Here is a 45,870-nt window from a genome sequence, read left to right as displayed (position 1 = left end):
AAAAATAAAGATACATACGTAGGCGGGGTATCCACTGGAGGAGCGTCAGCGTTCGCCTTTGTCTGCGGGAAATATCCGCTGTTTAAGCGGCTTCAATCAAATTTCCTGCAGACAAGAGCGACCGGAGGTGGATACCCCGCCCCTCGTAACCCATCGCCTCAATTGACCACTTTCTCAATACTCTTAGACAACCCGCATACAGGCTGTCTCTTTACCGTCTATTCTTTCGGATGAATCATATCCTCCGGACGCACGATCGATATGAATTGCTCCTCCGTCAAATAGCCGCTCCGAATCGACGCTTCCTTGAGCGTCAATCCTTCCTTGTGCGCCGATTTGGCGATCGCCGCCGCTTTCTCGTAGCCGATATGCGGGTTCAGCGCCGTAACCAGCATCAGCGATTCGTCCAGGTACCGCTGAATGACCTCGCGGTTCGGTTCGATGCCGATGGCGCAATGCTCGTTGAACGAATCCATCGCGTCCGCCAACAGACGAACGGACTGCAAGTAGTTGTGAATAATGACCGGCTTGAACACGTTCAATTCAAAATTCCCTTGGCTGGCGGCAAAGCCGATCACCGCATCGTTGCCCATCACCTGGCAGGCGACCATTGTCATCGCCTCGCTCTGGGTCGGGTTCACCTTGCCCGGCATAATCGAGCTGCCCGGCTCGTTCTCCGGGATGCGCAGCTCGCCGATGCCGCAGCGCGGGCCGCTTGCCAGCCACCGGACATCGTTGGCAATCTTCATCAGATCGGCGGCGAGCGCTTTGATCGCGCCGTGGCTGTATACGATTTGATCGTGGCTGGTCAGCCCGTGAAATTTGTTCTCGGCCGAAACGAAGGTTTCTCCCGTGTAGCGGGAAATTTCCTCGGCCACCGTCTCGCCGAATCTCGGATGGGCGTTCAATCCCGTTCCGACGGCCGTGCCGCCGATCGCCAGCTCCCGCATCGGCTCCAAGCTTTCACGGATCATCCGCTCCGTCTTCTCCAGCATCGCCCACCAGCCGCTGATTTCCTGCCCGAGCGTCAGCGGCGTCGCATCCTGCAGATGCGTACGTCCGATTTTGACGATATCCTCAAATTCCTTGGCTTTATTCCCTAGCGTTTCCTTAAGCCGCTGCAGAGCGGGAAGCAACTGCTGCCGCACCGCCAGCACGCCGGCGATATGCATCGCGGTCGGGAACGTATCGTTCGAGCTTTGCGAGCGGTTCACGTCGTCGTTCGGATGAATCCGCAGCCCGCTTCCTTTCGTTTCAAGCAGCTGTGACGCCCTTCTGGCGATGACTTCGTTCGCATTCATGTTGGACTGCGTGCCGCTGCCGGTCTGCCATACGACAAGCGGAAAATGGTCGTCCCATTGTCCGCCGCTGACTTCATCGGCCGCTTGGGCGATCGCTTCCGCCTTTTCCGGCTCCAGCTTGCCCAGCTTCAGGTTGGCTGCCGCAGCTCCTTTCTTCAGCAGCGCGAACGCCCGGACGATTTCCAGCGGCATCCGCTCCGTGCCGATCTTGAAATTCTCCTTGCTGCGCTGCGTTTGAGCACCCCATAATTTGTCTGCAGGCACTTGAATTTCGCCCATCGTATCTCTTTCGGTTCGGAATTCCATCGTTAGCATCCTCCTTGACATAAGTACATCTTAGTTAAGATTACCCATCTTGGAAAAAATTAAAAAGCCTTGGGCGCCGCCGGATCGACCGGCCGCTTCCGCCTATCGGACCGCAGACTGTAGAAATGGGTTGATTTTTGTGCGGCCTTTTGATTAAATCAACTTAACATACATAATAGTATACTATATTTCCAAAGAAAGGTCGAATTCGTCTTATGAATCCACTTTATGCCCCTTTGTTCGAACCACTCACCTTGCGGAGCGGCATCACGCTTGACAATCGGATCGTCGTCGCGCCGATGACTCATTATTCGTCCCGTCCGGACGGAACGTTGACTGACGAGGAGCTGGATTTTATAGCCCGACGGTCCGGAGGCGCCGGCATGGTCATTACGGCGTGCGCCTACATCGCCCCGGGAGGACAAGACGTCGCCGGGGAGCCAGCAGCCGACCGCGACGAAATGATACCGGAGCTGACTCGCTGGGTCCGAGTCATTCAAGCGCAAGGAACGAAAGCCGTCCTGCAGCTTCATCATAGCGGGCGAAACGCAGACCCCGAACTCGTGCCGAACGGCGACGTCGTCGGCCCGAGCGCGATAAAGGATGAAGCCGGAGGGTTCGTCCTCCCCCGGGCACTGGCGCAGCATGAGATTGAGGAGCTGATCCGGCAGTTCGGAGAAGCCGCGCGCCGCGCCGTTATCGCCGGATTCGACGGAGTCGAGATCCATGGCGCTTTCGGCTTGCTGCTCCAGCAGTTTTATCCCCCGCACGGCAACCGCCGCAGCGACCGTTGGGGCGGGAGTGTCGAGAAGCGACTGGCCTTTCCTCTTGCGGTTATCGACGAGGTAAAGAAAGCCGTCGCCCGATACGCCGACCGTCCGTTTATCGTCGGATACCGCTTTACCCCCGAAGAAGCGACAACGCCGGGGCTTACGATGGGAGACGCGCTGCACTTGGCCGATGTGCTGGCGAAGCAAGAGCTTGATTACATTCACGTGCTGACGAACGATTACCGCTCCCGGCCGCGCCGTGAAGCTGACGTTACTCGCACCCGACTTGAACTGATCAAGGAAGCGGTCGGGAGCCGTACGCCAGTCATCGGCGGGGGTTCGATCTACACGGCCGACGAAGCGCTTGAAGCGTATGAAACCGGTATAGATCTCATTTCGCTCGCCCGCGGGCTGGTGATCGATCCCGACTGGATCGAGAAGGTCAAGCAAGGACGCGAGGCGGACATCGAAACGACGCTCCGGGCCGACGCGCAGCAGCGTCTCGTTATCCCGGACCCGCTATGGCGGATGATTTGGGGCGATCCGGGATGGTTCCCGGGCACCTCTTAAAGACTTCGCTCCGTGAGCGGCTAATCCGATGATGAAAATCCCTTATTTGGTATATTCCACCTCTTATGTGCACACACTAACCCTGCATTTCTCTAAATTGACGATTCGAATCGGAAGAGGTCTTTCTTATGTCAACGAAATGGGCTTGGTTTATGTTCGGCTCGTTTGTCGGATCGCTTGTAGCCGTCGTTCTCTCCGGCTTGGTCGCCCTATTGTGCTCAAGAAGCATCATCAAGTGGATCGTCGGGCGCTTTACAAAACGGCTAATGTCCAATCCCTACGAATCCAACATCTGGGAAATGGTAACGGCGATGACCCGAATCAGTCCCATTACCGTCGTGGAGAACAGCATTCGCGCCGCTTCCGGCGCCGTGATCGAACGTCCGTTCGGAAGCCCGCGCAAATTTCTTCATTTCGAGGGACTCGTGTTCTCTCCCGCGCAATTGTCTACGCTTCCTACGGAACAGGACGTCGAGATCGACACGACAACCGTCATTGGGCCCAAAGCGCAAAAGCCGCTGGTGCTTCGCATTCCCATACTCGCTGCCGGGATGGGCTATGGCGTAGGCTTAAGCGAAAAGGTGAAAATCGCCATCGCTAAAGGAACGGCCAAAGCCGGGACAAGCACAAATACCGGCGAAGGAGGATTTTTGCCGGAAGAACGGCAGAATGCCAAACACTTGATTATTCAATACAACTCGGGCCATTGGTCCAAATCACCCGAAATTCTTAAGCAAGCCGATGCGATTGAAATCCGCTTCGGTCAAGGAGCGTTGGCGGGAACGGCAAGTGTCCTGCAAGGCGTCGATCTGGAAGGAAGAGCCAGTGAGATCATGCAGGTGCAGAACGAGGAAATCACCGTCATTCCGAGCCGCCATAAAGATATTTCAAGCCCGCAGGATCTCAAGCAAGTGGTTGAGCGGCTTCGGCAGCTGACCGGAGGTGTGCCGATCGGTGTAAAAATATGCGCCAGCGCCGTTCTGGAGCACGATCTGGAAATTGCCATTCAAGCCGGTGTCGACTTTATCAGCCTCGACGGGGGCCAAGCGGGGACGAAAGGCGGCGCGCCGATTCTGGAGGACGATTTCGGGCTGCCGACGATTTACGCCTTGTCGCGCGCGGTCCGCTATCTTCGCCAACGGGGCGTCAAGGACTCGATCAGCCTTCTGACCGGAGGCGCTTATTCGCAGCCTGGCGAATGCCTCAAAGCCATTGCCTTGGGAGCCGATGGAGTGTATATGGGCACCTCTTTGTTATGGGCCATGACGCACGATCAAGTGATGAAAACCGTCCCTTGGGAGCCTCCGACACAGCTTACTTACTACACCGGAATGATGCAGGAAAAGTTTAACGAAGAAGAGGCAGCCATTTACTTGGAAAACTTTTTAAACTCTTGCACGGACGAGATGAAGCTGGCGATCAGCGCACTCGGTAAACGCGCCTTGCGGGAAGTCAATGCCGACGATATGGTCGCCCTCGATGCGTGGACCAGTCATGTGACCAAAGTAAAATTGGCCTACGAGCCCTGGGAGAAGCCAGGAGCGAATCTGCATGGATGATGAGCTGCTGCAGAAAGGGAGGGTCGAATTGAATACGCCGATGCCCGCTTTCCGATGGACGATGAAGCAGACCTGGGAACACTTCCTGTTCTCCCACTGGCCCGTTCCTCTCGAAGCGATCCGTTCCTTCGTGCCTGAAGCGCTGGATATCGACACTTGGGATGGACAGGCATGGATCGGCATCCTCCCCTTCCGCATCGGCGGAATACGGTTGAAATATATGCCTTCCCTGCCCTGGATGCGCTCGTTTCCCGAGATTAACGTCCGGACGTATATCCGGTCGGGCGGGGAATCCGCCATCTTTTTTTTGTCCATGGACGCGTCCCATCCCCTGCTTGTTCCTATCGCCAAGCAGTGGTATCGGCTTCCGTACCATCAAGCGAAGATGCATTTCCGTGCAGACCGCGGAAGCATTGCGATTCAGAACAGGCGGCTGCCGGCCTCCCGGTCGGACGAAATCTTCTGCGCCGCATACCGCCCTGTCTCCGCCCCATTCGCCGCCCGGCAAGGAACGATCGAGCACTGGCTTATGGAGCGTTATATCTACTATTGCCGGTGCGGCCGCAGCGGCGGACTGTACCGGGGAGAGGTGTATCACGAACCTTGGAGGCTGCAAACGGCTGAAGCCGACATCGTCTGCAACACGTTGACGCGCGGATTCGGATTGGAGCTGGGGACTCCTGCCCTGCTCCACTACTCCCGGGGAACCCGCGCCCTTATCGGACCATGCCTCAAGGCGCCGGAATAAACGGCCGAGGATCCGACGTCATTTTATATTACAAGCCGTGACCTGCCGTTACGGTTTTTTCTTTTTGCGGAACGTATCGACGGCAAGCAGCACCAGCGGAAAGATCAGCCCGGCCGTCGTACCGTACATCGACCACGTCCGCTCATCCCATTGCAGTTGATATGCAGAATTTGGATAAACAACCAGAGACAAAACCAACATAATCAGCCCCAGAGGCAGCGCAAGCACACGCTCGGAATGCACATTAAACAATTGGGCGGTCCCCTTCAGCATGGTGTAGAAGTAGATCGCCGTCTTGTAATAAAGCCCGATGATCCAAAATGTGGCTACGATGACCTCGATTCGCGTAACGAAATTTCCAATATTAATCCGTTTGGCAAGCGCATAGCTGGGATAAAATTGCCGCGCTGTCGGTCCCGCCCCCAACACGCCGACGGATACCGCCGTAATGATCAATAACAGCAAGCCACCGAGCAGGTTTCCTATCAGCAGCACCTTCGCAGCTTTTGTCCCTCCCCGTACAGAAGAGGGGTAAATCATTAAAAAAAAGACAACGGGAGCCGACGTATAGCTGACATATGATAAGACAGCCTTGATGAACGGCTTGATTCCGACATCGATGACGGGCAGGAAATGCTCGATTTGTATTTTGGGAGAGACGAATACGATCAAAACGCAAAACAGCACGATAACGACCGGAAACAGCACCTCCACAGCACGGGCAAGCGTATTCAATCCGAGCAAAAGGCCCATGACGATGATACCGGTAAACATGATATTAATCGTATATTCCGGCGTATCGGGCATAATTTGCGTCGTAATAAAATTGCCCATGTAATACACCAGCGTTGTCGCTCCGCCGAGAAAAGCGGTTAATATCCAATAGAGCGAAAAGGCCGTACCCAACCATTTTCCAAGCAGCCGGTTGCTGATTTCGACAAAGGTCATTTCGGGGTAACGGCGAGCCAAGTTCAAGAACAGCAGAATAATCGGCACTCCCGTCGCCATACCGGCCAGGATGGAAATCCATGCTCCTTGTTTCGTATAAGTGGCGGTACCTGACGGGATGAACAAGATGGAGCTGCCGATCGAGTAAAGAATGACCATCATCAAAAATTGCCTGACGGTTATTTTTTTGTCGTTGTCCATCTGATCCCCCCCTTTTGTCGAATCAACGGTTGCGGATTCTCTTTTGGACGGCCCCTATCCCAAGCAGAAGCAAGGGGAGGATCAATCCGGAGGTTCCAGCATACAAAGGCCATATCTTCGTATCCCACTCGTACCGGTAAGCGGCGGATGGATATATAATGCGGGAGAGGGCAACGGCAATTACTCCTAATGGGAGCACCAGGGAGCGGCTATCTTTCATTTTGAACAATTGCGCCAATCCTCGCATCCCCGCGTAAAAATAAACGATCAGCTTAAAATAGAGCGCTACCAGCCATAAGGCCGCCATAAGCACTTCAATGCGCGTAAAAAAATTGGCGATATTGATTTTCTTGGCCAGCGTATAGCTGGGATAAGCTTGCCGGGCGGTTCCTTCCGCTCCAAGTACGGCTATGCAGACCGTGGTGATGATCAGCAAAAACAGGCCGCCGATCAGGGTGCCAAGCAGAAAAGCTGTCGATGCCTTTTTCCCTTCCCTCACGCAAGAAGGATAGATCATCAGGAAAAAGACCGTGGGAAAACTAGAGAAGGCGAAATAAGAAATATTGGCCTTGGCGTGCGGCTTGAAACCCATTTCAAATACGGGCTGTAAATTATCCGTATTGATGTTTGGCGACACGGTTAAAATCATGATGATAAAGAGCGCCGTGATGATCGGAAACAGCACTTCGGCAGCGCGGGCTATCGTTCGCAATCCAAGCCGTAAACCGATGACGGCCGACATCGTGTAGAGAATATTGGCTGCATATACAGGGGTGTCGGGCATGATTTGCCGGCTTACGAACGTTCCCGCGAAATCGATTAACGCTACGGCTCCGACCATGAACGTATTGATGATCAAAAAGACCGACACCGCCGCGCCGAGCCACTTGCCGAGCAGTTTTTGGCTCAGCTCCACCAGACTTAGACCGGGATAACGATCCCCAACGGCGATATACAGATACATCAGAAGAAAGCTTAGTCCGATTCCCGTGACGATGGAGATCCATGCATCTTGTTTGGCGGTGGCAGCAGTGGCCGTAGGTACAAACAAAACGGAGCTTCCAATCGTAAAAAAAATGACAAGCAGCAAAAATTGTCTTGCGCTGATTCGATCATCCATCCCCGATCACCCGCTAATCCGATGATTCCAACATTCCGAATACATAATCACTGACCGGCCTGTATAAGTACGCGATCCATTCCAATGGATTCGGGATTTCCAGCCGCATGCTTTTGGCAATACTTAGCCCGAGGCCCAAGGCCAACAGAAAGGAAAATATCCACAGGTCCTTCTTTCTTTTGTTCTTCAGCAGATAGGGCACTTCCATCCAAACGATAACCGCTCCGAAAGCAAGAATGCCTGCAATCGCCAGCATGACCTATTGCTCCTTCTTCTTCTGGATATCGTTAATAAACGAATTGGACTGCGTACCCGTCCGTCTGACTTTCACATGGACGGATATGGTAACAGGCATCTTTACGAACTCTTTTTTCCAATTCTTGCTCAGCTTTTTCCACGCTATCGAATTGGCGCGATGAATCGCGTTGCCAAAGCCGAAAATGTCCGCACCGTACGTTTTCTGCGCTTTTCGGACCACCTGCTTTAGGGAGGCTTGCAATTTCTCCGCTAATTTTTTTCCCAGCGTTTGCAACGACTCCGGCTTATCCAGATCGATGACGCAGTTCACTTCCGAAACGTCGGCCTCCAGGAAAAGATCCACCCTGCCCTGAGGCTTTCCTTTTACCACGTTGGCCTTGATTTTGCTTCGGATCCGATTCACGCGCAGGTCAAGAGTATCTTTCTTGGGGCAGGCCACCCTTTCCACTGAGCCTCGGATTTTCCCGGTAATATAGTTGAAGCTCCTGCTTTCGCTTTCGTTTAACCAGCCGACCAGCTTATCGTCTTTGAATACGCCAATCGATGACATCTTGAAATGCGCATAGTCAGCGCTTTTTTGAATGTTCTTGATTTGCTCTGCCTGCTTTTTATTACCTAGAATCTCGACACCCGACAACACAGCCATTTTCCCCGTACTGATCAAGTCAGCCAGTAGTTCGTCCAAAAACACGTTTGCCGTTTCCCCGGTTAATCTTCGGTTCCACTCCAACGATTTAAACAGCTTGGTAGCCTGCGATTTTTCAAGTCTCGTGATGACGCTCAAGATGTCTTCCGCGCGTTGACCTTTGGCAAGCAGGATGTAGAAGTCGGCACGGAGCTCGCTGTCTCTCGAAAAGAAGTCCAAGATGTCTTGAATCCCTTCGCGGGCCACCTGTTCGCTAATTACCAGCACCCGCAGATGCGATAAGTAAAAGTATCTCGGGGAGGTTTTGATCATCTTGCGGATCGCTTCGACCATGGTGGGAGCCGCCGATTGCAGGATGGCCGTCGGGACCCCTCCTCCCGTCCCCTGCTTCGACGCTACGGCTTCGGGAATGACGACTTGTGCGGACAGCAAATAATCATTATCTTGCTTATCGATGCCAATGCCGACGACAATGGAAATGTCGTTCAGCTCCCGCCGGCTCCAGCAGCCGGTAAGCGACGACAACAGAATCAGACAACATAGGATCCATATTGCGATTCGCCGCAAGTACGTCCTCCCCCTTACCTTTGAGTCTGCTCTTCCTTGTCGTGCTGCTTTTCATTCTTCGGATCGGATGGTTTCGAAACGCGATGCTGACTCAGTGGGTGGTAAGCATCGGGACGCGTATACATTTGCCACCACGGAACCCGTATAATGGCATCCTTTTGATCGGATAGCCTGAACGGCGCTATTGGCGACAAGTACGGGATGCCGAAGGAGCTTAAGTGGCTCAAGTGCAGCACCAGCACGACAAGCCCTATAATGATACCGAAAAACCCGAAGGATGCGCCCAGCCCCATAAACACAAATCGGAGAACCCTCACCGAAATTCCCAGTTCAAAACTAGGAAATATAAAGCCGGCAATCGCCGTAATCGATACGATAATGACCATCGCCGGAGAAACGAGGCCCGCATCGACCGCGGCTTGTCCCAGCACCAAAGCGCCTACGATCGATATCGAGGTGCCGACGGCTCTGGGCATGCGAATGCCTGCTTCACGCAGCAGCTCGAACGTTACCTCCATCATGAGCGCCTCAATCAGAGCGGGGAAAGGAATCCCCTCCCGTTGCCCGGCAAGGCTGATCAGCAGAGTCGTCGGAATCATCTCTTGATGAAAGGTGGTGATCGCAATATAGAGCGAAGGCGCAAGCAAGGATATGACAAGCGCGATATATCGTAATATGCGGATCAACCCGTAGTCCGACCGATGATAGTAGTCTTCGGCCGCCTGCAGAAACTGGGTAAACACTGCGGGCACGACCAGAACAAAGGGCGTTCCGTCAATCAGGATCGCGACACGTCCCTCAAGCAAGGCTGCGGCGATCACATCCGGACGCTCGGAATTGTTAACGGTCGGAAAAACGGAATATTTGCTGTCCTGAAGAAATTCCTCAATATAGTTGCTTTCCAGGATGCCGTCAATATCGATCTGTGCGAGACGATCGCGTACGCGCCGGAGAATATCGTCGTTGACAAGGCCATGAATATACATGATGCAGACGTCCGTTTGCGTCACGCGTCCAACCTGCCTTGACTCCACCCTTACGTTCGAGCTTTTAATTTTTCGGCGGATCATGGCTATGTTCGTATGGACGGATTCGGTAAAACCTTCCTGGGGCCCGCGGACGACGGTCTGTGCGGTAGGCTCGGAGACGCTTCGGTATTCCCCGCCGCCCGTGTTCACCGACAGCGCCTGTCGGCATCCGTCAATCAGAAGCACCGTGTGTCCTACAAGCAAGGAAGAGTATAGGGCATGGAGTTGGTTTTGAATATGGATATCCCCGATGGTAACGGGCATATGCCGCAAAATCCAATCCATATTGGTCATCACCTGATGGGAATCGCCCAACTCGTGTTTTTCGGCATCGGCAAGAAACGAGTCCATGAAACGAAATACGGATTGGGAATCTACAAGACCTCCGATGTAGACAAAAGCGCATTGGACCGCAGCGTTCGGTCCGACACAAATCATCCTGACAATAAGATCGGAGCTGTTCCCAAACTGTCCTTTGATCGCTTCCAGATTATGCTGCAGCTCGCTATTCAGCGGCTTCTCGACGTCCGATGGGTTATTGCCTCTGCCTGACGGCTTGTTGCCGCCTTCCTGCTGGTTGGTTTGCTGTGAGGCCTGCGAGCGGTTCATGCTTTGGTTGCTGCGAGAAAAATGCTGCATGGTTCCTCGACCTCAATCTTAAGTTAATGAAAGTAGTATTCATCGTTCGCAGTTACTTTATTCCATATCATGCATTGGCTTGGACTTTACGCCATAATATGGTGTCCGATAAACCATCAAGAACCGCTTATCCAAGCAGGCTCTCCCTTGCCCCCATCGTCCTCTCATGGGGCAGTCAGGTCATGAATATATTGGAATGAACGGCGGGGACTTTGCTTCGAATAAAGGGGGTGGAGCCGCAGCATGAGATCGACGCGTGCGCTTACCGGCCGGATTGCGCTCCCCGGAAGCGCGGAATATGATGACGCGAGGATGAATTACAATGCCCGGTTCTCGAAATATCCGGCGGCTGACGATCCCATATCCGCTGGACCGAGGGCATTCGGAAGGCATTGCTGCCTTATACGTTCGGCCAGTACGTCAATTACCCTAACGTCTTCGACCCCAACTGGGCGCAAGCGTATTACGGCTCCAATCTTAACGCGCTGCGCCGGATCAAGCGGAAATACGACCCGGATAACGTGTTCCGGTTCGCACAAAGCATTCCGCCGGTGTAAGTTCTCATTGATCCATAAGAACTGCCGGACCGACCGAACGATTGAAAATGGCCGACCTCCCGTACAAAAACGTTTAAAACGCTTGCAACGCCAAGCTCCGTTGTGCTATAGTATTACTCCTGTCCATTTTTGGGAATTCATAACACGAACGGAGGTACGGACCCATGGAATCCGGTCTGCAAAGCGCTTACTTGGAGGAAAAAGAAAGACTGGAGCAAACGATACACGAAATGGAAAGACATCTGGAGGCACTTCAGGCTATTCCGACCTATACGGGACACGATATGACGGAGCAGGTGCTGGAGTCGATCCGCGAAACCAAGCGGCGCAGCTTGGCGCACGCGCTGCCCGAGCCTTACTTCGGCAGACTGGATTTTCACGAAACGGGAAAGCCGGGTCCGGCCCCGCTCTATATAGGCAAGTCCGGCGTGGAAAAGGCGGACTCTCCCGAGTTGATGGTTATCGATTGGCGCGCTCCGGTAGCGAGCCTTTTTTATTCGTTCACGGGTGGCGCCGAAGCGGCCAGCTACGATTCGCCGGACGGCGTCGTGCAAGGGCTCGTCTACTTGAAGCGCAACCTCGTGATCCGCAAGCAAATTTTACAGCGCGTGGTCGATACGTTCGACCGCGAATCGGACGCGATGGCGGTCACGGACGAGTTCCTGCTGTACCGGCTCGGCGAGAACAAAGACAACAAGCTGCGCGACATCGTCTCGACGATCCAGGCGGAGCAGGATGCGATCATCCGGGCCGGCAAAAACCATGCGCTCGTTATTCAAGGCGTCGCCGGAAGCGGAAAAACGACCGTGGCCCTGCACCGGCTCGCTTACCTGCTCTACCAATACCGGGATCAGGTTAAAGCGGAAAAAATGATCATTTTCGCTCCTTCCCGCATGTTTCTCGATTACATTTCCGGCGTTCTGCCTGAGCTTGGCGTCGGGCATATTCAGCAGACTACCTTCGCCGACTGGGCGCTGGAGCTGCTGGACCATGAGGTCAAGCTGGCCGATCCGGCACAGGCGCTGCGACATTGGTTCACCGTCGGCGCGGCGCGTCCGGTCATGGACGATACGGCGCCCGGCCGGTTTAAGGGTTCGCTCCGCTTCATGCAGTGGCTGGACGGGCTCTTGAACGCATACGAGCTGCAGGCGGTGCCGCAGACGGATTTTGTTCCGTGGGACGGCGCCAAGCTCCCGTACCGCACCATCCGCGACTGGTACGCGGTGGAATACAAGCATGAGCCGCTGATGAAGCGCCGCGAGCGGGTGCTGGCGCGGATCAAGCGCTGGCTGGAGATGGAGCTCGATAAAGTGTGGGAAGTCCACCTGAAGAAGGACTACAAGAAGCGCGGCTCCGCCCGGCTTCGCGATTACGGCAAGCTATGGACAGCCTACTCCCCTTTCGGCTTCTATAGGGAGCTGTTCCGTACGGCGGAGTCCGGCTCCTTGCCTTTCGTGTCCGAAGCGGATGAGCGGTTCATTCCCGAGGAGCTGCGGCAATCCACGCTCACGGCGGCCAAAAAGAAGCTGGTACAGCCGGAAGATCTCGCCCCCCTGCTCTATATTCGCCAGCGCTTCGAAGGCATTCACGGCGATTTGCGCTTCGATCATACGGTCATTGACGAAGCGCAGGACTTCTCGCCATTCCAGGTGGCGCTGCTGGCACTGCACACGAAGAACGGTTCGTTCTCGATCCTCGGTGATTTGTCGCAAGGCATCCACGCCTATCAGGGCGTTCGGGATTGGCAAGAGCTGCTGGCGCTGTTCCCGGAAGAGAACCGCGCGTACTATACGCTGAACCGCAGCTACCGGTCGACAATGGAAATCATTTACTTCGCGAACGAAGTGCTGAAGCGTGGACTAGCCGAACCGCCGGCGCTGGCGGTTCCGGTATTCCGCAGCGGCGAGCCGGTCGAGCTCGCGCAGGCGGACGGTCCGGCGCTGGCGAAGCTTATCGCCGAAGCCGTGCAGGAACACCGGCAGCGCGAGGGCGCAGGCACGCTGGCCGTCCTCGCCCGCACGGAGGAGCGGTGCCGCGAGCTGCACACGCAGCTGCACGCCGCCGGATGCGACGGCGTGAACCTGATCGTCCCGGGCCAGCAGCAGTACGAGGGCGGCGTCTCCGTCGTTCCGGTGTACATGGCCAAAGGGCTCGAGTTCGATTCCGTCCTGCTCGTGGACGTCGATCCAGTCCATTACGCACAGACGCCGCAGGACGCGAAGCTGCTCTATGTCGGCTGCACCCGGGCCTTGCACGAGTTGAAGCTGTACTACTCGGGCGAGCCATCCCCGCTGATCGCCGGCGTCCAAGACGATTTTGTGAAGGCCGGGCTTTAACGCAGGGGCCGGCCATCTGCTTTTGATCACGGCTAAGGGAACTTGTCCGCAACCAAAAACAATGTGGGCATGGACAAACAAGCTTTTCCGGCAATAAAGGCCAGGTGCTCTGCCTGGCCTTTATTGTACTTTGTTGTCCAAACGACCATTATGCTAGAGATCCTCCATTTCGAGATTCGTTTCCGTGATTGCCTCTTCACAAATTGGATCGTTTGTATCTTCGCCCAATTGTTCATTGGCCAAATACATGGCATATTGAATCGGCCGCCTGATGGACTTTCGGTAAGTGGCCATTTCTTTGGACTTGATGAAGGCCATGTGGCCTGGTTTAGGATTGGCCTCAATCAGCCATACTTTTCCGTTGACATCAATTCCCACATCCAATCCAAACTCGACCATAGAGCCAAACCGCTCTTCCACAACTTCCATCAACCGATGAGCAAGCTCCTCGCATTCCAGCTCAATTTTTTTCGCCTTATCCAATCCGAAACGGGCTTTGATGAAAGTCTTAAATACAAGCACTTTCCCATCCCCGTAGATTAAATTCGTGGTTGGGCTATTCTCAGCGCCTACGCGCAAAACTTTGCCGGTCACTTTCCAGTTTCCAAATTCGTTCTTTTGAATTAGCAATCGAGCATCCGCCTGTCGACCGGGGATAAGCTGTAAATCCAGTCCTTGCTGGACCATAAATGATCCGGATCGTATTTTTTCAGCTTGCACCCAACGGTTAACCCAACGAATGACCCTCTGTTTGGTCATTACCGGCGTTGCCACGACACGGCCTGACTTTTTTCGACCTTGAAGCCGGTAGCCGCCGCCCGTTTTCGTGATTTTAAGAACGCTATGCCCGCCGGTCCCGTTCCCCGGCTTCACATAGACTAAGTCATATTTCTCAATCATCTGTTCTAACGCTTGTGGCGAGTAAAGAAACGTCTTTGGGATCCAGCGCTTTAACTTGTCGGATTCGGCAAACAGCTTCATCGCTTTCCATTTGTAAGTAAATTTATGATTGGCATAAACGAACAAATCCTTGCGACGGCGCATATCACGAAACGGTTTGTACAGCTTTCGGCAGAAATCGATTACGACATCCGGCCACGGGCAAGTCGCCCCCGCCCATCTTCCTTCAGCTATCGGGGTAAAGCCGTGAATCGTCCTGCTCACTTCTTTTACATCCTTGTGAGAAAATACGTATACGCTAGCCCCTAGCTTCCTCCCTTCCGTTACAAGGTCGCTTAAAAACTTGGAGTTCGGAAATAGATTACCTTCTCGATGAGCAAGAATACCTATAGTCGGCTTTTTCATACAGTCCTCCGTCTAGTTGTTATGCAGCAATATATACTCACAGTCCGCATTTCGTAACGGTACGTGCCTATACGCTTGAACACCCAAACGGATAATCGCGTCGCCATGCCTTGTTTTACCGCCAGTGTAGAAATCTCTATGACCAGATGATCATTTGGTTCGCGTTCTTGATAAGGCCGAGTTGGAACCTCGTCGAACCTTCAATTTGTCCAGATCTTTACCATCCCTCGTTCGCCGATTACCGGCATCATTCCTGTGTGGCCCCGACACTTTAGCACCCGCTTTCGAGCTAGAGGAACTGATGTTCTTTATCTCCATCATTTTGTCTTTTTTCGTGCAATAGCGGAACTCAGATGTAGCTATCCATCGTATTTCTCAACAAATAAACATCTTTCGACACGAATAAAGCATTTGGCTTCCGCTATATCGGATAAACCTTCGGACCGGCTGTAAGCCGCGACAGTGGCAGAATAATCGGCTGCGAATTTCCCCATGGCTCTCGCTTTTCCCTGTATCATGACACGCAAAAAAGCCGCGTTTAGCGGCTGAGCTTGTTGAGAAGTGGTCAATTGAGGTAATAGAGGTTACGATGGGCTCCACCCCACAAAGTGAAGTTGGATCAGGAAGCTTAATCCGAATACTTTGCGGGGACCCCGGGTCATCGGGAAATCTTGATTGGAAGCCGCTTAAACTTACAGCATCGTCCGACAGCGTCTATTCGAGCAGCTCCCGCAGCTCCGGCACGACATTCGGCGGGTGTCCGCCGGTCAGCGCCGCAACGAGATTACGTGCGGCAAGCATCGCCATATCGAGCCGCGTCTTGCCTGTGGCCGAGCCGATATGCGGCAGCGTGACCACATTCGGCATATGCAGCAGCGGATTGTCCGGGCTCGGCGGCTCCGGATCGAACACATCTAGTCCCGCTCCCCGGATGAGTCCGGTTTGCAAGGCTTGAATCAGCGCCTGCTCGTCCACCGTTTTCCCGCGGGAAGCGTTGATGAAGAATGCCGTCGGCTTCATCATTTTGAAGTGCTCCAAGCGGATCATTCGTTCCGTCTCCGGGGTCAGCGGCGTCATCATCACGACGAAATCCGACTCCCGCAGCAGCTCGTCCAAACTGCAGTAGCGAGCGCCGAACCTTTCTTCCGTCTCCGGCTTCCGGCTGCGGTTATGATAAAGCAGGCTCATACCGAAGCCGTCCACCGCACGCTTGGCGATCGCTTCGCCGATCCGGCCCATCCCGATGATGCCGAGCGTCTGATGGTACACGTCCATACCAAAGAAATATTCGTCGGTCAGCCCTTTGCCCCGCTGCCAGCGGCCCTGCTTCACGAACGCATCCAGCTCGGGGATACGCCGTGCCGCGGACAGCATAAGTGACAGCACCAGGTCCGCGACCGTCTCGTCCAGCACGTGCGGCGTATTCGTTCCGATGACCCAGCGGGCTTTCATCGCTTCCAGATCGAAGTGATTGTACCCGACCGAAATGCTGCTGACCGCCCGCAGCTTGGGGGCATGGTCCAGCAGCTCCCGGTTGATCGGACCTCCGGTCGTCAGCAGCCCCTCTACATCGTGAAGCTCTGCGAGAAGCCCTTGTCTGGATGCGGCGCCTTGTCCGTCCCACATCCGGCACTCGCAGTACTGCTCCAGATAAGCAAGCGCCGGTTCAGGGATCGCTTTGGAAATATAAATTTTCGGTTTGCTCATCGAATCGGCTCCTCTCCGAACTTACGCCTGCGCAGCCGCTTGTACCGATTGCTCCTGCGGCGAAAGCACTTCGTTCAAGCTGCCCGAACGGTACCCCTTCAAGTCCATCGTCACGTAGGCGTAGCCGATCTCCTTCAGCTGCGCGTGAACCGTCTCGGCGACAGCCAGCACATCGGCCAGCTCCGATGCGGGAACCTCGATCCGTGCCAGCGTATCATGCTGACGTACGCGCACCTGGCGGAAACCGAGCTGAATCAGGAAGTCTTCCGCCCGATCGATCATGGACAGCTTCTCGGCCGTGATCGCTTCCCCGTACGGAATTCGCGAAGACAGACAGGCGAATGACGGCTTATCCCACGTGGACAACCCGAATTTGCGGGACAGATGGCGGATTTCTGATTTTTTCAGGCCCGCTTCCAGCAGTGGAGCCCGGACCCCCCGTTCATGTGCGGCCTGCAGCCCGGGACGGTGCTCCCCGAGGTCGTCGGCGATGGCGCCGAATACGACATGCTCGTAGCCGCGCGCATGGGCGATCGGAATCAAATGATCGAACAGCGAGTTTTTGCAAAAATAGCACCGGTTCGTCGGATTTTCCGCATACCCGGGAATATCCAGCTCGCTTGTGTGAATGACCTCATGCGGTGCGCCCAAGCTCCCGGCAAGCGCGATCGCCTCCAGCTTTTCCCGTTCGGGATACGTCTCCGAATCGGCCGTAATGGCAAGCACCCGGTCCTTGCCCATAAATTCAAGCGCCGCCTTGAGCAGAAAAGCGCTGTCCACCCCGCCGGAGAACGCGACGACGACTTTGTTCATCGAATGCAAAATGTCCCCCAGCTTGGCGTATTTTTGATCTATAACCTGCTCTATGGTTGCCATAGGTCCAGCCTCCCTTTTGCGCAAGCCGCGGCGTCAGTCGTTCTGGTTGCACACGTTTGCAATCTACGGTTATACCGCTTCATACCAGTTTATTATAGACCGTTTTTCCTTTCGGAAAAAGGTGTAATTTTTCGAAGGCTCGCCTTCTCCCCCGCATGAACGGCAAAAACAGCCTGTCCCGGTACGGAACAGACTGCTCGCATCGCCACTTTATTCGCTTAACAGCTTTTGAATGTCTCCCTCGATGGCCGCCGGTTCCGTGCGTGCTGAGTACTGCTTGACGACCTCGCCTTGACGGTTGACCAGAAACTTCACGAAGTTCCATTCGATATCCCCCGTCCGGTAAGGCTGGGGCACGTGCGAGACCAAATATTGATAGAGCGGATGCGCGTGCTCTCCCTTGACGTCGATTTTGGCAAACAGCGGGAACGTCACGTTATACCGCGTTTCGCAGAACTGTGCGATCTCGGCCTCCGTCCCGGGCTCCTGTCCGGCAAATTGGTTGCACGGAAAGCCGAGCACGACCAGACCTTGATCCTTATAGGTTTCGTACAGCTTTTGAAGTCCTTCGTAATGCGGCGTCAAGCCGCAGGCGCTCGCTGTGTTGACGACCAGCAGCACGCTGCCCCGGTAGTCCGACAGCGGCTTGTCCGCGCCTTGAATCGTTGCGGCCGAAAAATCGTAAACCGACATGTCCCATCGCTCCTTTTTCCATAAATGCCCTGAACTCTATTGTAGCATGAAGCGGTTTGGAATGAAAAACTCCACACGATCATTAGAGAAAAGAGCCGTGGTCTGCTACAATATGAAAATGGATGTCACAGGAAAACATAACGATCGAGGGAGGGAGCGTCTCCGTCCTATCATCATACGAGCCTGACGGCTGCAACGTTCGGACGGGATGCGACGATGGATATGAACGAGCTGGAATCGATACGCCATAAACTGGAGCAAGCGATCGGGCATTTGGAAGACCGCTTTCTCGAACGCGAAGAACTGATCCGGGTGCTGCTGCTCGGTCTGATGGCCGGCGAGAATGCTTTGCTGATCGGCCCGCCCGGCACCGCCAAATCGCAGCTTGCCCGCGCCCTCTCCCAATTGTTCGGTAGCGGACGCTGGTTCGACTACTTGCTGACGCGCTTCACGACGCCGGACGAGATGTTCGGGCCGGTATCGCTGCAGCGGCTCAAAGCCGATCAATACGTCCGGCAGACGGACGGCTATTTGCCTGCGGCGGATTTTGCTTTTCTCGACGAAATCTTTAAGGCCAATAGCGCCATCTTGAACGCGCTTCTATCCATTCTGAACGAACGGGTGTTTTTCAACGGACAGGAGAAGCAAAGCGTGCCGCTGCTGTTTCTGATCGCCGCCTCCAACGAGCTGCCGGAGGAAAACGAACAGCTCGCTGCGCTATACGACCGTTTCCTGATCCGCTACGAGGTCGGGTATTTGAAACAAATGTCGAGCTACGAAAAAATGTTCCAGCTCCCGGGCGAGCCGCTCCCTGCCCTGCTCTCGCTGCGGGATATCGAGACCGTACGGCGGGCGACCGCAGATGTCGTCATCCCCGAACCGCTGATCTATATGCTGTATCAGCTCAAAACCGAGCTGGAAGCGAAGGAATTCGCCCTGTCCGACCGCCGCTGGCGCAAAATCGGACAGGTATGGAAAACATCGGCCGCGCTGAACGGCCGCCGCGAGGTCAACGTGTGGGATACCGTCTATACGCCGCATATGCTGTGGGATCTGCCGGAGGATTACGGTACGCTCAAGGAGATCTTTCAGAAGGTATTTCAGGAGGGGCTCAAGCAGGAGACGGAAAAAGAGCTGCCTCTCCGCCGCTATGACCGGATCGCCAAGCACTGGCTCGAAGAAGAAGACGCGCTTCACTCGTTTCAGTTCAAAAAAGAAGTCGGCGGCCGACTGAGCAAGGAAGAGCAGGACAAGGCGAGAGCCAATCTGGAGGAATGCCGGCTGGAGCTGGAGGAAAAGGCTCGGGAGCTGCAACGCAAGCTGCTCCAGTGGCTACAGCGGGAAAAAGACTTGCCCGGTTACATCCGCAACCGCAATTTCCTGCTGCTGCAAACGGCAGAGTATGCGGCGAAATATACGCACCTGCGCATCCAGGGCGAGCGCATTTTGCAATCGATGCAAGGGCTGTACCGGACGCTGTTCGACCGCGAAATTCCGGGCGTTCAATACGACTACACACTCTAGAAGCCCGATGAATGAAGATGCCGCAGCGCAAGCGGATCATTCACTGGACTTCCTCGGCAGCGAGGTGATTCGGCATGATCATCCGGTCGGCAAAAATCGACCGCTACGTATTTGACGGATATGTCCACTCCTCCCGCGCCGCGCAGGAATGGATTCGCGAGGCCAAGACGCAAACGCCGTGGTTTTCGGTGGAGCTGTTTGCCGATTTTTTCATGTGCTTCTATTTGGCCCGCCCCGAACTTGACCGCAGCCAGGAGGCGGCGCCGTTCCATCGCTGGCTTGTGGCGGAGTTGCAGAAGCAGTTCTTTTACCGTACGATCCATCCGCGAACGACGGGCGAGGTCAACGCCTCGTTCAAAACGGCGCTGAAGGCGCTCATGTGGCTGACGCAAACGTTCGAAGACGAAGTGAAGCGGCGCAAACAGGAGGAGCAGCAGCTTCGGACGATCGGCCTAAGCGAGAGCCGTCAAGGGCAAGGCGATGACCAACCGCAGGTGCAGGAACGTTTGAACGAGAAGCAGATCGAGCAGCTGCGGCTCGTCGGCTACACGCTGCAGCGCGGCAAGCGCAACGTCGAGGAGAAGCAGGCGGCGCTGGACAGTCGGCCGCTCGTAGAAGCGGAGATCGGCGCGCTGAAGGAACGCATCCGTTCACTGCAGGAAGAGATGCGGACCGACTTCGTCCGGCGCGACAAGCTTCGGCAGAAGCTCCAGAAGGCTGAAGCCGAGCTCGGCGAGCGCGAGAAGCGGGTCGAGCGGCTGGAGCGCCGCGACCGGGAGACACTGCGGGAGCTGGAAGCCCAGCTCGGCGGCTGGCTCAACCGGGCGCTGCAGGAATCGCTCGGCCGCGAAGACAGCGAAAGCTTGAACCTGTTCGAGCTGCTGCAAGCGAGCCAGCGGATTGCCAACCGGCGCTGGGGCAGCGATCTCGGGCGGCTGCACCGGCAGCAGTTCGCCAATTACCTGCAATGGGTCGAGAAGCTGAAGCGTCACCCCGAACTCATCGCCTTCTTGCAGGAAATCGGCCGGAACGTGCAGCACTTGAAGGCACAACGCCGGAAGGTCCGGTCGCCGCGCATCCCGGAAAGCTATGACGACCTCAGGCAGTCCGGCGATATTACGCATATGCTGCCCAGCGAAGCGAGTCTGCTGGCCGACGAAGACTACGAAGCGTATTTTATGGTCAAGTGGCTGGAGCGCAAGCTGCTCACCTACAACGTCACGGGCTGGACCCGCGAGCCTCTGAAAGGGCCGGTCGTCTGCATGCTCGACACGTCCCATTCGATGCGCGGCAGCAAGCTGCGGCTCGCCCAGCTGTTCGTCGCCACGTTCGCCGCCTTCAGCCTGCTGGAGAAGCGCGACTTTCGACTGCTCCTGTTCGGCGCGCGCGGCGAGCTGGTTGAGCACCCGCTCTACTGGCGAAAGCCTGACTGGCCGGCGTTCTACGCCTTGTCGCGGCTCGCCTTCGGCGGCGGCACGCACTTCGACGCTCCGCTGCGGCGCGGCATCGAGCTCGTGTCCGCCGAGCCGCGTTACCATGACGCCGATTTCGTCATGGTAACCGACGGCGTCGGCGCGGTGTCCCCGCCCGTACGCGAAGCGCTGGCCGAGCTCGGCCGCTCGAAGCAGGTGCGCCTGCACTCGCTGATCGTCGGTACGGCGCGCCAGCATCTCGCTCAGCGCTACGAGATCTTGGGCGTGTCGCATCAAGTGCGCTTCGCCGCCACATGGGAAACGCAGCAAAGCGAAGAGCTGCTGCTGGACGTGCTTAGCACAAAGGGGTAGGAGGAAAATTCCCCCTACCCCTATTGCTTAACGAGCCGCTTCGGTAGCCTGCTTGGCCTTGGCCGCTTCGGTGGCCTGCTTGGCCTTGCTTTGATCGATGGCGATATCCCCCTTCCAGCTCCCTTTGGTTTTGCCGATGCGGTCGATATCCACATTAAGCTTAATCGTTTGCGGCAAAGCACCGCCGCTCGTCACGAAGGCAATCACCCCTTCCGGCTGATCCTTGTCCGCAATGCCCGTCTCGATTTCTTTGCCCGCCGCATCGGTCAGGCGAAACGGAAGTTGTTCTTTCCGTTCCGTACCGATAAAGTTAAGCCGGCTGAAACCTTCCACACCCGGTTCCTGGTAGGTCGGATTGTCCACCTGTTTGCCGTCTTTCTTCCCGTCGGAAATGACCTGCAGCCCGGTCGTATCAAATTCCCAAGGAACGAGCGCGCCATCTTGCTTCTCGATCCGGTAATGAAGCAGAACCTTGGTATCCTCGACATACACTTCTTTAAAATGTATCGTAATGCCTTGATCCGTTATTTTACGGTCGATCGGCACCGACAGCCCTTCGGACACCGCGCGTTTTACCCCGCTGCCGACCAATCCGTTGATGTCCGCCTGATCCTTAGCAAAATAAGAGCTGGTGAGCGAATAAGCGCCTGTCGGGATTAATACGGCTGCCGCAATACTGAAAGCGATGATCGTTTTTTTCATTTTCTTGTTCTCCTTTTTCTCATGAAATTGTACGAAAGATTGTCTTACCCGCCGATCGACGTCTTCCGGAACTTGCGTCTTGTCGAATTGCTCCGTCAGCGATTGTTTAATTTCGTCCGAGATTGACATGTTCGGAACCAGCCTCCTCATTTGCTTGAGTGTCCAACCATTTGCGCAGCTGCTTCAAGGCCAGATGATTTCTGGATTTGACCGTGCCGAGCGGAATTTGCAGGAGCTCCGCTACCTGCTCGTGCGAAAAATCATAGTAAAAGCGGTATATAATCACGATGCGCAGCTTGAACGGCAGTTGATTGATCAGGTGCTGCATTTCTCTTTGCGCTTCGTTCTCCAGCACTGGTTCCTCCGGCCGTTCCACATGCTGCTCCACGCTCAAACGGTTTTTTTTCTCAAGCAAACGGAATCTTCTCCAAAGCTGCCGCCGCCAGCTGCTTATTTGCCGAAGGACGATCCCGTTGAGCCAGAACAAAAAAGGACGCGTGCGGTCGTAGCCCGGCAAAGCCCGCCACAGCTGATAATAAATCTCGCTCACAATGTCGTTGACATCGGCGGGATGAGCCACCAACGCCGCCACGGTCGCATACACTTTGTTCTTGGTCATGCCGTAAATCACTTCAAAAGCGTCTGGATCCCCGTCGATCAGCCGGTCAAGCCAGACGTTCAGTTGTTCGTTATCCATTGGAGGCCCCCCGAAATTGTATACACGATGTATTGGCTCCGTCGCTCCATAAGGTTCACTGGAAATGATAAAAAATATTTCGCGTTAAAAAGTTTATTATACCGCAAATAACCGGTATCGGATGTCGGGGGTTAAGTTTGGAAATGTTGGCATCGCAGAAGGGCTTTTTCGTTCGATGGATTAGGAGGCGAGGAGGTTCGTCCAAAAACGCACATTCGCCTGCGATCCATACGTAGCTCCGAATGCTACGAAAGGAAAACGCAGGCGAATATGATTAAAAATCCAAATTAGCCAGCTCATAAATCGCTCTGGCATAAATGACGGCCGCTTTGAGCAGATCGTCGATCTCAATATATTCGTCCGTCTGATGAGCAACGTTTTCTTTTCCCGGAAACAACGCGCCGAACGCGACGCCGTTATCCAGGAAGCTGGCATATGTGCCTCCGCCGGTCGTGAGCAATTCCGGCTCCAGCGAGGTTTCTTCATGGTAAATGGCCTGAAGCGCTGCGATCATCGGATGGTCTTTTGCCACATGATGCGGCTTTTTCAGAATCGGCGGCTCCATGGTAAAACGGTACCTCCCGACCTTGTCGCGAATGGTCTCGACGTGCCGCAGCTCATCCGCCACAAGCGGAAACCTGATATTGAGGTAAGCAAACGAAGGTTCCGACGAAGCCGCATACCGCATAATCCCCACATTCACCGTCAACGGCCCCATAATCTCGTCTTCGCAATCGATCCCGATGCTCCGCCCCGCAGGATCGTCGTAAAAATATTCGTCCAAGCAGGCGATAAAATGCTGCGCATCGGGCTGAAAATCGTAATCCCTCAGAAAATGAACGAGCTTGAGCCCGGCGTTCACGCCTAACTGCGGCTCCATGCCGTGCGCAGCCTTCCCTTGCAAAGTCAAGACGAGCGTCCCATCTTGAACGGACGCCGTGCCTTTCAGACGATTTCCACTGCAATAATCGCTAAATTGCCCGGCCAACGCCGCGAGGAGCGAAAGCTCTCCGGTCACCGCAGCTTCCGCCGATGCGGGAACCATATTCGCCGCACTCCCGGAATGAAAGGAAACTAATTCCACAATCCCTTGTCCCGTTCCCTCTTGTTCGCCGGCATCGCCGCTTTTCTGCAGGACGATTCTCGTATTGATCTGCCCCTTTTCCGCATGAATGATCGGAAAATCCGCATCCGGTGCGAACCCGGCCACCGGCATCTTCTCAACGCGACGGTAATATTCCATGCAGCTCATCGTATGCTCCTCGTCCGTGCCGAAGATGATCCGTACCCGATGCTTCAGCGGAAGGCCCAGTTCCTTGACGATTTTCATCGCATAAAATGCGGCCATCGTCGGCCCTTTGTCGTCGATCGCTCCGCGCGCATACAATTTTCCGTCGCGGACCTCCGGTTCGAACGGCGGAGAAGTCCATGATCCGGGCGCCGGGACAACGTCCAGATGACACAGCACGCCGATATAATCGGCGCTCTCGGCAGGGCCGTATTCCGCATAGCCTGCGTAGCCGTCCAAGTTGCACGTCCGCCACTGTTCACGCTCCGCAAGCCCCAGCATCAACTCCAACGCCCGGGCGATCTCCCGCCCCATCGGCTTGCCCGCCTCGCTGGTGCTTACATCTTTAACGCTCGGGATTTTGAGCAGCTCCGCAAGGTCGCTCAGCAGCGCTTCTTTCCTTGCCCACACTTCCTCGGTCCAGTTGATTGATTTCACCTTTACCTTTTCCCCTTTCATGGTCTTGCGCCCTGCAAACCATTCATCGCGCAGCTCTCCCCGCCACACCTTGCGGGGGCTGAATACGCGGGGCTCTCTCGTCCAACAGCCAGCAAGCGGCCTGATGGGTCCCCGTGATCGCCGTCGATCTCGGCGGCAAAGCCCGGCACACTTCCATGACATAAGGACATCGGGCGGCAAAAGTGCAGCCGGCCGGCATATGAATCAGATCGGGCGGCGTCCCGGGGATGCTCAGCAGCGCTTCGGTATGCTCGTGGATTTTCGGCATGGAGGAGAGCAGGCCCCAAGTATACGGATGCTTCGGATCAACAAAGATTTCGTCCGCCGTTCCGGTCTCGACAATTTGCCCGGCATACATGACGGCCACCCGATGAGCGATATTGGCGACGACTCCCAAATCATGCGTAATGAGAATAATGGACGTCCCCTTTTCCCGCTGCAGCTCCTTCAATAAGTCCAGAATTTGCGCTTGAATCGTGACGTCCAGCGCCGTGGTAGGCTCATCCGCGATCAGCACCTTCGGATTGCAGGCGAGCGCAATGGCAATCACCACACGCTGCCGCATGCCCCCGGAAAATTGGTGCGGGTATTGCTTCATCCGCACTTGCGGGTTGGGGACGCCGACCTGCTTCAGCAGCTCCAGCGCGATCTCCGCCGCTTCCGATTTGCCTAGCTTCCGGTGCTGCATTAAGCCTTCCATGAGTTGACTTCCTACCGTCATCGTCGGATTGAGAGACGTCATCGGGTCTTGGAAGATCATCGAAATTTCGGCCCCGCGAATGTCCCGCATTTGCTTATCCGAGCGTTCCATCAAGTCTTCGCCCGCTAACAAAAGCTTCCCGTTCTTGATCTTCCCGAACGGATGCGGCAGCAAACGCATGATGCCTTTAGACGTGACCGACTTCCCTGAGCCGGATTCCCCGACGATGGCCAAGGTCTCCCCTGTTGCCAGTTCGAAGCTGACCCCGCGGACGGCCTTGATTTCCCCCTTGTAGCTCTGGAACGAAATTTCCAGGTCCTTGACTTCCAGAATTTTCTCCATCCTCGTATCGCTCCTTGTTCTCTCGTTCACAGCTTCATAACGCTTTAGCTATTTGCGCATTCTGGGGTCCAGAGCATCTCGCAATCCGTCGGCCAATATATTGAAGCCCACCATGATCACAATAATGATCAAAGCCGGAAACAGGAGCAAATAGTAGTTCGTGTTTAGCGATTGGTACCCCGTATTGATGAGCACGCCGAGCGAAGCCATGGGTTCCTGCAGCCCCAGACCGATAAAGCTGAGGAACGCTTCCGTAAAAATCGCCGAAGGAATCGTAAACATCGTATTGATGACAATGACTCCGACCGTGTTCGGAACGAGATGTGTCAAGATCAGACGCGAGTTGCTTGCCCCCAGCGTACGGGCGGCCAGCACGAATTCCTGCTCTTTCAGCTTCAAAATTTGCGCCCGTACCAATCGGGCCATGTTGACCCAGCCGGTTATGACCATCGCCACAATGATCGTGAAAATGCCCGGCTTCATCGCCATCATCAGCAGAATGACGACAATCAGGCTCGGCACGCTGACCAAAATCTCAATGATCCGCTGCATGATCGTATCCGTTCTGCCGCCGAGCAGCGCCGAGACGGCCCCGTACGCGACGCCGATGCACAGATCCAGCGCCGCCGCCAGCAGGGCGATAAGCAGCGAGATCCGCGTGCCCTGCCAAATTCGGACCCACTGGTCTCGTCCGAACTTATCCGTGCCGAGCCAATGATCGGCGTTCGGCCCTTGGTAAGCGGCGCTGTAATTCGTATCGAAGTACGTATAATGGCTCATCCAAGGGCCAGCCACGGCCATGAGACCGAGGAAAAGAAGAAGATACAGACTCACGAGCGCTCCGCGGTTTTGGCGCAGCCGCCGCCAGCTTTCCTGAAACGCGTTCAAGGGAGGGCCGGATACGCTCTCGCTTTCGTGGGGATCGACGGTGGTCGAGACGAACAAGCGGTCGAGCTCCCGAGATTCGTAATTCAGCATAGTCACTTCTCCCCTCCCGCCAGACGGATTCTCGGGTCAATGACCCGGTACAGCAGATCGACGATCAGCACAATCAGCACAAAAAACGCGCTGTAAAAAATCGTAACGCCCATAATCGTGGTATAATCGTTCATTTTGATGGCATCGACAAACAGGCTACCGATCCCCGGTACGCTAAATATGCTTTCAATGACCAGCGAACCGGTCAAAATGTTCACGGTGATGGGACCCAGAATCGTGATGACGGGAATCAGCGCATTGCGGATCGCATGCTTCCATACGATGGCGAACGGGCTGAGCCCTTTGGCTTTCGCCAGTACGATATAGTCCTGCTGCAATACTTCCAGCATTTCGTTGCGGACAAAGCGGGCGATCAGCGCGATGACGATCAGCGATAGCGCAATGGAGGGCATGATGGAGCTGGAATAGCTTTTCCAAAAGGCAACCGGCAGCAGCCCCCATTTCATCCCGACATAATACTGCAGCAATGCGGCAAAGACGAAGTTGGGAATCGAGACCCCGATCACCGCAATGAACATCGTGACCGCATCCCACAGCGTATTATGGCGCAGCGCCGCAACCACTCCGAGGATCAGACCGAGCGCAACCCCGAGTACAATTGCCTGGACGCCGATGAGCGCAGATGGGACAAGGCGGTTCAACATAATGTCCAGCACCGGCCGGCCTTTATAAAAAAAGGAAGTACCCAAGTCGGCCCGCGCCAAATTGCCCATATAATGCACATACTGCTTCCACACCGGCTGATCCAGGCTGTATTTGGCGTAGATCTCTGCTTTCGCCGTAGCCGGCAGCAAAGCCAATTTTTCTTCGTCAAACGGCGATCCCGGCAGCTGCTTCATGAGAAAAAACGTCAACGTCGCAATGATCCACAGCGTGATCAAGATGTACACAGCCCGAATGGCGATATATTTTTTCATTCCTGCACCTCTTTGTACCGATCTTCACACCTTCGCGCCACGTCGGCCTACAGGAAAGGAGAGAAAGAACCCGCTTCCTCTCCTGATTCATTGTTATTTTTTGGCCGCAAATTTGAAATCCCACGACGCGCCATAGGGATGGTAAACAAGTCCCTCGATATTTTTTTTCTGGAGGAAGGCGTGGCCTTTATAAAATAACGGCGCCACGACGGCGTCCTCGCCGACTAATATTTTTTCCGCCTGCAGCAGCATTTCCGCGCGCTTCGCTTCGTCGGCTTCCTTCTTGGCTTCCGCAATCAGACGGTCGTACTTCGGATTGTTGTAGTTCCCGCGATAAGGCGTGTGATTGACCCAGAGATCCAGATACGTCATGGCGTCGTCGTAATCGGCTCCCCAAGCGGTGACAGCCATCTGATAGCTGCTGTCGTCCATCAGCTTGTTGCGGGCCTTCTTTGGCATCGACTCGATCTCAATCTCCGCGCCGAGATTTTTCTTGAATTCGCTTTGCAGGAACGTGCCGACATCTTTATTCACCGTATCATCCAACACCAGCAGCTTGATTTTCGGCGTGTGACCGAGCTCTTTCATCCCTTGAGCCCACAGCTCCTTGGCCTTGGCGGCGTCCGGCGCAATCACCTTTCCCTGCATATCGCGGAACGACTTGCCGCCCGCTCCGTTCATAAGATCGGGGATCAATCCTACGGCTCCCTTCGATCCGTTATTCAAAAGCTGCTCCAGAACCTTGCTGTCATAGGCCAATTGAAGCGCTTTCCGAATGTTTGGGTTGGATACGTCGTCGGCTTTCAAGTTGAATTGCAGGTAGGTCGTCGCAAATTCGATGTCGGAGCCGAATTCGGGACTCGTTTTGTTAGCGCTCACATCAGCAGACGACAAATTCACCCGATCCAGCTCCCCGACCTTATACAAGTTCAAAGCGGTGTTCATTTCTTTCACCACTTTAATATTGACTTTATCCAGCTTCACTGAGCCGTTGTCCCAGTAATTCGGGTTTTTCTCCAATACCGCGCCGCCGGCCGGATCGAATTGGGTGAGCACGAAAGGCCCGTTGTACAGCATATTTTCCGATTTCAGCGCGAAGTCTTTTCCTTTTTCCTTCACGAATTTTTCGTTCAACGGGTAATACGGAATAAAGGAAACCAGGCGGAGGAAAAAAGGCGTCGGATTTTTCAGCTTGACCGCGAGCGTCTTGTCATCCTTCACCACAATACCGGAAACATCGGCCGCTTTGCCTTCGGCGTACTCCGCCCCGCCTTCAATATAATCCGTCAAAATAAAGGCGTACCCGCTGAGCGACGTTTCCGGCTTCATCGAGCCGAGCCATGCAAATTTGAAATCCGCCGCCGTCACCGGGCTGCCGTTGCTCCATTTCACGCCATCGCGCAGCGTAAAGGTGTACGTTAATCCGTCTTTGGAAATATCGACCTCTTTGGCCATCGCCGGCTGCGGCACGTTTTTGGGGTCCAGACGGTACAGCCCTTCGTTGACGTTGTTCAGAATGGCGAAGGCAACATTGTCGGATGCGGAAAATTGGTTCAAATCCGTAATCTCCGTTTCCACGGATAAGGTGATTGCTTTTCCGCTTGACGGCTGCTCCCCGTCTTTCAAGGAGCTTTGGCCGCTTGGCGATTCCGCGCCTTGGGGAGTTTCGCCGGTAAAATTGCAGCCGGACAACATCACGCTGAATATTAGCAATAAGCTAACGAAACAAAATGCCCATTTTTTCATGCAACACGCCTCCGGATTGATTCTTTAATAATTTTTCCTGTTTGCGCTTCCAAACTAAAATGACGTATGCCTGCTCCTTTCTCTTTATTTTCTCCACTGTCGTTAATAAAACAATAGGAAAACCGTGTTTTTAAAGAAGTAAATCTCATAAAATGATTAGTAAAGCGATTACATTTTGATATTTTATTACCCTCGTGTTAGTAATGTAATGAAGATATTACCATCGATTCCAGCTTGAAGTCAATCGTTTTTCTATGGTTGCAGACCGCTTGCCGCGATGCCTCATAAAAAAAGCTGACGTCGGTTCGTAACCGCGTCAGCCGTAGTTCAAGCTTCCCTCTTTTTTCCTGCCTCAAGCTTAGTTTGCCACTAAACGGCCTGAGCACAGCCCTTTCGTTTACGCATAAATCCCTTCGCGCTCTTCCTCCGCCGCTTTCCGCTTGAGCCGTTCCATCAGCGATTCCAGCGGCTCTGGGGCCAGCAGCTCCACCGGCGAGATCCCGCGGTCGAACTGCAAGTCGCCCTCCAGCACAACGACATACCGGTCGCCCAGCTTGGCAATATGCAGCCGGTCGCCGAAATCGGCCAGCAAGGCGCGGACGGACATGTTACCGAGCTTGAGCTTCATTTCGAGGTCCGGTTTTTGCTCGACCATAACGGACGTCGCTTCCATCACCTGCACCTGATCCCATTTCTCCTGCAGCTCGCGCTGTTCGCTGCACGCCCACAGCTCCATCGCCTCAAGCTCCCGCTCTTTGGCCTCCGGCTGGTCTTCAAATACTTCCTCGACATACTGCTGCACGAAGCCGAACACCTGCTCGTTCATCAGCTCGGGCACGGACTTTTCATATTCGACGTATTTCAAAAAATCCTCGAAGTACCGCGCATGCGACGACTGGTGGATTTTCAGCTCCCACAGCTCCGTCATCCCCGGCTCCGGCATATAAGGATACATGATCGACTTCATATTTTTCGCGTTGATCGCCATCTCGACTTTATTGAGCAGACTCCGCTCGTCCGTAATGCGAGCGATCTTTTGCTCGAAGTCGCATTTGAACACGAACAAGAACGGCTCGTCGGAATATTGACTGAGCCTTGCGCGCACGATAAACATGGCCCCGCCGCGAATCGCGCTGGCATCCATGTAAGTTGTGACGAGCTCATCCGCATGGCCTTTGAAATGCTCCAGCGTCTCGGCTGCGCGCAATCTGGCGAACAAGTTGTAATTCGGGTTGCTGTCCAGATCATATCCGGGCTCGACCGCAAAACGGCCGATTTTGGTCGGCACCTGATCGGCTTTGGCATGACGCTCGGCCTTGCGCTTTGCCGTCTTGGCGAACTCGCCGTCCAGAAATCCGCTGAGCTCGCACGACGCGTAATCGTCACCGTCCATGGTGACGTAGTGCTTGCTGCGCTTGCCCGGCGTTCCGTCCTCCCCGTCCACTTGAATGACAAAAAACGAAATATAGTCCACGTCAAATCTCATCTTGAGCGTCCCTTCTGTCGTATCTGAATCAAGCCGTAAAAAGGCCGAATTTTAGTATACTACAAGGCCGCCCCTCGTCATAGAGGCAAAAAGTTCGAATCCGCTCGCCTTAAGCTTAAGATAACCTTCAGATTTATTTAGGACTTCGTTCAGAAATGCTTCGGGTTTTATTTACTCGCAAGATCTACTATGATAAAAGGAATGGAGTGATGAGGAGAGGTAGAGATGAACCTGTTGCATGTCGTCCAGCAGTTGTTTGAGCAGTACGGATATTTCGTATTACTGATCGGTCTGCCTTTGGATTTTATTGCGCTGCCGATTCCTCCGGGAAACAGCACCTTGGCCTATACCGGTTATTTATCGTTCAAAGGCGTGCTCGCTCGGCTTCCTGCCTTTGCCGCGGCACTGACGGGGGCGTTCATCGGCGTGACCGTGACTTATTGGATCGGGCACAAGGTTGGCATGCCGCTGATCGAGCGGTACGGCAAATGGCTGTCCCTAAAGCCGTCCCATGTGGAGAAAACACGCCGGTACTACGACAAGTACGGGGACAGGCTGCTGCTTATCGCCTTTTTCGTTCCCGGCGTCCGGCAGTTCATCGGGTATTTTATCGGCATTATCCGCGTCCCTTATCGCAAGGTTGTCATCTATGCATATGCCGGCACTACGCTGTGGGTCGCTTCGTTTTTTGCGGTAGGGTATGTCTTCGGAGAGCAGTGGGAGCAAATGTTTATGCTGATCGAACGAAATTTGAAGGTGTTCTTTATCGGCTTGGGCTGCGTCGTAGTAGGCTTCCTCTTGTTTCGGTGGTTTAACCGTGCCCGATAAAGCAAGGAATGCAAAAAAAGAATCGACGGTACGATTTATAACCGCCGATTCGCCGTTTATTTATCGGATCGCGCCGCAGCCGATACGACCGCCCGCATTGCCGGCAGGGTCCGTCCTGAAATCGTCCGCCTTCTCGTGAATGACGAACGCCGTGCCGCCGGACTTGCGCAGCGAGTTCGGCTTTCCTGCCTCCAGCGTCAGCTGCTTGGCGACAAAGTCCGCCTTAACCTTGCCTTGCTGATCCGCTTCGAGATTCGGAAGGTCGCCGGTATGAGGTCCTTCCGGATTGTTCAAGCCGTGCTTCCGGCCCTCGGGATTGAAGTGTGCCCCGGCCGAGACGAAGTCCGGCGCCTCGCATTTGCCGGTCTCATGCACATGAAAGCCGTGCGGCCCCGGCGGCAACGAAGCCGCTTCCAGTTCGATCCGCACGCCGCCTCCCGGGCCGGCCGGTGTCAGCTTGGCCTTTCCAATCGCCGTTCCCTGCTTGCCAAGGATGTCCACATGAACGGCTTCCTTTGCTTCATTCGCCATCACGGCGGCGCTATCTTCCGTCTGCTTCGGCTCATGCCGGTGCTGCGGCTTCTCTGTTTGTCCGAACCAAGCCCGCTGGTCTTGCTGACAGCCGCTCAGCACAAGCAGCGATACAGCGGAAATTGCCGCAGTTTTCCATCGCGTTCCCAAAGATTGCTCCCTCCTTAACGTTCCGCAAGCTACATTAGACCATTGTTTACCAAAATCGGAGACCATAAACGTCCGGAACAGGGGCAGCTTTAGGAAGCGGCTTGACTCCAAATCAATAGTACTGTATAGTTCTATCCATGAACAAGAACAAAACCACTTCTCCGCCGTCCAACCGCCAGCATGTAATTGAAACGGCCGCCGGGCTGTTTCTTATGCGCGGCTACTCGTATACGAGCATGGACGATGTCATGCGGGAAAGCCAAGTATCCAAGTCGAATATTTACTACCATTTCAAAAGCAAGGAGGAATTGCTTCTCGCCGTCGTCAATTATTGGGCCGAGTCCTACGAGCGCTCTTTATTCGCCCTGCTCAGCCGGAGCGAGCTGCCCGTGGAAGAAAGGATCATGACGTTCCTGGACGGTTTAACCGAAGGAATAGCCCGGCGAAACGGCCACGGCGGCTGTCCGTTCATGACGCTCTATCTGCAGTGTCCGGAAAATGCAGTGCCGGTGAGAGAGCGGATCGCGCTGTTTTTTACCGAGCTGCGGCCCATGCTCGTCAAGCTGTTCCGTCAAGGCGCCGCCAAAGGGGAATTTCGTCAGCAGCTCGATCCCGAGCAGGCCGCCCTGCTGTTTATCGCTTGTTTGGAAGGCGCACTCGTACTGTCCGAGACGACAAAAGATTTGTCTGTCATGGAAACGACGGTACGCAGCTTTTGCCAAATGCTTCACTAGCCCGCTAGCGGAAGCATCTTTTTTTAACTTCGATTAGAACTAATCAGTACTAATGATATGATCATAAGGAGGAGCAGCAATGTCGGAATTATTGATTACGGGCAGCACCGGATTTATTGGGAAACAAGTGTTGAAGCAGTTGGCTCAGGGTGAGGAGCGGCTGCTGCTATTGGTCCGTTCTCCGGAAAAAGCGGCGGCCGCTTTGAGCAAGCAAGGATTCGGCGGCGGCGATGCCGCGGAGCGGATTCAGTTCTTGAAAGGCGATTTATCCGAGCCGAACCTCGGGTTGAATCCCGCCGACTACAATCGGGCGATGCAAGCCGATGTCATCATTCATGCGGGAGGCCCGATGAGCATTACACTAGATAACGCCAAGGCGCAGCGGACGTTTCTCGAAGGCTCACGGCATCTTGCGGAGCTGGCGGAGAGGGTTCATAAAGCGCGCGGGCTTCGCCATTTCATCCATGTCGTCGGCTACATGAGCCCGATTCACGACGGGAACGTCGACCCGGATGCAGACGTATTCCACATGGATGATTTTATGAAAGGCGAAGGCCCTTACGAACGGATGAAGTTTTTGGCCGATTTGCTCATTCGACAGCAGGCGCTGCGGCACGGTTATCCGCTGTCGGTCGTCAATCCGAGCACCGTCGTCGGGGCGAGCCCTACAGGTGCAACGGAACAAACCGGCGGACTCGGCATCCTCGTGCATGCGGTTAGAAAAGGGCTGATGCCGGTCGTACCGGGCGGCGCTTCCCATTGGGTCCCACTCGTGGCCAACGACGCTCTGGCCGGCATAATCGTCCACCTGGCCCGCGAAGCCAAGCCTGAAGGCGGCACCTACAATGTGCTGGGGCGCAAGGAAGCCGGCCCGAATATGAAGGAGTTGCTCGATCTCATCGCCCGGGAGCTTGCCGTCCCCGCTCCCCGGGGAGCGCTGCCGGTTTCCCTGCTCCGCGGTGTCATGAAGACCGGACTCGGCCGTCTGACCGGCATTCCCGCCGAATCGATAGCATTTATCACGGAGCGGTCGTTCGATACGAAAACGACGGAGAAGCTTATCGGACGGATGGGAGCAAAGCCACTGGAGGTTACGGAGCTGCTGCCGATGGTCGTGGCTGATCTGGATTACCGGCTCACGCATCCGGGCGCGGCGGAGCCTGAGCATTGGACCCGCGAACGCAAAGGAGACCTTGCCGCGCTTGTGCGGGAAGGTCTCGGTGAGCCTTGGGTTATCGTGCACGGACTGCTGAGCGGCGCCGACGACTTCGTACCGCTCGCCGAGCATCTCCATGCCAGCACCGGAAACCCGGTGTGGCTGCTTGACTTGCCGGGCTTCGGCCGTTCGCCCTTGCTGCGGGAGGGCCGGCACAGCCTGGAAAGCTACGCGAACGCGGTAAGCGCAGCGATTGCGGATTCCCCCGTTCCGGTCCGGCTGGTCGGGCACTCCTTCGGCGCGCAAATCGCCCTCGAAACGGCCAAGGGGGCCGCGGGAGGGAAGCTCAGCACGCTAACGCTGCTTCAGCCGGTTCTGCACCGCCCCGAGGTTGGGGCATTGCACCGGGCGGTCAGCGGCACCCGCCGTACGGCTTCCGCCGCCCTTCGCCTCATGTCGGCCCGGGCGATGCGAAACACAATGCTGCGGGAAGGCGTTTTTGCGGCGCCGGAGGAAATCCCGGACGGCTACGTCGAAGCCATCGTCCGCAGCTTGACTTCCCCGCGCATCGCCGCAGCGAACGCGGATATGCTGCATTCACTTTATCGGAAGCTGCCTGCAAAGCCGGTGACGCCCGTTCTTCCGGCCTCGCTCCATACGACGGTCATCTGGGGCACGAAGGATCGCGCCTATGCTTTGCCGGAAGCATACCGGAATCAGACAAACACGCGGCTCGTTTCGTACGGCCATCAGTTCCCGGTTTCGCATCCGGCCGTTACCGCGAAATTACTGGCGGAGCAGACTTAACTGGACAGACGGTTGCGAAGCGTGTATCCCGTCCGTACGCCTATCCCTGCTTCGTGGCGAGAAACGGATTGCGCCATTCCATCAGCATCGCGTAATTCAGAGATTCTTCATCTTCCAAATAATTAGAAACCAATTTCACCGGCGTTCGTCCGCACCGCAGAAGAAACGTCATCACCGGATCTTTCCGTTCCCCTTCCAATACACTGCGCACGTACTCTTCGGCAGTCATCTCGTCGGCTACCCGGTGATACCCGGGCAGCCGGCCGCCGCCGAGCAGCCGCTCCAGCTTCAGCTCGACGACCACCTCGTACATGGAGAGCATCAGCCATTTGCCGAGGCCGAGCTTCCGGTAAGCCGGGCGTGCGCATATATCGACGATATAAAGCGTGTTACCGGACGGATTATGGTTGCGGATATACCCTCCATCGGTAATCTCCTCCCATGTATGATCGGCATGCGCGGGATCGAAATCGACCCGCAAGCCTGTCACCGATGCGGCCAGTTCGCCGCCGATCTCCACGCAGAGCGCGCCTTCGGGAAACCGTTCGACGTGATTCCTAAGCTGCTCCTCGTTCCACCACAGCTCCGAAGGAAACGGCGGCGGAAAGCTTTCCTGCTGAATCCGAATCAAGCCGGCGAAGTCCCGTTCGGTGTAAGAGCGGATCGTCGCCTTAACGGGACGGTCTCCGTCGAATACGTACATGTCTTTCCGGTACGAGTCCACAGCCGTTCCTCCCTTACTTCCAATCCGGATACAGATCGGTACGCCGGTCTCTCCAGGTCGTAACGGAGCCCTTTTCCCGCACCTCATACAGCAGCGCAAGGTCCAAATCCCCGGTAATGATCATATCGTCGTTGATCTCTCCGACCGTCATCAAGCCGCCAGGGGGGAACGGCACATCGTTCGGCGTAATGATCGCAGCCTGCCCGAAATTACCCCGCATGAAATCGACCGTCGGCAGCGATCCGACCGTACCGGTCGCCACCACATAAATTTGGTTCTCGATCGTCCTGGCATGGCACGTATACCGTACCCGGTGGAAGGCGTGCCGGTCATCCGTGCACGACGGGCAGAAAATAACGTCCGCCCCGCGCGCCCGGGCCATCCGGACGATCTCTGGAAACTCCATATCATAGCAAACGAGGATCGCGATCCGTCCTTTATCCGTATCGAACACCTGCAGCGAATCGCCCGCCGCCATGTTCCATCCTTTGACTTCCCACGGGGTAATGTGCAGCTTGCGCTGTTCAGCGACCCGGCCGTCCGGATAGAACAAAAACGCCGTATTGTACAACCGGCCGTTTTCTTCAATAATATGCGTTCCTCCGATCAGGTGCATGCCCGTTTCGCGGGCCAGTCCCTGGAACAGCTCCTTATACTGCCGCGTGTATTGCGGCAACTCCCCGATCTGGAGCGCTTCGCCGCTCCCGTCCCCCCGGCCTATGGACATGAGCTGGGTCGTGAACAGCTCCGGGAACAGCACGAAGTCCGATTCGAACTCCTCCGCCGTCCTGACGTAACTCGTCACCTGCGCGGCAAATTGCTCAAAGCTGCCAATCGTATGCAAATGGTATTGTACCGCCGAAACTCTCAGCTTCATCTAAGTCATCCTCCCGTTTCTGTTTCGTCCGTTTCGCCGGTCCCCTCCGGCAACCGTTCTTCCGACCGTTCTTCGATCGGATCGAAAAATAAAATATGCGGCTTTTTCAAGCACCAGGTCGTCATGCACCGCAGGTTCTCCACGTTCACCGTCTTCAGCGGCTCCACCTGCAAAGCATGATGCTTTTCCGCCATTCGCTCCAGCAGCCCGGAGTCGGCCAGAAACCGCTCGCTGCCGTCCGGCAGCACATACCGGCCGCCGCCAAGCGGACGGATGCGGTCCTCCAGACCTTCACCCGAAGCGAGACGCACGAACAATAGGCCCCCCGGCTTCAGCACCCGCCAAAGCTCCGATACCATCTGCTGAAAATGAGTTTCGTTTTCGGCAAAATGCAGCACCGCACAAGAGATGACAACGTCAAACGTATCGTTGGCGAAGCTCATTTTCTCTACCGGTTCCATACGGAAACGCTCCTCCGAAGAAATGCGCTCTCCGTGCGGCGCAAGCTCGCGAGCCAAAGCGCGGACAGCTTCCACCGCTTCAGCCGACCGGTCCACGGCCCACAGGTCGTATCCTTCTCGCAGAAAATGGACCAGATTCCTCCCATTCCCGCAGCCTGCATCCAGCAACCGCATCCCGGGAGCGATCCTCCCTTTCAGCAGCTGGTCGAACAAATAAATATCGATATTTCCGAACTGCTCCCGCACGTTCATGCTTTGCGCTTCACTCGCTTCCAAATGGTGGCGTTTGTCCGATCATTATATCACAATCCCGGACTCAGCGTCTTTAACTCGTTTTTCGCGTCAACAAGTTCATGCGGAAACAAAAAAACAGCCTGCAGCGGAATTCCCGATGCAAGCTGTTACAGACAAATAGCGCTTTCGATTTCGGCCCGGACAAGCCTAAATATCCCCTTCCCCGTGCTCCAGCCAGTCCAGCTCCTCCCGCGTTAAGCGGATGTCCGCTCCTTGCCGGCACGACTCCAGCTCCTCCGGCGTCTGCGCCCCGATCAATGCGCAAGCGGGGAACGGCTGGTTCAGCACATAGGCAAGCGCGATCTGAATCGGGCTGGCGGCTTTTTGCTTGCCCAGCATCTCGGTCCGGCGCAGACGTTCCCAGTTATCGTCGCTATAGAACACCCGCACCAGGTCGGCGTTATCCGTCACCTCGGGCGTATAGCGCCCGGTGAAAAAGCCCCGGGCCTGCGACGACCAGGACAGCAGCGGGAAGCGGTTCCGCTCGTGCCACGCGCAATCGTCGGCGTAGGCCGAAACGCAGCCCGCCCAGAACGGCTCCTTCGCTTTGGCCAGGCTTAGATTCGGGCTGCTGAACGCGAACCCGGTTAAGCCGTTCGCCGCCGCATAGTCGTTCGCCTCCTGCAGCCGCTGCACGGTCCAGTTGGAGGCGCCGATCGCCCTGATGCGGCCTGCCGCGATATGCCCGTTAAGCGCTTCGATGATCGCGCCGACCGGTACGGACGGATCGTCCCGATGCAGCGCATACAAATCCACATAATCGGTGCCGAGCCGCTCCAGGCTTTCGTTCAAATCGCTGGCGATCGCTTCGGGCGTTACTCGCGGTCCGCTGCTGTCGTGATGGGCCCCTTTGGTCAAAAGGATCACATCGGCCCGGTTCCCCCTGTCCTTCATCCATTGGCCGATCGTGCGCTCGCTGTTCCCGCCGCCATAGACGTGAGCCGTATCGATCGTATTGCCTCCGACCTTGAAGAACGCGTCGAGCACGCCGCAGACCTTGTCGTAGATGTCCATGCTGAAATAATCCGACCCTTGAATCAGGCACGACACCGGTTTTTCCAAGCCCTCAATGCGAATCGTTCTCACGTCTCGTTCCTCCCCATGATTATAAGTTCAACTCCACGCGGCGGCGTTCCCGGGCTGACGTCAGGCAGGCGTCGACGGCGCGCATGTTGTTCACCGCGTCGGACGGTCCGAATGGCATCGGTTCGCCGTGCAGGACGTTCCGGCCGAACGCGTCAGCTTGAAGCGTATATTGGTTCAAGTAAGGAACCTCCACTTCCCGCTTTTCCCCTCCGGCATAGACATAAAAATGATCCTGCGCGTTTTCATGGGCAACGTACGCGGACGGCACCTCGATCCGCCCCTCCGTTCCGACGATCTCCAGCGTATTGCGCCCGGCCGCCCACATCCCGCAATCGAAAGTAAGCGCAACGCCGCCGGCAAATTCGAGCAGTCCCGAAGCCATCATGTCGACGTGATCGTGCTCCGGCGAGAAGAAGGCATGCACCGTCGCGGCTTCCGGCTCCCGTTCCATAATGAACCGCGCCGCGCTGATCGGATACACGCCGACATCGTAGATCGATCCGCCGCCCATCCATTGCTTGTAGCGAACGTTGTCCGCATCCTTCGCATTATTGAAGGTGAAGGCGCCGTGGATGGCGCGGATCTCGCCGATTTCCCCGCTCCGGATCACAGCTTTTATGGCCGCATAGCGCGGATGATAGCGGTACATGAACGCTTCGGCGAACGTCACGCCCGCCCGGCGGCAAGCTTCCGCCATCTCCCCGGCTTCCGCCGCATCGATCGCGGCCGGCTTCTCGCACAGCACGTGCTTGCCCGCCTCTGCGGCGCGGATCGTCCATTCCTTGTGCAAATGGTTCGGCAGCGGAATGTAAACGGCATCAATCCCGGGATCGGCAAGCAGCTCCTCGTAGCTTCCATACGCCTTCGGGATATTCAGCCGCTCCGCCGTTTCCTTCGCTTTGTCCTGACCTCGGCTGGCAATGGCCGCCACGGTGCCGGTAACCGATTGTTGAATCCCCGGAATGACCGAGCGTACGGCGATACCGGCGCAGCCGATGACCCCCCAACGAATCTTGTTTTCCCTCATTCCCTCATCGCTCCTTCAGCTTGGTTTGGATGAATATGCTAAGATATTGTCATTATATTGATCCTGGAATAAAATGAAAATAACATCTTTTTGCAGTCGAATAAAACAATATTGTCATTTAAAAGGAGAAGTAAAAATGCGGCGCCAAAGCTTTCTGCCGACGCTTAACGAGCACGAATATTTGCTGCTGCCCGAATCGGTCGGCTGGTACAAGGACCCCGAGCATGAGGTGCTGCGCAAAGCGGGAGCTCTCAACAATTTCAGCATCCATCTGATTGTGGACGGCAAAGGCTATCTGGAAACCGACGGACAGCAGCATACGCTGCACCGTGGGGACGCCTTTCTCTACTTCCCTTTACAATCGCAAAGGTACTACAGCAGCAAGGACGATCCTTGGGAAGTGCGGTGGGTGCATTTTTACGGAAAAACGCTGAAGGAGTTTTTGTTGGAACGGGGCATCGGGCCGAAGCCCTTGTGGAAAATACCGCAGTGGAAGCCGCTTGAGCAGGCTTTGGCGGATTTGCTGGAGGAGCTGGAGCAGAACGGGTTTTGGCAGTTGACCCGCGTCTCGACGCTGACTTACGCGATCCTGGCGGAGTTTGTCACACAAGCGGTTCCCTGGTCCGAAGCCCGAAGCCCCGAGGCCGACAACCGGATTTCGGAGCTCTTGCCCGAAATGCAGCGCGATGCCTGCCTGCCGTTCGATTTGCAGCATTGGGCGGACCGGGCCGGCGTCAGCAGCTATTATTTTTGCCGCCTGTTCAAGAAAGCGACTCATCTGACGCCGATGACCTTTATTACGCTGTGCCGTCTGCAGAACAGCAAGCAATGGCTGCTGGAGCAGCCGCAGCTGACGGTGAAGGAAATTGCCGAACGCGCCGGCTATCCGAGCGTCAGCTACTACAACAAGCGATTTCTGGAGCAGGAAGGCATGACGCCGACGGAATACCGGCAGCTCTATTTGCGCCGTTAGCCTCGGCATCCCCCGGTTAACTCCCCGGCTGATAGCTTTCGCTCCGGTTGCGTCCCTCCTGCTTGGCCCGATACAGCGCCTTGTCCGCCATGCCGACCAATTCGAGCGGCGAGAGCCCCGCATATGGAATGGCCGAAGCGGCGCCGACGCTGACCGTGACGTACTCGGACACCGACGATCCGATATGCCGGATACGAAGCGTTTCCACTCCCCGGCGAATGCTCTCTGCTACGGCGGCTGCCTGCACCCTTCCGCAGGCCGTCAGGATCACCGCAAACTCCTCGCCGCCATAGCGGGCAGCGAGACCGTCCATGCTGCCGACGACTCGCTGCAGAGCGTCTGCAACCTGTTTCAGACAAGCGTCTCCGCCTTGATGACCGTACGTATCGTTATACGCTTTGAAGCAATCGATGTCGAGCATAATGACGGATAGCGACTGTGAATACATCGCCGCTGTCGCCCAGGCCGCATCGAGAAATTCGTCGAATGCCCGGCGGTTCGCCGCTCCCGTCAGCCCGTCGCGGCGCGTTAGCTGCTCCAGCATGCGGTTGGCCTGCATCATCGTCTCTTCAGCCCGCTTCGACTCCGTCCTGTCGACGATAATCGCCAAATAGCCAAGCAAGCGGTCCCCACGTTCCCTTACTTCACTGAGCATCAAGTGTACGTGAAATCGCTCTCCGCCGCTCCGGACAAAGGTCCATTCCTGCTCGTGGCCTTTTCCTTCGGACAAGCCTGCCACGAATACTTCCAAATCTTCTACCGGTCGTGCGAGCTGAAGCTGAAGCTCCTGTTTTCTCAGCGCAAATTCCGCAGGGTCCACAATCGTACCTGGAACCCGCCGCCCGATCGCTTCCTCGGCGCGAATTCCGAACATCCGTTCCGCCCCCGGATTGAACACTTTAGCGACACCGGTCGGGTCCGTGAAAATAATCGCAACGCCCGTCGCCGAGCGGAAAATCGCCTCCTGCAGCGTAAACGAGCGCCGATATTTGGCTTCGCTTTCCTCCAATTGATAAACGAGACGGTTGGCGTCGGTCAAATAGCGGATCAGGTATGCGACGAACAGACCGCCGGACAAAATAATGGCGATAAAGTAAAGGTTCACTTTCCAGCTCTGCCATCCGAGCAGGAAGAACAAGCTGGAGGTGATGACGCCAATGCCCGCCGCGATGGAAATAAGCCATTTTTTCCAATAATCCGTAATGCGCATCGCAACGATGCCGCTGATCAAGCCGAGAAGCACAGCTGTCGTAGCTGCCGTCATAGAAGACGTATTCACCCCGAACATCGCAATCCGGCCGATCGCGATGATCAAGCCCGTCGCCGCAGAAGCGTAGATCCCTCCGAAATGCGCTGCGGCGATAATGGCGATCTGCCGAAAATCCAGAATGGTCGACCCGTCGACCCTGACACTGAAGAACATCAGTAAAATGCCGAATAAGCCATGCGCCCCTCCAATAACGAGACGCAGTTTAACCGGCAGAGACGGCTTCCGTTCGTGGTTGCGCAGGATGCGGCTTGACAAAAACATAAATGCAGTTAATAATGCCAAATTAGCGATAAATAATTGAAACATAGACCGCACCCCCTCTATTTCTCTGTGCTGTCGATCATAGCAGACACGTATTAAAAAAGTGTTAGGACTATTGTACTATTGTGTTAAGAATAAACGAACCCCGTTGAAAGGAGCCTATCATGAAATCACTCGTATTGGCGGAAAAACCTAGTGTCGCCAAAGAAATCGCGCGCGTCCTGGGCTGCCATCAAAAGCATAAGCATTATATGGAGGGCCCCGGGTACGTGGTGACTTGGGCATTGGGACATCTGGTCACGCTGGCCGAGCCTGAGGAATACGATCCAAAGTACAAAAACTGGAATTTGGACGATTTGCCGCTGCTGCCCTCGCGGATGAAGCTGAAAATCATTCGCGAAACGACGCCGCAATTTAAGGCGATTGCCCAGCTTGCGAAGCGCAGCGATCTGGAGCAGCTCATCATTGCAACCGACGCCGGACGCGAAGGCGAGCTGGTCGCCCGTTGGATTATGGAAATGGTTCACTGGAAAAAACCGTTCAAGCGGCTCTGGATTTCCTCGCAAACGGACAAGGCGATCCGCGACGGCTTCGCTGCGCTGAAGCCCGGAAAGTCATACGATCCTCTCTACCGATCCGCCGTTTGCCGGGCGGAGGCGGACTGGCTAATCGGACTCAACATTACGCGCGCCTTGACCTGCAAGCATAACGCCCAGCTGGCGGCCGGACGCGTACAGACGCCGACGCTCGCGGCGATGATGGACCGCGAGCGCGAGATCAAAGCGTTCCAGGCGAAGGACTACTGGATGCTGCGGGCGCAGTTCGGCTCGTTTCAGGCAGTTTGGCGGAGCCAGGCGCATCCGGACGGCCGCCTGTTTGATAAAGCCGCAGCCGACGCGCTGCTCGAACGCTTGAATAAGGTGCGCTCGGCCAAGGTTGCGCAGCTTAAAGTCGCGGAGAAGAGCGAGCCCCATCCGCTTGCCTACGATTTGACCGAGCTGCAGCGCGATGCCAACAAGCGGCACGGCTTCACCGCGAAGCAGACGTCGAACGTGCTCCAGCGGCTGTATGAGCAGCACAAGCTTGTTACGTATCCGCGCACCGATTCGCGGTACTTGTCCTCGGACATGGTCTCTACGCTTCCCGACCAGCTGAAGGCGTTGAACGTTCAGCCTTACGCGGCTTGGATCAAGCCGCTGCTTGCGAAGCCGCTGCCGGTCTCCAAGCGCGTCGTCGATGACAGCAAAGTATCGGACCACCATGCGATCATTCCGACGGACGAACGCCCGCAGCTGCACAATCTGACGGCCGAGGAGCGCAAGCTGTACGACCTGATCGTGCGCCGGTTCATCGCGTTGTTCTCTTCGGCGTTCCGCTATGACGAGACGTCGGTGACGCTGGAGGTCGGAGGAGAGCATTTCCACGCCAAAGGGCGAATCGTCAAAGAAGCGGGCTGGAAGGCGTTATATGAAGCATCGGCCGGCGCAGACGAGGACGACGATGCGGCCGAAGACGAGCCGGCCTCCCGGCAAACGCTGCCCCCGCTTCAGCCCGGGATGGAGCTGAAGGAGTTCCGGCTCAGCCAGCACAAGCAGACGACCAAGCCGCCAGGCCGTTACACCGAGGCGGCGCTGCTCGCGGTCATGGAGAAGCACAACCTCGGCACGCCGGCGACCCGCGCCGATATTATCGAGAAGCTGCTGCAGACCGATACGATCGAGCGTCGCATGAATACGCTCCAGCCGACCGGCAAAGGCGCCCAATTGATCGAGCTCGTCGTGCCCGAGCTTCGCACCCCGGAGCTGACGGCCGCTTGGGAGCAGGAACTGGAGCGGATCTCCAAAGGCAAAGGCGACGCCGGCAAGTTTATGGAGAGCATCCGTAAGCAAACCGAGGCCATTGTCCGGGAAGTGAAGGTAAGCGAAGCCGAATACAAGCCGCACAATCTGACCCATTCCCGCTGCCCCGAGTGCGGCAAGCCGCTGCAGGAGATCAAGAGCAAGCGCGGCAAATTGCTTGTGTGCAGCGACCGGGAATGCGCGTATAAACGAGCTGCGGAGCCTGCGCTTTCGAACAAGCGTTGCCCGCAATGCCATAAGCGGATGGAGATTCATACGGGCAAAGCGGGCAAATACGCGCAGTGCCGTCCGTGCAACGTGGTCGAGATGCTTGGCGAATCCGGAGGCGGTGGACGCGCGGCCAAGCGGCAGCAAGCCCAGCTCGCCAAACAGTACAGCGATAACATTTCGCTCGGGTCCAGCCTGGAAGAAGCGCTGAAAGCCGCGATGGCGAAGAACAAAAAAGATTGAAGCCAATTGCGGCTTCAATCTTTTTTAGCGCATTGTTTCCACCGTCGGCCGGACTATCCGTTCATAATACGTCCGCAGCTGCGCTTTTTCCTGCTCCGTGAACTGGTATTCGCAGTCTCTTCCTTCGTCCTGCGGGACGATCTCGACGATATCGCCCCGGCGCGTACAGACGATGAGCGCACCTAGTTCCACAATCCCTTCCGGCGCCTCGCTGCCCTCTTCCAGCTCCAGACTTACTTCCACATCGATCCACTGCTCACTGCGCACCACTGCCCGGGAACGAAACCGCGCGAACCGCAGCTCACGGATGTCCGGATTGCCGTATTCGATCATCTCGCGTTCACCCTTTCTTGCCGGAGCGAACCAGATTTTCCAGCGCATGTTCGATAACCGAATATTTATAACGAAATCCGAGGTCGGTGACGACTTTCGGAAATACTTGCTGACCCTTCAACAGAAGCTCGGACATTTCGCCGAACATCGCTTTCAGCACAAATGCCGGAACCGGAAACCAGTACGGCCGGCGAAGCGCCTTGGCCAAGCTGCGTCCGAACTGGTCGTACGTCACCGGAATCGGCGCTGTCGCATTGACCGGCCCCTCGATCTCTTCGTGCTCGATGCAGAACTCAATCATCCGGCACAGGTCTTCGATATGAATCCACGACATGATTTGACGTCCGCTGCCGACCCGTCCGCCGACACCGAGCTTAAATGGCAAGCTCATCTTCGGAAAAGCGCCCCCGTCTTTGCCAAGCACAAGTCCGATCCGCAGCAGAACGACGCGCGTATCGGGGATATGCTCCGCTGCCATCTCCCATTGGTCGACGACACCGGACAAAAAATCCTCTACGCGCAGCTCGCTTTCCTCCGTGAACGACTCGGTCTCTGACGTGCCATAGATCGACATGCCGGACGCATTCACCAATACAGGCTTTTTATCCAGCTGTTCGATCAGGGCTTGGACGCGGTTAACCGCATCCAGACGCGATTCCAGAATCCGCTTCTTGGCTTCCTCCGTCCAGCGCTGGTTGATCGTTTCCCCGGCAAGATTAACGATCGCGTCGACACCCTCCAGCGGTTTAATGTTATTTTCCAGTTCATCCCATGTCATATGGCGAATCAACGGATGATCCGAACGTCGCTTTTTCCGTGAAATGAGGATTACCGTATCTTTTCTTTGTAAAAACAACTGGGTCAAATGCTTGCCGACAAAGCCGGTCCCCCCTGTAATAGCGACCTTCATGAATGTTCCTCCGCTTACACTGATATCTTTTTGACATTCATTATATCGGAAATTGCTTCGTGAAGCCATGCTGCGCCGAAAATCTTTACTTCCCGTTCCGCTTCCGGTGCTGCAAACGCTGGCAGCAAGCTTCTTCTGATGGCGGATATTGGGATTAATGGTTGCTTCCACCCCTGTGAAAAAGTACAATGAAATGAAACAAAGCAGTTTATCGGAGGGCATTCCATTGGCTTGGAACGTAAATGAAAAGTCGCTTGAGCCGATCGGCGAAAACGGCTTCACGATTCTTTACCGCGGCGAAGAGCTTCCTTCCGGCGAGACAAGGCTCGTTAAAATAGTAAAAGACGAATATTCCCAGCC

39 protein-coding genes are annotated in these 45,870 nt (G+C 55.7%); 12 read left to right on the top strand and 27 right to left on the bottom strand.

What is annotated here, in order from left to right; all coding sequences use genetic code 11:
• Positions 1–218 precede the first annotated feature (218 nt).
• Positions 219–1,607, bottom strand: coding sequence for a class II fumarate hydratase (fumC, locus tag QJ48_RS14450; RefSeq protein WP_054974268.1), 1,389 nt, complete (start codon positions 1,605–1,607; stop codon positions 219–221).
• A 215-nt stretch (positions 1,608–1,822) separates the two neighbouring features.
• On the opposite strand from fumC, the gene QJ48_RS14445 reads away from it, so the two are divergent.
• The 3 genes from QJ48_RS14445 (at position 1,823) to QJ48_RS14435 (ending at position 5,254) form a co-directional block, all read left to right on the top strand.
• On the top strand, positions 1,823–2,947 hold the full coding sequence (locus QJ48_RS14445; RefSeq protein ID WP_054974267.1) for an NADH-dependent flavin oxidoreductase: 1,125 nt from the start codon (positions 1,823–1,825) through the stop codon (positions 2,945–2,947).
• Between the two features lie 128 nt (positions 2,948–3,075).
• Positions 3,076–4,506 (top strand): FMN-binding glutamate synthase family protein, encoded by a 1,431-nt coding sequence (locus QJ48_RS14440; RefSeq protein ID WP_054974266.1) that lies wholly within the window; start codon positions 3,076–3,078, stop codon positions 4,504–4,506.
• A complete protein-coding gene (locus QJ48_RS14435) occupies positions 4,499–5,254 on the top strand; it encodes a YqjF family protein (protein WP_054974265.1) in 756 nt (251 codons plus the stop codon). The genes QJ48_RS14440 and QJ48_RS14435 overlap by 8 nt, the downstream gene beginning before the upstream one ends.
• Before the next feature lie 48 nt (positions 5,255–5,302).
• Here the strand turns inward: QJ48_RS14435 and QJ48_RS14430 are convergent, their stop codons facing one another.
• The 5 genes from QJ48_RS14430 to QJ48_RS14410 are packed head-to-tail and all read right to left on the bottom strand — an operon-like array spanning position 5,303 to position 10,661.
• A complete protein-coding gene (locus QJ48_RS14430; RefSeq protein ID WP_054974264.1) occupies positions 5,303–6,403 on the bottom strand; it encodes an endospore germination permease in 1,101 nt (366 codons plus the stop codon).
• Between the two features lie 22 nt (positions 6,404–6,425).
• Positions 6,426–7,523: an endospore germination permease gene (locus QJ48_RS14425; RefSeq protein WP_054974263.1), complete on the bottom strand. Its 1,098-nt coding sequence runs from the start codon at positions 7,521–7,523 to the stop codon at positions 6,426–6,428.
• 13 nt (positions 7,524–7,536) lie between these two features.
• Positions 7,537–7,779, bottom strand: coding sequence for a hypothetical protein (locus QJ48_RS14420; protein WP_054974262.1), 243 nt, complete (start codon positions 7,777–7,779; stop codon positions 7,537–7,539).
• Between the two features lie 3 nt (positions 7,780–7,782).
• The gene (locus tag QJ48_RS14415; RefSeq protein WP_054974261.1) at positions 7,783–8,994 is read right to left on the bottom strand and encodes a Ger(x)C family spore germination protein; all 1,212 of its coding nucleotides are present in this window, start codon (positions 8,992–8,994) and stop codon (positions 7,783–7,785) included.
• 14 nt (positions 8,995–9,008) lie between these two features.
• Positions 9,009–10,661 carry a spore germination protein gene (locus QJ48_RS14410; RefSeq protein ID WP_054974260.1) on the bottom strand — a complete coding sequence of 551 codons (1,653 nt, stop codon included), beginning with the start codon at positions 10,659–10,661 and terminating at the stop codon, positions 9,009–9,011.
• Between the two features lie 392 nt (positions 10,662–11,053).
• Here QJ48_RS14410 and QJ48_RS35925 point away from each other — a divergent pair, with 392 nt between their 5' ends.
• Positions 11,054–11,218 carry a BBE domain-containing protein gene (locus tag QJ48_RS35925; protein WP_237762918.1) on the top strand — a complete coding sequence of 55 codons (165 nt, stop codon included), beginning with the start codon at positions 11,054–11,056 and terminating at the stop codon, positions 11,216–11,218.
• Between the two features lie 164 nt (positions 11,219–11,382).
• Positions 11,383–13,554: an ATP-binding domain-containing protein gene (locus tag QJ48_RS14405; RefSeq protein WP_054974259.1), complete on the top strand. Its 2,172-nt coding sequence runs from the start codon at positions 11,383–11,385 to the stop codon at positions 13,552–13,554.
• 153 nt (positions 13,555–13,707) lie between these two features.
• On the opposite strand, the gene QJ48_RS14400 is transcribed toward QJ48_RS14405, so the two are convergent.
• The 4 genes from QJ48_RS14400 to QJ48_RS14385 all read right to left on the bottom strand — a co-directional run bounded on the left by QJ48_RS14400 (position 13,708) and on the right by QJ48_RS14385 (position 18,135).
• Positions 13,708–14,859: a YheC/YheD family protein gene (locus QJ48_RS14400; protein WP_054974258.1), complete on the bottom strand. Its 1,152-nt coding sequence runs from the start codon at positions 14,857–14,859 to the stop codon at positions 13,708–13,710.
• Between the two features lie 714 nt (positions 14,860–15,573).
• Positions 15,574–16,566 (bottom strand): D-glycerate dehydrogenase, encoded by a 993-nt coding sequence (locus tag QJ48_RS14395; protein ID WP_054974257.1) that lies wholly within the window; start codon positions 16,564–16,566, stop codon positions 15,574–15,576.
• A gap of 21 nt (positions 16,567–16,587) precedes the next feature.
• Complete coding sequence (larE, locus tag QJ48_RS14390) at positions 16,588–17,442, bottom strand: ATP-dependent sacrificial sulfur transferase LarE (RefSeq protein WP_054974256.1); 855 nt, start codon at positions 17,440–17,442, stop codon at positions 16,588–16,590.
• A gap of 210 nt (positions 17,443–17,652) precedes the next feature.
• A complete protein-coding gene (locus QJ48_RS14385) occupies positions 17,653–18,135 on the bottom strand; it encodes a glutathione peroxidase (RefSeq protein WP_054974255.1) in 483 nt (160 codons plus the stop codon).
• A 222-nt stretch (positions 18,136–18,357) separates the two neighbouring features.
• On the opposite strand from QJ48_RS14385, the gene QJ48_RS14380 reads away from it, so the two are divergent.
• Positions 18,358–19,659, top strand: a complete 1,302-nt coding sequence (locus QJ48_RS14380; RefSeq protein ID WP_054974271.1) for an AAA family ATPase — start codon at positions 18,358–18,360, stop codon at positions 19,657–19,659.
• 74 nt (positions 19,660–19,733) lie between these two features.
• Positions 19,734–21,443, top strand: a complete 1,710-nt coding sequence (locus QJ48_RS14375; RefSeq protein ID WP_054974254.1) for a hypothetical protein — start codon at positions 19,734–19,736, stop codon at positions 21,441–21,443.
• A 27-nt stretch (positions 21,444–21,470) separates the two neighbouring features.
• Here QJ48_RS14375 and QJ48_RS14370 read toward each other — a convergent pair whose 3' ends face one another.
• From QJ48_RS14370 to QJ48_RS14335, 8 genes are all read right to left on the bottom strand, one after another.
• On the bottom strand, positions 21,471–22,274 hold the full coding sequence (locus QJ48_RS14370) for a DUF4179 domain-containing protein (protein WP_054974253.1): 804 nt from the start codon (positions 22,272–22,274) through the stop codon (positions 21,471–21,473).
• Complete coding sequence (locus tag QJ48_RS14365; RefSeq protein WP_054974252.1) at positions 22,252–22,842, bottom strand: sigma-70 family RNA polymerase sigma factor; 591 nt, start codon at positions 22,840–22,842, stop codon at positions 22,252–22,254. The genes QJ48_RS14370 and QJ48_RS14365 overlap by 23 nt, the downstream gene beginning before the upstream one ends.
• Positions 22,843–23,116: 274 nt before the next feature.
• The gene (pepV, locus tag QJ48_RS14360; protein ID WP_237762917.1) at positions 23,117–24,568 is read right to left on the bottom strand and encodes a dipeptidase PepV; all 1,452 of its coding nucleotides are present in this window, start codon (positions 24,566–24,568) and stop codon (positions 23,117–23,119) included.
• A 43-nt stretch (positions 24,569–24,611) separates the two neighbouring features.
• Entirely contained in the window at positions 24,612–25,631 is a 1,020-nt protein-coding gene (locus QJ48_RS14355) for an ABC transporter ATP-binding protein (protein ID WP_054974250.1), read from the bottom strand.
• A gap of 48 nt (positions 25,632–25,679) precedes the next feature.
• Positions 25,680–26,609 carry an ABC transporter permease gene (locus tag QJ48_RS14350; RefSeq protein WP_054974249.1) on the bottom strand — a complete coding sequence of 310 codons (930 nt, stop codon included), beginning with the start codon at positions 26,607–26,609 and terminating at the stop codon, positions 25,680–25,682.
• A gap of 2 nt (positions 26,610–26,611) precedes the next feature.
• Positions 26,612–27,547 carry an ABC transporter permease gene (locus tag QJ48_RS14345; protein ID WP_054974248.1) on the bottom strand — a complete coding sequence of 312 codons (936 nt, stop codon included), beginning with the start codon at positions 27,545–27,547 and terminating at the stop codon, positions 26,612–26,614.
• A 93-nt stretch (positions 27,548–27,640) separates the two neighbouring features.
• On the bottom strand, positions 27,641–29,293 hold the full coding sequence (locus QJ48_RS14340; RefSeq protein WP_054974247.1) for a peptide ABC transporter substrate-binding protein: 1,653 nt from the start codon (positions 29,291–29,293) through the stop codon (positions 27,641–27,643).
• Between the two features lie 397 nt (positions 29,294–29,690).
• Entirely contained in the window at positions 29,691–30,779 is a 1,089-nt protein-coding gene (locus QJ48_RS14335) for a DUF3900 domain-containing protein (protein ID WP_054974246.1), read from the bottom strand.
• Positions 30,780–31,004: 225 nt separating this feature from the next.
• Here QJ48_RS14335 and QJ48_RS14330 point away from each other — a divergent pair, with 225 nt between their 5' ends.
• On the top strand, positions 31,005–31,607 hold the full coding sequence (locus tag QJ48_RS14330) for a DedA family protein (protein ID WP_054974245.1): 603 nt from the start codon (positions 31,005–31,007) through the stop codon (positions 31,605–31,607).
• A 60-nt stretch (positions 31,608–31,667) separates the two neighbouring features.
• On the opposite strand, the gene QJ48_RS14325 is transcribed toward QJ48_RS14330, so the two are convergent.
• Positions 31,668–32,288: a superoxide dismutase family protein gene (locus QJ48_RS14325; RefSeq protein WP_082420501.1), complete on the bottom strand. Its 621-nt coding sequence runs from the start codon at positions 32,286–32,288 to the stop codon at positions 31,668–31,670.
• 137 nt (positions 32,289–32,425) lie between these two features.
• Between QJ48_RS14325 and QJ48_RS14320 the strand changes: the two genes are divergently transcribed.
• Positions 32,426–33,022 (top strand): TetR/AcrR family transcriptional regulator, encoded by a 597-nt coding sequence (locus QJ48_RS14320; protein WP_054974244.1) that lies wholly within the window; start codon positions 32,426–32,428, stop codon positions 33,020–33,022.
• 79 nt (positions 33,023–33,101) lie between these two features.
• Positions 33,102–34,985, top strand: a complete 1,884-nt coding sequence (locus QJ48_RS14315; RefSeq protein WP_054974243.1) for an alpha/beta fold hydrolase — start codon at positions 33,102–33,104, stop codon at positions 34,983–34,985.
• 40 nt (positions 34,986–35,025) lie between these two features.
• Here QJ48_RS14315 and QJ48_RS14310 read toward each other — a convergent pair whose 3' ends face one another.
• The 5 genes from QJ48_RS14310 to QJ48_RS14290 form a co-directional block, all read right to left on the bottom strand.
• Positions 35,026–35,688 carry a GNAT family N-acetyltransferase gene (locus QJ48_RS14310; protein ID WP_054974269.1) on the bottom strand — a complete coding sequence of 221 codons (663 nt, stop codon included), beginning with the start codon at positions 35,686–35,688 and terminating at the stop codon, positions 35,026–35,028.
• 34 nt (positions 35,689–35,722) lie between these two features.
• On the bottom strand, positions 35,723–36,586 hold the full coding sequence (locus tag QJ48_RS14305; protein WP_054974242.1) for a carbon-nitrogen hydrolase family protein: 864 nt from the start codon (positions 36,584–36,586) through the stop codon (positions 35,723–35,725).
• 5 nt (positions 36,587–36,591) lie between these two features.
• The gene (locus QJ48_RS14300; RefSeq protein WP_237762916.1) at positions 36,592–37,323 is read right to left on the bottom strand and encodes a bifunctional 2-polyprenyl-6-hydroxyphenol methylase/3-demethylubiquinol 3-O-methyltransferase UbiG; all 732 of its coding nucleotides are present in this window, start codon (positions 37,321–37,323) and stop codon (positions 36,592–36,594) included.
• A 165-nt stretch (positions 37,324–37,488) separates the two neighbouring features.
• Entirely contained in the window at positions 37,489–38,427 is a 939-nt protein-coding gene (locus QJ48_RS14295; protein ID WP_054974240.1) for an aldo/keto reductase, read from the bottom strand.
• A gap of 19 nt (positions 38,428–38,446) precedes the next feature.
• Positions 38,447–39,454, bottom strand: coding sequence for a Gfo/Idh/MocA family protein (locus tag QJ48_RS14290; protein ID WP_054974239.1), 1,008 nt, complete (start codon positions 39,452–39,454; stop codon positions 38,447–38,449).
• A gap of 136 nt (positions 39,455–39,590) precedes the next feature.
• Here QJ48_RS14290 and QJ48_RS14285 point away from each other — a divergent pair, with 136 nt between their 5' ends.
• On the top strand, positions 39,591–40,427 hold the full coding sequence (locus QJ48_RS14285; protein ID WP_054974238.1) for an AraC family transcriptional regulator: 837 nt from the start codon (positions 39,591–39,593) through the stop codon (positions 40,425–40,427).
• Between the two features lie 16 nt (positions 40,428–40,443).
• Here QJ48_RS14285 and QJ48_RS14280 read toward each other — a convergent pair whose 3' ends face one another.
• On the bottom strand, positions 40,444–42,003 hold the full coding sequence (locus QJ48_RS14280) for a diguanylate cyclase domain-containing protein (protein ID WP_054974237.1): 1,560 nt from the start codon (positions 42,001–42,003) through the stop codon (positions 40,444–40,446).
• A 119-nt stretch (positions 42,004–42,122) separates the two neighbouring features.
• On the opposite strand from QJ48_RS14280, the gene QJ48_RS14275 reads away from it, so the two are divergent.
• Entirely contained in the window at positions 42,123–44,267 is a 2,145-nt protein-coding gene (locus QJ48_RS14275; RefSeq protein WP_054974236.1) for a DNA topoisomerase III, read from the top strand.
• A gap of 24 nt (positions 44,268–44,291) precedes the next feature.
• Here the strand turns inward: QJ48_RS14275 and QJ48_RS14270 are convergent, their stop codons facing one another.
• Both QJ48_RS14270 and QJ48_RS14265 read right to left on the bottom strand, forming a co-directional pair.
• Complete coding sequence (locus tag QJ48_RS14270; protein ID WP_054974235.1) at positions 44,292–44,600, bottom strand: hypothetical protein; 309 nt, start codon at positions 44,598–44,600, stop codon at positions 44,292–44,294.
• A 7-nt stretch (positions 44,601–44,607) separates the two neighbouring features.
• Positions 44,608–45,510, bottom strand: coding sequence for a TIGR01777 family oxidoreductase (locus QJ48_RS14265; RefSeq protein WP_054974234.1), 903 nt, complete (start codon positions 45,508–45,510; stop codon positions 44,608–44,610).
• Between the last annotated feature and the right edge of the window lie 360 nt (positions 45,511–45,870).

Origin of the sequence: Paenibacillus sp. A3 (genome assembly GCF_001399685.1) — a bacterium.
Classification (GTDB): Bacteria; Bacillota; Bacilli; order Paenibacillales; family NBRC-103111; genus Paenibacillus_G.
The sequence above is the reverse complement of the archived record's forward strand: the minus strand, read 5'-3'. Positions and strand labels throughout refer to the sequence as shown.

Bases quoted from the DNA above. Each gene is read 5' to 3' on its own strand.
- fumC (WP_054974268.1), bottom strand. From the start codon at position 1,607: ATGGAATTCCGAACCGAAAGAGATACGATGGGCGAAATTCAAGTGCCT.
- QJ48_RS14445 (WP_054974267.1), top strand. From the start codon at position 1,823: ATGAATCCACTTTATGCCCCTTTGTTCGAACCACTCACCTTGCGGAGC.
- QJ48_RS14440 (WP_054974266.1), top strand. From the start codon at position 3,076: ATGTCAACGAAATGGGCTTGGTTTATGTTCGGCTCGTTTGTCGGATCG.
- QJ48_RS14435 (WP_054974265.1), top strand. From the start codon at position 4,499: ATGGATGATGAGCTGCTGCAGAAAGGGAGGGTCGAATTGAATACGCCG.
- QJ48_RS14430 (WP_054974264.1), bottom strand. From the start codon at position 6,403: ATGGACAACGACAAAAAAATAACCGTCAGGCAATTTTTGATGATGGTC.
- QJ48_RS14425 (WP_054974263.1), bottom strand. From the start codon at position 7,523: ATGGATGATCGAATCAGCGCAAGACAATTTTTGCTGCTTGTCATTTTT.
- QJ48_RS14420 (WP_054974262.1), bottom strand. From the start codon at position 7,779: ATGCTGGCGATTGCAGGCATTCTTGCTTTCGGAGCGGTTATCGTTTGG.
- QJ48_RS14410 (WP_054974260.1), bottom strand. From the start codon at position 10,661: ATGCAGCATTTTTCTCGCAGCAACCAAAGCATGAACCGCTCGCAGGCC.
- QJ48_RS14405 (WP_054974259.1), top strand. From the start codon at position 11,383: ATGGAATCCGGTCTGCAAAGCGCTTACTTGGAGGAAAAAGAAAGACTG.
- QJ48_RS14400 (WP_054974258.1), bottom strand. From the start codon at position 14,859: ATGAAAAAGCCGACTATAGGTATTCTTGCTCATCGAGAAGGTAATCTA.
- QJ48_RS14395 (WP_054974257.1), bottom strand. From the start codon at position 16,566: ATGAGCAAACCGAAAATTTATATTTCCAAAGCGATCCCTGAACCGGCG.
- larE (WP_054974256.1), bottom strand. From the start codon at position 17,442: ATGGCAACCATAGAGCAGGTTATAGATCAAAAATACGCCAAGCTGGGG.
- QJ48_RS14385 (WP_054974255.1), bottom strand. From the start codon at position 18,135: ATGTCGGTTTACGATTTTTCGGCCGCAACGATTCAAGGCGCGGACAAG.
- QJ48_RS14380 (WP_054974271.1), top strand. From the start codon at position 18,358: ATGAACGAGCTGGAATCGATACGCCATAAACTGGAGCAAGCGATCGGG.
- QJ48_RS14375 (WP_054974254.1), top strand. From the start codon at position 19,734: ATGATCATCCGGTCGGCAAAAATCGACCGCTACGTATTTGACGGATAT.
- QJ48_RS14370 (WP_054974253.1), bottom strand. From the start codon at position 22,274: ATGTCAATCTCGGACGAAATTAAACAATCGCTGACGGAGCAATTCGAC.
- QJ48_RS14365 (WP_054974252.1), bottom strand. From the start codon at position 22,842: ATGGATAACGAACAACTGAACGTCTGGCTTGACCGGCTGATCGACGGG.
- QJ48_RS14355 (WP_054974250.1), bottom strand. From the start codon at position 25,631: ATGGAGAAAATTCTGGAAGTCAAGGACCTGGAAATTTCGTTCCAGAGC.
- QJ48_RS14350 (WP_054974249.1), bottom strand. From the start codon at position 26,609: ATGCTGAATTACGAATCTCGGGAGCTCGACCGCTTGTTCGTCTCGACC.
- QJ48_RS14345 (WP_054974248.1), bottom strand. From the start codon at position 27,547: ATGAAAAAATATATCGCCATTCGGGCTGTGTACATCTTGATCACGCTG.
- QJ48_RS14340 (WP_054974247.1), bottom strand. From the start codon at position 29,293: ATGAAAAAATGGGCATTTTGTTTCGTTAGCTTATTGCTAATATTCAGC.
- QJ48_RS14335 (WP_054974246.1), bottom strand. From the start codon at position 30,779: ATGAGATTTGACGTGGACTATATTTCGTTTTTTGTCATTCAAGTGGAC.
- QJ48_RS14330 (WP_054974245.1), top strand. From the start codon at position 31,005: ATGAACCTGTTGCATGTCGTCCAGCAGTTGTTTGAGCAGTACGGATAT.
- QJ48_RS14320 (WP_054974244.1), top strand. From the start codon at position 32,426: ATGAACAAGAACAAAACCACTTCTCCGCCGTCCAACCGCCAGCATGTA.
- QJ48_RS14315 (WP_054974243.1), top strand. From the start codon at position 33,102: ATGTCGGAATTATTGATTACGGGCAGCACCGGATTTATTGGGAAACAA.
- QJ48_RS14310 (WP_054974269.1), bottom strand. From the start codon at position 35,688: ATGTACGTATTCGACGGAGACCGTCCCGTTAAGGCGACGATCCGCTCT.
- QJ48_RS14305 (WP_054974242.1), bottom strand. From the start codon at position 36,586: ATGAAGCTGAGAGTTTCGGCGGTACAATACCATTTGCATACGATTGGC.
- QJ48_RS14290 (WP_054974239.1), bottom strand. From the start codon at position 39,454: ATGAGGGAAAACAAGATTCGTTGGGGGGTCATCGGCTGCGCCGGTATC.
- QJ48_RS14285 (WP_054974238.1), top strand. From the start codon at position 39,591: ATGCGGCGCCAAAGCTTTCTGCCGACGCTTAACGAGCACGAATATTTG.
- QJ48_RS14280 (WP_054974237.1), bottom strand. From the start codon at position 42,003: ATGTTTCAATTATTTATCGCTAATTTGGCATTATTAACTGCATTTATG.
- QJ48_RS14275 (WP_054974236.1), top strand. From the start codon at position 42,123: ATGAAATCACTCGTATTGGCGGAAAAACCTAGTGTCGCCAAAGAAATC.
- QJ48_RS14270 (WP_054974235.1), bottom strand. From the start codon at position 44,600: ATGATCGAATACGGCAATCCGGACATCCGTGAGCTGCGGTTCGCGCGG.
- QJ48_RS14265 (WP_054974234.1), bottom strand. From the start codon at position 45,510: ATGAAGGTCGCTATTACAGGGGGGACCGGCTTTGTCGGCAAGCATTTG.